54 protein-coding genes (2 of these 54 cut by a window edge) are annotated in these 56,277 nt (G+C 70.4%); 20 read left to right on the forward strand and 34 right to left on the reverse strand.

The window, feature by feature from the left end:
* Positions 1-573: the 5' portion of an LLM class F420-dependent oxidoreductase gene (locus ACTWNK_RS40995; RefSeq protein ID WP_474310380.1), read on the reverse strand. 306 nt of this gene lie to the left of the window's left edge; the window shows 573 of its 879 coding nt (coding positions 1-573); its start codon is at positions 571-573; the stop codon falls past the left edge of the window.
* Positions 574-756: 183 nt separating this feature from the next.
* On the opposite strand from ACTWNK_RS40995, the gene ACTWNK_RS41000 reads away from it, so the two are divergent.
* The 6 genes from ACTWNK_RS41000 (at position 757) to ACTWNK_RS41025 (ending at position 6,553) form a co-directional block, all read left to right on the forward strand.
* Positions 757-1,404 carry a hypothetical protein gene (locus ACTWNK_RS41000; RefSeq protein ID WP_474310381.1) on the forward strand — a complete coding sequence of 216 codons (648 nt, stop codon included), beginning with the start codon at positions 757-759 and terminating at the stop codon, positions 1,402-1,404.
* Between the two features lie 212 nt (positions 1,405-1,616).
* Positions 1,617-3,017 carry an MFS transporter gene (locus tag ACTWNK_RS41005; protein WP_474310382.1) on the forward strand — a complete coding sequence of 467 codons (1,401 nt, stop codon included), beginning with the start codon at positions 1,617-1,619 and terminating at the stop codon, positions 3,015-3,017.
* A gap of 44 nt (positions 3,018-3,061) precedes the next feature.
* Positions 3,062-3,670, forward strand: coding sequence for a TetR/AcrR family transcriptional regulator (locus tag ACTWNK_RS41010; protein WP_474310383.1), 609 nt, complete (start codon positions 3,062-3,064; stop codon positions 3,668-3,670).
* A 7-nt stretch (positions 3,671-3,677) separates the two neighbouring features.
* On the forward strand, positions 3,678-4,337 hold the full coding sequence (locus tag ACTWNK_RS41015) for a TetR family transcriptional regulator (protein WP_474310385.1): 660 nt from the start codon (positions 3,678-3,680) through the stop codon (positions 4,335-4,337).
* Between the two features lie 261 nt (positions 4,338-4,598).
* Positions 4,599-5,987 carry an alpha-lytic protease prodomain-containing protein gene (locus ACTWNK_RS41020; protein WP_474310387.1) on the forward strand — a complete coding sequence of 463 codons (1,389 nt, stop codon included), beginning with the start codon at positions 4,599-4,601 and terminating at the stop codon, positions 5,985-5,987.
* 137 nt (positions 5,988-6,124) lie between these two features.
* Entirely contained in the window at positions 6,125-6,553 is a 429-nt protein-coding gene (locus ACTWNK_RS41025; protein ID WP_474310389.1) for a nitroreductase family deazaflavin-dependent oxidoreductase, read from the forward strand.
* 8 nt (positions 6,554-6,561) lie between these two features.
* Here ACTWNK_RS41025 and ACTWNK_RS41030 read toward each other — a convergent pair whose 3' ends face one another.
* The 4 genes from ACTWNK_RS41030 to ACTWNK_RS41045 form a co-directional block, all read right to left on the reverse strand.
* Positions 6,562-6,903, reverse strand: coding sequence for a YciI family protein (locus ACTWNK_RS41030; RefSeq protein WP_474311134.1), 342 nt, complete (start codon positions 6,901-6,903; stop codon positions 6,562-6,564).
* A 35-nt stretch (positions 6,904-6,938) separates the two neighbouring features.
* Positions 6,939-7,796: an SDR family oxidoreductase gene (locus ACTWNK_RS41035; RefSeq protein ID WP_474310390.1), complete on the reverse strand. Its 858-nt coding sequence runs from the start codon at positions 7,794-7,796 to the stop codon at positions 6,939-6,941.
* A 74-nt stretch (positions 7,797-7,870) separates the two neighbouring features.
* Entirely contained in the window at positions 7,871-8,458 is a 588-nt protein-coding gene (locus tag ACTWNK_RS41040) for an AAA family ATPase (protein ID WP_474310391.1), read from the reverse strand.
* Positions 8,459-8,528: 70 nt separating this feature from the next.
* Entirely contained in the window at positions 8,529-9,560 is a 1,032-nt protein-coding gene (locus tag ACTWNK_RS41045; RefSeq protein ID WP_474310393.1) for a hypothetical protein, read from the reverse strand.
* Positions 9,561-9,806: 246 nt separating this feature from the next.
* Between ACTWNK_RS41045 and ACTWNK_RS41050 the strand changes: the two genes are divergently transcribed.
* Positions 9,807-10,796, forward strand: coding sequence for an NADP-dependent oxidoreductase (locus ACTWNK_RS41050; RefSeq protein WP_474310394.1), 990 nt, complete (start codon positions 9,807-9,809; stop codon positions 10,794-10,796).
* A 99-nt stretch (positions 10,797-10,895) separates the two neighbouring features.
* Positions 10,896-11,543: a TetR/AcrR family transcriptional regulator gene (locus ACTWNK_RS41055; protein ID WP_474310396.1), complete on the forward strand. Its 648-nt coding sequence runs from the start codon at positions 10,896-10,898 to the stop codon at positions 11,541-11,543.
* Here the strand turns inward: ACTWNK_RS41055 and ACTWNK_RS41060 are convergent.
* Complete coding sequence (locus ACTWNK_RS41060) at positions 11,521-11,856, reverse strand: hypothetical protein (RefSeq protein WP_474310399.1); 336 nt, start codon at positions 11,854-11,856, stop codon at positions 11,521-11,523. The genes ACTWNK_RS41055 and ACTWNK_RS41060 overlap by 23 nt on opposite strands.
* 136 nt (positions 11,857-11,992) lie before the next feature.
* On the opposite strand from ACTWNK_RS41060, the gene ACTWNK_RS41065 reads away from it, so the two are divergent.
* Positions 11,993-12,976, forward strand: coding sequence for a methyltransferase (locus tag ACTWNK_RS41065; RefSeq protein ID WP_474310402.1), 984 nt, complete (start codon positions 11,993-11,995; stop codon positions 12,974-12,976).
* 40 nt (positions 12,977-13,016) lie between these two features.
* On the opposite strand, the gene ACTWNK_RS41070 is transcribed toward ACTWNK_RS41065, so the two are convergent.
* The 9 genes from ACTWNK_RS41070 to ACTWNK_RS41110 form a co-directional block, all read right to left on the reverse strand.
* Entirely contained in the window at positions 13,017-13,568 is a 552-nt protein-coding gene (locus ACTWNK_RS41070; protein WP_474310403.1) for a hypothetical protein, read from the reverse strand.
* Positions 13,561-14,088 (reverse strand): hypothetical protein, encoded by a 528-nt coding sequence (locus tag ACTWNK_RS41075; protein WP_474310404.1) that lies wholly within the window; start codon positions 14,086-14,088, stop codon positions 13,561-13,563. Before ACTWNK_RS41075 ends, ACTWNK_RS41070 begins: the two co-directional genes overlap by 8 nt.
* Before the next feature lie 29 nt (positions 14,089-14,117).
* Positions 14,118-24,824, reverse strand: a complete 10,707-nt coding sequence (locus ACTWNK_RS41080) for a WXG100-like domain-containing protein (RefSeq protein WP_474310406.1) — start codon at positions 24,822-24,824, stop codon at positions 14,118-14,120.
* Positions 24,825-24,877: 53 nt separating this feature from the next.
* Positions 24,878-25,225, reverse strand: coding sequence for a hypothetical protein (locus tag ACTWNK_RS41085; protein ID WP_474311167.1), 348 nt, complete (start codon positions 25,223-25,225; stop codon positions 24,878-24,880).
* Positions 25,222-25,626: a YbaB/EbfC family nucleoid-associated protein gene (locus ACTWNK_RS41090; protein ID WP_474310407.1), complete on the reverse strand. Its 405-nt coding sequence runs from the start codon at positions 25,624-25,626 to the stop codon at positions 25,222-25,224. The genes ACTWNK_RS41085 and ACTWNK_RS41090 overlap by 4 nt, the downstream gene beginning before the upstream one ends.
* Before the next feature lie 125 nt (positions 25,627-25,751).
* Positions 25,752-26,132: a hypothetical protein gene (locus ACTWNK_RS41095; RefSeq protein WP_474310408.1), complete on the reverse strand. Its 381-nt coding sequence runs from the start codon at positions 26,130-26,132 to the stop codon at positions 25,752-25,754.
* Complete coding sequence (locus ACTWNK_RS41100) at positions 26,129-26,992, reverse strand: SseB family protein (protein WP_474310409.1); 864 nt, start codon at positions 26,990-26,992, stop codon at positions 26,129-26,131. Before ACTWNK_RS41100 ends, ACTWNK_RS41095 begins: the two co-directional genes overlap by 4 nt.
* Positions 26,993-27,010: 18 nt before the next feature.
* The gene (locus ACTWNK_RS41105) at positions 27,011-27,451 is read right to left on the reverse strand and encodes a MarR family winged helix-turn-helix transcriptional regulator (protein ID WP_474310410.1); all 441 of its coding nucleotides are present in this window, start codon (positions 27,449-27,451) and stop codon (positions 27,011-27,013) included.
* Complete coding sequence (locus ACTWNK_RS41110; RefSeq protein ID WP_474310412.1) at positions 27,444-28,085, reverse strand: type 1 glutamine amidotransferase family protein; 642 nt, start codon at positions 28,083-28,085, stop codon at positions 27,444-27,446. Before ACTWNK_RS41110 ends, ACTWNK_RS41105 begins: the two co-directional genes overlap by 8 nt.
* Positions 28,086-28,208: 123 nt before the next feature.
* On the opposite strand from ACTWNK_RS41110, the gene mads6 reads away from it, so the two are divergent.
* The gene (gene mads6, locus ACTWNK_RS41115) at positions 28,209-29,594 is read left to right on the forward strand and encodes a methylation-associated defense system protein kinase MAD6 (RefSeq protein WP_474310414.1); all 1,386 of its coding nucleotides are present in this window, start codon (positions 28,209-28,211) and stop codon (positions 29,592-29,594) included.
* 340 nt (positions 29,595-29,934) lie between these two features.
* Here mads6 and ACTWNK_RS41120 read toward each other — a convergent pair whose 3' ends face one another.
* Positions 29,935-30,789, reverse strand: coding sequence for an alpha/beta fold hydrolase (locus ACTWNK_RS41120; protein WP_474310416.1), 855 nt, complete (start codon positions 30,787-30,789; stop codon positions 29,935-29,937).
* An 86-nt stretch (positions 30,790-30,875) separates the two neighbouring features.
* On the opposite strand from ACTWNK_RS41120, the gene ACTWNK_RS41125 reads away from it, so the two are divergent.
* Positions 30,876-31,448, forward strand: a complete 573-nt coding sequence (locus ACTWNK_RS41125) for a CGNR zinc finger domain-containing protein (RefSeq protein WP_474310418.1) — start codon at positions 30,876-30,878, stop codon at positions 31,446-31,448.
* A gap of 2 nt (positions 31,449-31,450) precedes the next feature.
* On the forward strand, positions 31,451-32,116 hold the full coding sequence (locus tag ACTWNK_RS41130; RefSeq protein WP_474310420.1) for an AIM24 family protein: 666 nt from the start codon (positions 31,451-31,453) through the stop codon (positions 32,114-32,116).
* A gap of 18 nt (positions 32,117-32,134) precedes the next feature.
* Here ACTWNK_RS41130 and ACTWNK_RS41135 read toward each other — a convergent pair whose 3' ends face one another.
* The 3 genes from ACTWNK_RS41135 to ACTWNK_RS41145 form a co-directional block, all read right to left on the reverse strand.
* Positions 32,135-32,986, reverse strand: a complete 852-nt coding sequence (locus ACTWNK_RS41135; RefSeq protein ID WP_474311135.1) for an FKBP-type peptidyl-prolyl cis-trans isomerase — start codon at positions 32,984-32,986, stop codon at positions 32,135-32,137.
* 73 nt (positions 32,987-33,059) lie between these two features.
* On the reverse strand, positions 33,060-33,941 hold the full coding sequence (locus ACTWNK_RS41140) for a hypothetical protein (RefSeq protein WP_474310422.1): 882 nt from the start codon (positions 33,939-33,941) through the stop codon (positions 33,060-33,062).
* Positions 33,942-34,186: 245 nt separating this feature from the next.
* The gene (locus ACTWNK_RS41145) at positions 34,187-35,218 is read right to left on the reverse strand and encodes a hypothetical protein (RefSeq protein WP_474310424.1); all 1,032 of its coding nucleotides are present in this window, start codon (positions 35,216-35,218) and stop codon (positions 34,187-34,189) included.
* 412 nt (positions 35,219-35,630) lie between these two features.
* Here ACTWNK_RS41145 and ACTWNK_RS41150 point away from each other — a divergent pair, with 412 nt between their 5' ends.
* On the forward strand, positions 35,631-36,674 hold the full coding sequence (locus ACTWNK_RS41150) for a DUF2293 domain-containing protein (RefSeq protein WP_474310425.1): 1,044 nt from the start codon (positions 35,631-35,633) through the stop codon (positions 36,672-36,674).
* A 215-nt stretch (positions 36,675-36,889) separates the two neighbouring features.
* Here ACTWNK_RS41150 and ACTWNK_RS41155 read toward each other — a convergent pair whose 3' ends face one another.
* Positions 36,890-37,450 carry an HD domain-containing protein gene (locus ACTWNK_RS41155; protein WP_474310427.1) on the reverse strand — a complete coding sequence of 187 codons (561 nt, stop codon included), beginning with the start codon at positions 37,448-37,450 and terminating at the stop codon, positions 36,890-36,892.
* Positions 37,451-37,732: 282 nt separating this feature from the next.
* Here ACTWNK_RS41155 and ACTWNK_RS41160 point away from each other — a divergent pair, with 282 nt between their 5' ends.
* A complete protein-coding gene (locus tag ACTWNK_RS41160; protein WP_474310429.1) occupies positions 37,733-38,104 on the forward strand; it encodes an MmcQ/YjbR family DNA-binding protein in 372 nt (123 codons plus the stop codon).
* A 24-nt stretch (positions 38,105-38,128) separates the two neighbouring features.
* On the opposite strand, the gene ACTWNK_RS41165 is transcribed toward ACTWNK_RS41160, so the two are convergent.
* The 12 genes from ACTWNK_RS41165 to ACTWNK_RS41220 all read right to left on the reverse strand — a co-directional run bounded on the left by ACTWNK_RS41165 (position 38,129) and on the right by ACTWNK_RS41220 (position 50,452).
* A complete protein-coding gene (locus ACTWNK_RS41165) occupies positions 38,129-38,743 on the reverse strand; it encodes a LysE family translocator (protein WP_474310431.1) in 615 nt (204 codons plus the stop codon).
* A gap of 291 nt (positions 38,744-39,034) precedes the next feature.
* Positions 39,035-40,828, reverse strand: coding sequence for an LVIVD repeat-containing protein (locus ACTWNK_RS41170; RefSeq protein WP_474310433.1), 1,794 nt, complete (start codon positions 40,826-40,828; stop codon positions 39,035-39,037).
* 473 nt (positions 40,829-41,301) lie between these two features.
* Entirely contained in the window at positions 41,302-42,507 is a 1,206-nt protein-coding gene (kynU, locus tag ACTWNK_RS41175; protein ID WP_474310436.1) for a kynureninase, read from the reverse strand.
* Positions 42,508-42,950: 443 nt separating this feature from the next.
* Positions 42,951-43,694, reverse strand: a complete 744-nt coding sequence (locus tag ACTWNK_RS41180) for an ABC transporter ATP-binding protein (protein ID WP_474310438.1) — start codon at positions 43,692-43,694, stop codon at positions 42,951-42,953.
* 30 nt (positions 43,695-43,724) lie between these two features.
* Entirely contained in the window at positions 43,725-44,693 is a 969-nt protein-coding gene (locus ACTWNK_RS41185) for an amidohydrolase family protein (protein WP_474310439.1), read from the reverse strand.
* A gap of 6 nt (positions 44,694-44,699) precedes the next feature.
* Positions 44,700-45,215: a 3-hydroxyanthranilate 3,4-dioxygenase gene (locus ACTWNK_RS41190; RefSeq protein ID WP_474310441.1), complete on the reverse strand. Its 516-nt coding sequence runs from the start codon at positions 45,213-45,215 to the stop codon at positions 44,700-44,702.
* On the reverse strand, positions 45,212-45,625 hold the full coding sequence (locus tag ACTWNK_RS41195; protein WP_474310443.1) for a RidA family protein: 414 nt from the start codon (positions 45,623-45,625) through the stop codon (positions 45,212-45,214). Before ACTWNK_RS41195 ends, ACTWNK_RS41190 begins: the two co-directional genes overlap by 4 nt.
* Entirely contained in the window at positions 45,625-46,350 is a 726-nt protein-coding gene (locus ACTWNK_RS41200) for a 2-keto-4-pentenoate hydratase (protein WP_474310445.1), read from the reverse strand. The genes ACTWNK_RS41195 and ACTWNK_RS41200 overlap by 1 nt, the downstream gene beginning before the upstream one ends.
* The gene (gene dmpG / locus ACTWNK_RS41205) at positions 46,347-47,354 is read right to left on the reverse strand and encodes a 4-hydroxy-2-oxovalerate aldolase (RefSeq protein ID WP_474310447.1); all 1,008 of its coding nucleotides are present in this window, start codon (positions 47,352-47,354) and stop codon (positions 46,347-46,349) included. Before dmpG ends, ACTWNK_RS41200 begins: the two co-directional genes overlap by 4 nt.
* Entirely contained in the window at positions 47,351-48,256 is a 906-nt protein-coding gene (locus ACTWNK_RS41210) for an acetaldehyde dehydrogenase (acetylating) (RefSeq protein WP_474310449.1), read from the reverse strand. The genes dmpG and ACTWNK_RS41210 overlap by 4 nt, the downstream gene beginning before the upstream one ends.
* Complete coding sequence (locus ACTWNK_RS41215) at positions 48,253-49,047, reverse strand: 2-keto-4-pentenoate hydratase (protein ID WP_474310451.1); 795 nt, start codon at positions 49,045-49,047, stop codon at positions 48,253-48,255. The genes ACTWNK_RS41210 and ACTWNK_RS41215 overlap by 4 nt, the downstream gene beginning before the upstream one ends.
* A complete protein-coding gene (locus ACTWNK_RS41220) occupies positions 49,040-50,452 on the reverse strand; it encodes a 2-hydroxymuconic semialdehyde dehydrogenase (protein ID WP_474310453.1) in 1,413 nt (470 codons plus the stop codon). Before ACTWNK_RS41220 ends, ACTWNK_RS41215 begins: the two co-directional genes overlap by 8 nt.
* A 61-nt stretch (positions 50,453-50,513) precedes the next feature.
* Between ACTWNK_RS41220 and ACTWNK_RS41225 the strand changes: the two genes are divergently transcribed.
* Positions 50,514-51,272, forward strand: a complete 759-nt coding sequence (locus ACTWNK_RS41225) for an IclR family transcriptional regulator (protein WP_474310455.1) — start codon at positions 50,514-50,516, stop codon at positions 51,270-51,272.
* On the opposite strand, the gene ACTWNK_RS41230 is transcribed toward ACTWNK_RS41225, so the two are convergent.
* Complete coding sequence (locus tag ACTWNK_RS41230) at positions 51,237-51,962, reverse strand: potassium channel family protein (RefSeq protein WP_474310456.1); 726 nt, start codon at positions 51,960-51,962, stop codon at positions 51,237-51,239. The genes ACTWNK_RS41225 and ACTWNK_RS41230 overlap by 36 nt on opposite strands.
* 66 nt (positions 51,963-52,028) lie before the next feature.
* Here ACTWNK_RS41230 and ACTWNK_RS41235 point away from each other — a divergent pair, with 66 nt between their 5' ends.
* From ACTWNK_RS41235 to ACTWNK_RS41250, 4 genes are all read left to right on the forward strand, one after another.
* Positions 52,029-52,724 carry a dienelactone hydrolase family protein gene (locus ACTWNK_RS41235; protein ID WP_474310457.1) on the forward strand — a complete coding sequence of 232 codons (696 nt, stop codon included), beginning with the start codon at positions 52,029-52,031 and terminating at the stop codon, positions 52,722-52,724.
* A 54-nt stretch (positions 52,725-52,778) separates the two neighbouring features.
* Positions 52,779-53,288, forward strand: a complete 510-nt coding sequence (locus ACTWNK_RS41240; protein WP_474310460.1) for a VanZ family protein — start codon at positions 52,779-52,781, stop codon at positions 53,286-53,288.
* 150 nt (positions 53,289-53,438) lie between these two features.
* Positions 53,439-54,191, forward strand: coding sequence for a GntR family transcriptional regulator (locus ACTWNK_RS41245; protein WP_474310461.1), 753 nt, complete (start codon positions 53,439-53,441; stop codon positions 54,189-54,191).
* A gap of 243 nt (positions 54,192-54,434) precedes the next feature.
* Positions 54,435-54,647 (forward strand): hypothetical protein, encoded by a 213-nt coding sequence (locus ACTWNK_RS41250; RefSeq protein WP_474310462.1) that lies wholly within the window; start codon positions 54,435-54,437, stop codon positions 54,645-54,647.
* A 200-nt stretch (positions 54,648-54,847) separates the two neighbouring features.
* Here ACTWNK_RS41250 and ACTWNK_RS41255 read toward each other — a convergent pair whose 3' ends face one another.
* Positions 54,848-55,957: a hypothetical protein gene (locus tag ACTWNK_RS41255; protein WP_474310464.1), complete on the reverse strand. Its 1,110-nt coding sequence runs from the start codon at positions 55,955-55,957 to the stop codon at positions 54,848-54,850.
* Positions 55,958-56,101: 144 nt separating this feature from the next.
* Between ACTWNK_RS41255 and ACTWNK_RS41260 the strand changes: the two genes are divergently transcribed.
* Positions 56,102-56,277, forward strand: the 5' portion of a protein-coding gene (locus tag ACTWNK_RS41260) for a gamma carbonic anhydrase family protein (RefSeq protein WP_474310465.1). It continues 349 nt past the right edge of the window; 176 of the gene's 525 nt are visible here — the first part of the coding sequence; the start codon lies at positions 56,102-56,104; its stop codon lies off the right edge, out of view.

The raw sequence follows: 56,277 nt of genomic DNA on the forward strand, positions 1-56,277 counted from the left end.
GCGGAGGGTTTTGTGTTCGCCGCTGCCGCCGATGAGAATCGGCGGGTGGGGCCGGCTCAACGGCTGGGGCGAGTTGAGCACCCGATCCAGGGTGTAATGCCGACCGCGGTACGCGCCGTCGTCGTACGGGTCCCACATGCGCTTGGCGATGCGCAGCGTTTCCTCCAGGCGTTCGAAGCGTTCGGCGAGGGGCGGGAACGGCAGGCCGAGGCCCCGGGCTTCGGCCTCGTGCCAACCGGCGCCGATGCCGAGGACGGCTCGTCCGCCGGACAGGACGTCGAGCGTGCTGACCTGCTTGACCAGGAGTCCGGGGTCGCGGTGGTTGACCCCGGTGACGAGGGTGCCGAGGGTGACCCGGCTGGTCAGCGCGGCGGCGTAGGACAGGGCGGCGTACCCCTCCAGCATCGGGTCCCCGGCCTCGCCGAATCCGGGAATCTGCCAGAAGTGGTCCATCACCCACAGGCTGGCCAGCCCGGCCTCCTCGGCCCCTGTGGCGAACGCGCCGAACCTGTCGGCGATGACGCTCTCGCCGCCGCTCCAGTCGAAACGGGGACAGGTGAGTCCGAGCTTCATGCGAACACTCCATTTTCTGGCATGCCGAAGAGAACGGCGGTGCCGGGCGAATCGGGTTTCAGGCGAGGCGGGACCGACCAGGGTCGTATCGGGGAAGCCGGGCGGTGTGTGCACACCCGGACGACCGATGCCGCACCTCAATTTTACCATTCGCCCCGGCGACTCCCGTGTTTGACTGTGGGGATGCCGGAGAAGCTGACCGCGCAGCGCCTGGGGTGGGCCGTCGACGAAATCGTCGGGGCATTCGCGCCTGAGCAGCTCGCTCATGTCAAGGTGGTGGCCGGTGAACACCTGGCGGCCATTCTGACCACCGCCGTGCTGGGCCGCGCTCCCGTGAACATCGACACCAACGGCGGCCCCGACCTGGTCTTCCGCCTCGACGGCCACTATGCCGACTTCGAGGTGAAATCCCTTCCTGGCCCCTGGCGAAGACAGGGCGGCGACCCGGTTTCCGGTACGCCCGCCAGAACGGCCGACGACGTGCTCCACAAGGAGGCGCGTACCACGTTCGACGCGGCGACGGCACAGCTGGCCCGGAAATCCGGTGAAGGGCACTCGCGCAACATCTTCCTTCTCGTGGAAAGCGCCGAGCCATTGCGTTCCGGTCCTTTGCCCGGCGCTCCTCCGGGTATTGACGGCATCGACAGTGTGTGGGTTCTGTGGGGCTTTTCTCATCTCATGAAATGGACGGCCGCCGAGCGTAGATGGAGCAGTCTCCTCGTCGAGGACGATCTGCTGCAGCGGATGGAGTCGCGTTTTCTGGTCGGCTCGGGCCATGCGACCAGTTCGCCGTTCACATTCGGCTTCACGCCGCATTCACCTTCCGACTGACCTTCACGTTCAACCACGTTCAACTTCACACCGCCTTCATCTTCCGGCTGAGGAGGCCAAGGCCCGTCTCGCTCACCTTCCGGCTGAGGAGGCCAAGGCCCGTCTCGCTCACCTTCCGGCTAAGGAGGCCGAGGTCCGGCTCGCTGGTCATACCCTGCCGGGCTATGGTATCTATCTCGTACATCAGTGTACGACTTAGCGAGGATCATCTCATGGCACACCTCTCCCCGTCAGGCCCGCATCGCTGGCGGGCGCTCGCGCTGATCTGTGCGGCGCAGTTCATGCTGGTGCTCGACATCACGGTGGTGAATGTCGCCCTGCCCGACATCGGGGCCGATCTGGGGCTCGGCCGCGGTGCGCTCACCTGGGTGGTCACCGCGTACACACTGTTCTTCGGTGGGCTGATGCTGCTCGGCGGGCGGCTGGCCGACCGGTACGGCCCGCGGCGGCTGCTGCTGGCGGGGCTGGTGGTGTTCACCGTCGCCTCGCTGGCCTCGGGGGTCGCCGCGAGTGCCGGTCTGCTGATCGCCGGGCGGGTCGGGCAAGGGATCGGGGCGGCGATGATGTCGCCCGCCGCACTCGCGACCGTCACCACGTCCTTCCACGGCGACGAGCGGACCAGGGCGCTCGGGGTGTGGGCGGCGGTCGGCGGCTCGGGCGCGGCGGTCGGGGTGCTGCTCGGCGGTGCGCTGACCGCGGGTCCGGGCTGGCGATGGATCTTCTTCGTCAACGTACCCGTCGGACTGGCCCTGCTCGCGGCCCTCCCCCTCGTCATCCGCACGGGGTCCCCCGCCCACGAGCACGCGCCGCACCGGATCGACCTCCCGGGCGCCCTCCTCGTCACCGCGGCCACCGGCGCCCTGATCTACGCCCTGGTCGGAGCGGGCGACCACGGCTGGGCCGATCCCCTCACCCTGGGCGCGCTCGGCGCGGCGGCCGTGCTCTACGCGGGGTTCGTGGTCGTGGAGCGGGTGGTGCGCACACCGCTCATGCGTGTCTCGCTGCTGCTGCGGCGTCCCGTCCTGGCGGGAGCCTTCCTCATGCTGGTGGCGACCGGGCTGCTGGTCGGGATGTTCTTCCTCGGCTCCTTCCTCCTGCAACGGCAGCAGGGCCTCAGCGCGCTCGTCACCGGAGCGCTGTTCCTCCCGGTGGCCGTCGGCACCGCGGTGGGCGCGCACCTGGGCGGCAGGGCGGTCGGCAGGTTCGGCGCGCGGGTGCCCGCCGCGTGCGGTCTAGCCCTGACCGCGACCGGCGCCGCGTACGTCGTGCTCGCCGGGCTCGGCACAGCCGCACTGGTGATCGGTATGACCGTGGCATCGGCCGGACTGGGCGTGGTCTTCGTCGCGGCGACCACCACCGCGCTCGCCCTCGTCACGCCGCACGAGTCGGGAATGGCGTCAGGCGTGGTCAACACCTTCCACGAGCTCGGCGCGGCCGTCGGGGTCGCCGTCGTCTCGACGATCGCCGCATCCAGCCTCGCCGGTATCGCACCCGGCGGCTACCCGGCCGCATTCGCCACCTGGTCGGGCATCGCCCTCGTCTCGGCCGCCGCCGCCCTCACCCTCGTCCCGGCAGGCCGCCTCCCCACGCTCGAAGGCCCCTTCGTCCACTGAACCCGGACCCGCCCGGGCCTCCCCCTCGACTACCCTCAGGGTCCATGACGTCTGCCCGGCAGCGGCCCGTACGGCGTGCGGACGCCGAGCGCAACATCGCGGCCATCCTCGCCGCCGGTCTCGACCTGCTCACCAGGAATGCCGACGCGAGCGTCGCCGAGATCGCCAAGGCGGCGGGCGTGGGCCGTGTCACCCTCTACGGCCACTTCCCCAGCCGGGAGGCCCTGCTCGAAGCCGTGCTCGAGCACGCGGTCGCCCTCGCCGACGCCGCGCTCGACGACCCGGCCTACGACACCTCGCCCGCGCCGGAGGCGCTCACCCGGCTCATCTCCTCGTCGTGGACGATCCTCGACGGCCACCGCAGACTGCTGACGGCGAGCGACCGTTCGCTCCCGACCGAGCGCATCAGGCAGCGCCACGACCAGGCGCTGACCAGGGTCGAACGCCTGATCGTCCGAGGCCGGGAGGAGGGCGCCTTCCGCACCGACCTGCCGTTGAGCTGGCTGGTCGCCCACTTCTACGCCACCCTGCACAGCGCCGCCCTCGAGGTCGAGGCGGGCCGGCTGGCGCAGGGCGAGGCGGCCGGGGTGCTGATCGAGACCGTGCGGGCCGTACTCAGGCCGGTGCCGGAGAATGACACTCGGTCTCGTTAAGGTGTGAGTGCCGTTCGGCTACCATGTGGCCATGGTCACGCCGCCCGACGACCGCTCGCTGCCGTTGCGCGAGCGCAAGAGACTGCGTACCCGTCGGGCGCTGGCCGGTACGGCACTGCGGATGTTCACCGAGCGGGGCTTCGACGCGACCACTCTGGACGAGCTGGTCGACGAGGTCGAGGTGTCGAAGAGCACGTTCTTCCGCGCCTTCCCGGCCAAGGAGGCCGTCGCCATCGAGGCCGAGACGGAGCTCTGGGCGGCCTATCTGACGGCTCTGCGCGACAGCGACCTGGCGGGGCCGGTGCTGGCGGGGCTGCACGACGTGCTCGTGGCCACGGCGCAGGGCCTCGACCCGGATTGGGACGAGCGTTATGTCGCCACCCGGCGGCTCGTGCTGACCGCGCCCGCGCTGCTTGCGTATGTGGAGCACCATCGCAACGGCGTCGAGCGCGATGTCGTCGACTGCCTGGCGGGCAAGCTCCGCATCGACCCGGGCGACCTGCGCCTGCACGTGCTGGCGGGGCTGACCACCACCGCGTGGAGCGTCTCGGCGCGTGACTGGGTGCGTCGTGACGCCGAGGGCGGCAGGCAGGCGCTCGTCGCCCGGCTGTCGGGCGCCTTCGCCGCCATCCCGGCCTCTCTCACCCTGAATGCCGACCACCTCTGAGCACATCCGGCATGCGATTCCCGGTGACGTTCCGCCAGGTGAAACAGGTTGTTCACCCCGGTGTCGCCGTCGGCGAACATACTGGTTAAGGTTCTCTTATGTCGCATGCCGCTCATAATGCGCGACGATGACCATTCGGTATGGTTACCTCAGGCCATAGCTCCGGGCTATAAACCCGGGATGAGGATAAATTGATATATCTAACTCCTCGTGTCGAGTCGTTACGTTAACGACACACCCCCCGATATGAGGAGAGTCCCGATGGCTCGCAAACACGTCGTGGGCGTGAGTGTCTCACTCGCGCTCGCGCTGGTGATTGCCCCAGCCGTGGCCATGGCCTCGGCAAACGAAAACCCTCAAGCAGCCAAGACCCCCTATGCGATCGCCCTTGAGCAGGCGAGCCTGGTGGCAGACCCCGACCAGAGAGTGATCAGCGGTCTGCAGCGTGACCTCGGTCTGACGGCCGACCAGGCCGCCGCCCGACTGGTCAACGAGAGCGCCGCGGCTCAGGTCGAGCCCGTGCTCAGCCACGTCGCCGGCGCCGGTTTCGCCGGTGTCTGGGTGACCGGTCCGACCTCGTCGCTGGTCGTCGCCACCAACGACGCCAGCAAGGTCGCCGCCATTCAGCAGATCGGCGGCACGCCCGTCGTGGTCAAGCACTCCCTGGCCACCCTCGACGCCGCCAAGGCCAAGCTCGACTCGCTGGCTCGCAGCCTGCCGAAGACGGTGCCCGCCTGGTTCGTCGACGTGCAGACCAACAGTGTCGTCGTCCTGGCCCGCAACCCCGCGCAGGCCCAGGCCTTCCTCGACAAGAGCGGCGTCGACCGCAACCTCGTCCAGGTCCGCAAGACCGACGAGCAGCCCCGCGCCCTGTACGACGTGCGCGGCGGCGACGCCTACTACATCGGCAGCGGCAGCCGCTGCTCCGTCGGCTTCCCCGTCACCAAGGCGGGCAGCCAGGGCGGCTTCGTCACCGCGGGTCACTGCGGTAACACCGGCGCCACCACCAAGGGCTCCAACCAGGTCGCGCAGGGCACCTTCCGCGGTTCCTCCTTCCCCGGCAACGACTACGCCTGGGTCGAGGTCAACTCGCAGTGGACGCCCACGCGTTACGTGAACGCCTACAGCCAGGGCCTGGTCACGATCACCGGTTCGCAGCAGGCCGTCGTCGGCGCGTCCATCTGCCGTTCCGGCTCGACGACCCAGTACCACTGCGGCACCATCCAGCAGCACAACACCAGCGTCACCTACAGCCAGGGCACCATCACCGGCGTGACGCGCACCAGCGTCTGCGCCGAGCCCGGCGACTCCGGAGGCTCCTACTTCTCCGGCAACCAGGCCCAGGGCGTCACCTCAGGCGGCTCGGGCACCTGCAGCTCCGGCGGTACGACCTACCACCAGCCGGTCAACGAGATCCTCTCCACCTACGGCCTCGCCCTGGTGAGCGGCGGCGGCACCCCCTCGCCGACCGGCACCAGCACGCCGACCCCGACCACCACAAGCCCTGGTGGAACCTGGGCGGCCTACACCGCTTACGCGGCCGGCGCCACCGTGACCTACGGCGGATCTTCCTACCGGTGCCTCCAGGGGCACACCGCGCTTCCGGGCTGGGAGCCCCCGAACGTTCCCGCCCTCTGGCAGCGTCTCTGATCTTTCCTGAGGTCCCTGACCTGCAGAAAGATCCATCCCCGTTAGGGTGATGAATAGCGTGGACGCGCCCCCGGTGGATTCTCCGCCGGGGGCGCGTGCATGCCTGCGTTCGCCCAGTCGCACAGCGGGGAGTGGCATTGTCCGGGGACCAGCACACCGATTTCGCCGATTTCCAGCAACGGCTCATCGAGGAGTTCCGGGCCAACGGCGGGAAGGTCGGTGGGCCGTTCGAAGGCTGGACGCTCATCCTGCTGACCACGGTCGGGGCCAGGTCGGGGCGCAGCCGTACCACTCCCCTGGGGTTCGTGCCGGACGAGGGGCGGCTGCTGGTGGTGGCGTCGGCGGGTGGCGCCGATGCGCATCCCGGCTGGTACCACAACCTGCTGGCCCATCCCACGGTCACGGTGGAGATCGGCGAGGAGAGGTACGAGGCGAGGGCCACGCCCGCGGGCGGCGAGGAGCGCGAACGGCTGTTCGCCAAGGTGGTGGCGGCCGCGCCGGGCTACGACGACTACCAGAAGATGACCGCCAGGGTCATCCCGGTCGTGGTCCTGGAACGCCTCTGACAGCGGGGCTACCCCTCGTGCCGGATCGGCCAGACCTCGACCTCGCGGGTCGTCGCGGCGGGCAGTTCGGCCGCGATCTCCAGGGCTCTGGCCTCGTCGGCGACGTCGAGGAGGTAGAGGCTGGCCATGTACTCCTTCGACTCCAGGAAGGGGCCGTCGGTCACCGCGGGCAGCCCGTCGCGCACCCTGACCGTCCTGGCCGCCTCGGCGTCGGCCAGGCCGTAGGCGCCGAGCAGCTCGCCGCTCTCCCTGTGCTTGGCGATGAAGGCGTCGAACGCGGCGACCTGCCGCTCCCACTCCTGCCGCGGGATCGACTCCCACAGCTGCTTGTTCCCGTAGATCATCAGCATGTATTTCACGGGACGAGGATCCTCCGTCGCCGCCCTCAACGGAAATCGGCCACGTGGTCCACCGCCCACTCGGCATAGGTACGCGCCTTGCGGCCGAGCACCTGCTCCACGTCGGGCCAGGGCCGCATCAGCGCCTCCCACTCGTCACCGGTCTCGCCCGCCCCGGACTCCGTGCCGTCGTAGTCGACGAAGCCCAGCAGGAGGTCGGCGTGCTCGGCCGCGAAGCCGCCCTGGGCCCTGAGCAGGTCGCGGGCCCGCTCCCTGGTGACCTCCTCGTAGCGCACCTCCTCGCCGAGCGCCGCGCCGATGGCCGCCACCTGCTCGCGCACGCTGACGAGCTCGGGCCCGGTCAGCGTGTACGCCTTGCCGTGATGGCCCTCCTCCAGCAGGGCGGCGACGGCGACGGCGGCGATGTCGGCCTCGTGCACGAGGTTCATGCGCTGGTCGCCGAACGGATAGCGGACCACGCGCCCGGCCCTGATCGAGGGCGCCCAGACCTGCAGCAGGTTGGTCATGAACTCGGCCGGTCTGACATGCGTCCACTCCAGACCGGACTCCTCCACCACGGCCTCGACCGGGTTGACGTGCACGCCGACGGTGACGGCCGCCGCCGACAGGTCCACGATGCGCCGCACGCCTTCGGACACGGCGAGCGCCACCACCTCGCGGGCGCGGTCCTCCACCGGGAACAGGTACATCGCCTCGACGCCCGACAGCGCCTCGCGCATGCTCGCCAGGTCGGTGAGGTCGCCGCGCACCACCTCGACCTCGGCGGGGAAGGCGGCCTTCGCCGGGTCGCGGGTCAGCGCGCGCACGCTCACCCCGGCCTCGACGAGCTGGGTCACCACATTGCGCCCGACGAATCCCGTCGCGCCGGTCACCAGGATCTTCACTGTGCTCTCCTTCGTCCGCATCGCACGTTCGATGCCCACGTTAGGAGCGAACTAGGTCAGAACCTGACCGCTGCTCAACGCCTGTCGAACCTGATCGCGGCCACCCGGTCGGCCTGCGCCCTGGTGAGCACGACCGCCCCCGCCGCCGGTGCGACCCGCCCGGCCCTGACCCGGCCGAGCAGCGTCATCCATCGCCGGTTGTGCCTGGCGAACAGCGCGTCGGCGACCACCCGGCCCCTGGCCCGCTGCCCGGCGATCGCCACCTCGGGCGCGACGTCCAGCAGCAGCAGATGCAGCCGCGCACCCGCCCGCGCGGCCAGCCACGCATATCCCCTCAGTACGGTGACACCGCACCCCCTGTTGTGCGCGACCACGGCCCGCCCCTCGCGCAACGCCCTGCCGATGCGCCAGACGTGGGTGGCCCAGACCAGACCGGTGCGCAGCGGTTTCGGCGCGCGGCCCAGCGATCCGGCCCACCGGTTGCGCGACTGGGCCGAGTCGATCACCACGCCCTCCGCCGTGCTGACGGGCGCGCTCTCGGTGCCGTCGAGGCCGTAGACGCGGCGCATGAACGTGCTCTTGCCCGCGCCGGGCAGCCCCGTGATGATCACCAGTGAGCCCGGCGGGAAGCGCAGGGTCTCGGCCGACACCGGGATGCTCACGTCCGGCCTCCCTCTCGTGGCGCGAATGGCCCGCACGGGCGGTCGAAGTATAGGCGCACCGTATGAGCGGCTAGCCGACCGGCGCTCCAGCTGTCTGGGGATCGGCCAGCGCCGGTAGCTCGTTGCGGAGCAGCAGTTGGTGGGCCAGCATGATCGGCCCGTCCTTCCTGACCGTGATCGTGGCCCTGGCCAGGGTGAGGCCGTGGGAGGCCGCCCGGTCGTGCTCGACCGATTCGGCCAGGTCCGACAGCGGCTTGCCGCCCAGCTTCGTGGCCGGTGCCAGCCTGCGGCTCAGGGTGTCCAGCGCCTTCGGCTCCTTGGGCAGGACGCACACGACATTGACCGCGTTGTCCCCCACCGCGCCCGGACGGCGCAGGCCGACGCCGTACAGGGTCACGCCGCCCGGCTGCCCGGGCACGGTGACGACGGCGGCGGCGACCTCGCCCAGGCAGGTGGCCATCGCGGCGTGCGCGGGACTGGTGTCGAGCCTGGCACCCGCGCCGAGCGCGGCGCTCACCGGGGCCGCGGCCGGGCCCGCCGCCAGGGCCGAGTCGGTGACCACGACCTGGTTGAGCTGGTTGACCAGGCCGAGTCCGGCCATCGGGCCGGCCAGGTCGATCTTGTTGTCCTCGGCGAAGGACAGGCCCTCCTGGTCGCCGAACGTCCTGGGCCTGGCGCCGAGTGCGGTCAGCTTGCCGCTGATCGTCTCGGCGTTCAGCGTGCCCTCGATCCTGACGGCGGTGGCGGGCGGCATGCCGATGATCACGGCCCGGTCGGCGGTGTAGACGTTGACGCCCGTCTGTTCGGCCAGTCGTGCTCCGTTGATCGCGAGGTCGCCGAAGCCCGAGGCCACGGCGCCGCGCCAGCGTCTGTCGCCCGTCACGCCCTTGTCCGTCACCACGCCGAGCTCGCGCCACGCGGCCATGTCGCCGTACTCCAGGTAGGAGGCGGCGGGGCCTTCGGCGCTCAGGTTCGCCATGATCGTGAGGAGTCCGGGAGCGGGGTCGAGCATGCCGCTCGGCCCCTTCGTCTCGATCCCGGCGCAGCCGGTCAGCAGGAGCGCCGTCGCGGCCATGATGCCGATCGTCCCGATTGCCCGCATGATCCGGACTCTAGCCAGCCATCCCGTCCCGAGGGTGCACATGGGACAACATCCCGATCACGAACTCCACCCGCTCGGCGACCGGCCACGGCCGCGCCCGGCCCTCCGGTCACGACGACGTACGTCCTGTCGGTCATGGTGTGCCCCTTTCTGGTGTCCCGGTCGATCGGTTGACAATCGGAGCGATGCTCCGTTTATTATCTGGAGCATCGCTCCGGATAGCACGGAGCCGGCAGAGGAGAGCTCATGGCGACACCGAAGATGAAGGCCGTCCGCATGCACGAGACGGGCGGCCCGGAGGTCCTGCGCGTCGAGGAGGTCGAACGGCCGACGCCCGGCCCCGGGGAGGTGCTGGTCAGGGTGCACGCGGCCGGGATCAACCCGCCGGACCTCTACACACGCCGAGGCTTCTCCAACATCCCCGAGCACCTGCGCCCCGCCCTGCCCCTCCCGCACACGCCGGGCTCGGACGTATCAGGCGTCGTGACCGCGACCGGACCCGGCGCCACACCATGGCGGGAAGGCGACGCGGTCTTCGGCCTCCTGCGCTTCCCGAGCCCGCGCAACTCCATGGCCGACGGCGGCAAGGGCTACGCCGAGTACGTCACCGCACCGGCGGAGCACCTGGCGCGCAAGCCCGAAGGGCTGGACCACGTCGCGGCGGCGGGCGTGCCGATGGCCGGGCTGACCGCCTGGCAGTTCGTCGCCGACCACGTCGGACTGGAGAAGGGGAAGAGGGTGCTCGTCAACGGGGCCGCCGGAGGCGTCGGGCACTTCCTCGTGCAACTCGCCAAACTGCGGGACGCCCACGTGATCGGCGTGGCCTCGGGACGGCACGAGGCGTTCCTTCGCGACCTGGGCGTCGACGAGTTCCACGATCACACCACGACTCCGGCCGAGAACGCGTTCCGCGACGTCGACCATCTCTTCGACGCCGTCGGCGGGCCCGACGGCCACAGGTTCCTGTCCGTCGTCAGGCCGGGCGGCACGATCAGCCCGGTCTTCTTCGGCGACTACCACCCCGACCGGGCGGCCGAGCTCGGCATCTCGTTCGCCTCGGGCCAGGTGCACTCCAGCGGCGAACAGCTCGCCGAACTGGCCGTCCTGCTGGGCGACGGCGCGGTGAAGGTGGGCCTGGACGGCGTCTACCCGCTGGAGGAGGTGGCCAGGGCGCACGCGAGGGCCGACGAGGGACACGTCCAAGGCAAGATCGTCCTGCGCGTGGCCGGGGACTGACCCGGTCGCCGAAGTCGGCTACCTTCGAGTGATCACGGCACGACGGGACGAGGGGACACCGCCAGGCATGAGCACACGTTCGCACGACCCCGGCGCCGCATGAGCACCCCGGCGCGGGCGCGGCGGCGGCTGACGCGGTCGGCGATCGTCGCCCAGGCCCTTCGTGTCGTGCGCACCGAGGGCCTGGCCGCCGTGTCGATGCGCAGGCTCGCCGACGAACTCGGCACCGCGCCGATGTCGTTGTACCGCCATGTCGAGGACCGGCAGACCCTGCTGGTGGCGATGCTCGACGAGGTGGCGCTCGGCATCGACCTGCCGAGACCGGTGGCCGACCCGCGTTCGGAGATCACCGCGGTGCTCACCGCCATCCACGACGCCCTGCGCCGCGACTCCTGGGCCGTCCAGCTGATCGTCAGCGACAAGCTGGCGGGCCCCTCGATCCTGCCCGCCGTCGAGCGGCTCTTCGCCGCCCTGCGCCTGGCCGGGCTGACCCCGCGTGACGCGATGGTGGCGTACTCGCTGCTGTGGCACTACGTGGCCGGCGAACTGCTCGACACTCATCCGAGCACGCCCGCCGACGCCTACTCCCGGCAGATGGTGCGGGCGGCCGATCCGGCCAGGTACCCGGCGTTGTCGGAGTCGGTGTCGTTGTTCATGCCGGGCCCGCCCGGCGACTGGTTCCCCGAGAACCTGCAACGCCTGCTCGACGGCCTGCTGCCCCCGATCACCCCCGGCCCCGCACGCTGATCTCCGGCTGGAAGTCCTCCGGCCGCCCCGACGTGGTGCCGATGCCCAGGCTCAGATGGCCGATGCCCGGCACCCTGTCGACGACGTCGTCCACGTCCACGAGGATCTGCACGGCCTTGGCGACATCGGCGTTGATGCCGTCGATCTCGTCCTGGCGCTGCTCGGCGCTCGCCTGTCTGCCTCCTGTCCAGGTGCCGTGCTCGGCCACATGGGCGATGGCCGCCTCCCGTAACCTCACCTCGTCCGTCACCCTCACCACCAGCTCGATCTCGATGCGCACATGCCGTTCGGGGGACTGTGTCTGGCTGCTCATGTCACCAGAGTAGGCACGCTGGGTAGTCATTCGGCCGCGAATCGTCATTTGTCTGCCGAGCGACCCCGAGGGAAATCGGTTGCGGCCGAGGTCGGTCCTGGCCAGGCTGGCGTCCTTCTCGCTTCGGAGGCTCTTCATGACATCCCTTGGCGCACTCGCCGACCTGGTCACGCCCATGGCCGTACGTGCCGCCGCCACGCTGCGGCTGGCCGACCACATCGCAGCCGGTACGGCAGGCGTCGCCGAGCTGGCCGAGGCCACCGGCTCGGACGCCGACGCCCTGGAACGGCTCATGCTGCACCTGCTCGGCCAAGGCGTGCTCGGCCGCGACGGCGAAGGCCGCTTCCACCTGACCGCGCTGGGCGAGGAACTGCGCGACGACCACGAGGGCGGGCTGCGCGCCATGCTCGACACCGGCAGTGCGATCGGCAGGGCGGATCTGGCGTTCACGCATCTCACCGAGGCCGTGCGGACCGGGCGTGCGTGCTTCCCGCTCGCGTACGGGCGCTCGTTCTGGGACGACCTGGCCGCCGATGCCGGCCGTACCTCCTCCTATGACGCGCAGATGGGCGTGGACGTGAGCGGGGACGCGCCCGCGATCGTGGCGGGATACGACTGGGGGTCGCTCGGGAGCCTGGTGGATGTTGGCGGCGGGGACGGCTCGCTGCTGGCCTCGGTGCTCGCGGCGTACCCGGGGCTGCGCGGCACGGTCTTCGACCAGCCCGCCACCGCGCGTACGGCGGCGGCCACACTGGAGGCGGCGGGACTCGCCGATCGGGCCGGCGCGGTGGGCGGCAGCTTCTTCGACGCCCTGCCGCCGGGCGCGGGCGGCTACCTGCTCTCGGCGATCGTGCACGACTGGGACGACGACTCGGCCCGCGCCCTGCTGCGGCGCTGCGCCGAGGCTGCGGGGAGCGGGGGGCGCGTCTTCGTGGTGGAGAAGGTCGGCGCCGAAGGCGAGAGCATCCGGACGGGGATGGACCTGCGCATGCTGGTGTACTTCGGCGGCAAGGAGCGCACGGTCGCCGACCTGGTCGAGCTCGCACGCGGGTCCGGCCTGCGCCTGGTCGCGGTGCACCCGGCCGAGCACACCGCGATCGTCGAGCTCGCGGCCGGCTGACGTCGGCTGCGGGGATGCGCGTCGCGGAAGGCCCGCTGGGTCAGCTCCTGGGGTGCGCGTCGCGGAAGGCGTCGAGGCTCCTGCGGAAGAAGCCCAGGTCCTCCTCCAGCCGATGCCGGGTGAACCTGCCCGGGTCGCTCCGCCACGCCGATCCGCCCATCTCGCTCCAGAACGCCGAGCCGTCCAGCTCGCCGGCCCCGTCGGGCAGGAAGCTCAGCGCCTGCGTCAAGGCGGCGGCCGCGAGCCGCCAGCCGTCCTCGACCGCCGAGACACGCTCGTCCGCGACCGGCCGGGGCTCGGCCGCCAGGTGCACGCCTCGCTCCAGCGCCCTGCGGGCGTAGACGGCGCCGATCAGCACCCACTGCCCGGCGTCGACCAGCCGCGAGCGGCCGGGGCCGAACATCAGGCCGTCCCTGCGTGCGACCAGCTCGGCGGCGAACGGCACCACGACCTCGTGCCCGTCGAGCGTGATCCGCCACGCGTCCTCGATCTCGGCACGCGTGGCGCGCTCGGTCGAACCCGGCCTGCCGATCGCCAGGTCGAGGTACAGATAGGCCTCGGCGAGCGTGCGGGCGCGCACCGGCTCAGGCATGATCGGCGGCGAGATCGCGGTAGGTGTCCCTGACGACGAGCAGTCTGTCCAGGTCGAACCGGCCCGGCTCCTCCTGGTGCAGCTCCTGGCCACGCTCGGACCAGAACGCCTCGGGCGGCACCTCCTCCGAACCGGGCGGGATGAACTTCACCACCTCCTCGACCGCCGCCGCGGCGACGGCGAGCGTTCTGAGCGCCTCGGCCCGGTCGTGTGCGGGCACGTTGCTCGCGGTCAGGTCGGCGACCCACAACCACTCGCCGGGGTCGAGCAGCTGCGAGGGCTCACTGCCGCCGAACGTGGGAAACCCGGCGGGCGGCGTCGGCCTTTCGGGCAGGCCGAAGAGGAACTCACGGTCCGCGCCGCACTGCTCGCACGTGCCCGTGTACTGGTTGGCCACGGCGCCGTCGACGCTCACCAGACCGCTGTCCCACGTGGTCTCGACCGAACCGCACCGCTCGCACGGGTGCAGGTCGAGATAGAGCTGCGCCTCGTCCCTCGTACGTGCCACGGCGAACGTCATGGCTGCCCCCTTCGTCTCGCGCCCGGCTCCTAGGATGCCCAGGAGGCCGGAATCTGTGTCGGACGATAGCCGCATCGGCACGGCTCGTCGTCGGCGCACAGGCACCTGTGCGGCAGCGGCCAGCCCGATGCGTTGGCCGCCTTGCGTCCTCTTTCCGCCCGTTCGTGGCGCACGGCGCCGTCCACGAGCACGCGCAGCTCGGTCCGCAGGTCGTCCGGCAGGGCGCTGCGCATGCCGTACCTGTCGGCGTAACCGACGCCCATGTCCTCGGCGAGGTCGACCAGCACCCGCATACGCGCCGCACGCTGCTCGGGGCGCGCGGTCCGCACCTGGCGCACCGCCTCGCGCAACTCCGCCACCGCCGCCGCGTCGCGCACGGTGAGCGGGCCGCCCTGGGAGCCGGGCGCGATCGCGGGAGCGCCGAGCGGCAGGCCCTGGGCGTGGGCGATCGGCACGGCGATGGCCCTGGCCAGCGCCCTTTCGATCGCCGCCGTCGGCGCGCCCGGGTCGACGAGGAACGTCCTGACCCCCGAGACCGTCGTCGTCGTGACCGGGTTCTGGCCGGGCAGCGGGTCGGCGACCACCTCGACGGCGATCGGCCGCCCCTGCGCGGGCACGATCTCCAGCAGGCCGGGCCCGTAGAGGCGTACCTCGGCCCCGAGCCCGGCGGCGGCCCTCGCGATCGCGCCCGCCGAGGTTCTCAGCACCGCCGTGTGCTTGCCGCCCAGCCCGTCGAAGGCGTAGAGCGCGGCGATGTCGGCGGGCGAGAGCAGGCCCGCACGCGCCGCCACCAGCATCCGCGCCGCCGCTCCCCGCCTGCTCGGCGTGAGCCCGGCCCCGTCCAGCGCCAGGACGAGCGCCCGCTCCATCATCGGCTTGCGTACGGCAGGCGCCCTGGTCAGCGCGTCGACCAGCCCGCGTACCCGGGCCAGCACCGCGAGATCGCCGACCGACAGCGAGAGCGGCCCCGGCGTCACGCCGATACCGGGCAGCCGCAGCCCGCCGGGCAGACCGGCGACGAACCCGGCCTGCCCGGCCAGCATCGCGGCCAGCTCGATCGCGACCCTGGTCCCGTCGCCCAGCGACACCCTGACGGCCAGCACGGAGGTCGAGCCCGAACGCGTCGGCTCCACCCGGCCGGGACCGAGCTCGGGCCCGGCCTCGACCAGCAGGGTGAACCGCCCGGCGAGCCCGTCGACGGCGAACACCCCGGGCCCGGTCACGGTGACGGCGTCGAGCCCGGCGATCCGCGCGAGCGCGGCCAGCGCCTGCGGCGTCGTCTCCAGCGCGCCGATGCCGCCCACCGGCTCCGCCACGCCCGCCAGCAACGCGGAGATCGAGGCCGCCTGCCGCTGCTCCGCCGCTGGGGCCTGCTTCCACGGCCTGCCCTCGTCCTGCACACCCCGCCTGACCAGGTCGTCGGCCACGGCGTCGAGCGCCTGGACCAGCCTGGCCCGCCGTACGGGGTCGGTGGTGGTGATCAGCATGTCCTCGAGCATCTCCAGCTCGTCCTGCCTGGCCATCGTGCACGCGTCGACGCCCTCGTGCACATGGCCCGACTGGGGCAGCACGCCTCTGACCATTCCCTGCTGCGCCGACGAGGCCGTCGCCTGCTCGTGCTGCAGGGTGTGGGTGATCTCGTGCTGCAGGGTGACCTGCACGATCACCGGGTCGATCCGCGTGGCCACGACCACCACGTGCGGGTCGTCGGCCGTGCCCGCCCTGAGCCTGGTCTCGGCCAGCCTGCCCGGCTTGGGCGCGCCAGGGGTCAGCAGGAAGTGCCTGCCGTTCTCCACGACCACCGGGCCGCGTGCCGAGAGGTAGGCGTCGGTGAAGTACGCGGCGTCCGGGCCGGTGAGCGCCGCGAGTTCGGCCGTGTCGAGGTCGGGCAGGTAGTGCGCCCTGGCGCTGGCGTCGAACGGGGTGCCCGGCAGTTCGGGCGAGGCCACGGAGGCGCCGCCGTCCGGCGTGGCCGAGCCCTGCACGCGGCTGCCGGTCGCCACCGCGTGCTCGCCCGTGGTGGCGACCGGCCAGCTCGGCGCACGGCGCTCGGCCACGGCGACGCCCGCCGCCTTCAGCGCGGCGCGTACCTGGTCGGAGAAGGTGAGGTCGCCCCTGGGGGTGCGGTGCAGCTCGCGCAGGTCGATCCGCGCCCGGTCGGCGAGCTCCGGCAGGCCGGGCGGCAACGAGGCGAACGCCTCGGCGAACCCGCCGTCCGGCGTCTCGGCGTGCAGCGTGCCCGATCGGGTGGCGAGGTACAGCCTGACCGTGCCGTCGCTGTCGCGTACCTCGACGCGGATGTCCGTGCCCCGGGCGTGCGCCTCCATCAGCGCGGCCCGCAACGGCGCCGACGGGGCGCCCCGGGTGGCGAGCAGGGCCAGATGGATGGTCACGGGAGCGCCCGACCGCTCTCCGGCCAGCACCCGGCCGCCGCCCGGCGCGCTGTTCTCCATCCCGGTGACCATGTCGCCGAGCGCATGGCTGAACGACGAGATGGTCGCGCGCCCGCCGGTCACCCACGAGGTGTGCGCCGGGCCGATCGGCCGCAGCTCGCCGTTCGGCATGCGCTTGAAGCGCTGGGCCGTCGACAGGTAGGACACGTGGACCCTGACGACCGAGCCGTTGCCCTTCTCGAAGCCGCTGGTCTCGTCCCTGTTGCCGCTGGAGTCCGCGACGCTCTCGCTGGTCTGCGCCCCGGCCGAGAGGCCGCCGCCGAAGCCGGACCCGTCGTGCGAGAGGCCGGTGCCGCCGCTGAGCGGGGTCGCCCTCGTCCTGGTGCTGGAGATCGCCGCCGTCTCCTGCCAGCGTTCGACCGAGCCGAACTCGCTGTCGGACATCGGCCCGATCACCACCCTCGCGCCGGACGCGATCGCCTCGGTGGTGAGGACGACGACCTCGTCCCTGCTGCCCCTGACATTGAACGTGCCCATCTCGACGCCGCCGGGCACCAGCATCCGGCGGAACTTCGCCAGCCGGTTGCCCGCCGCCGCGACGCCCTCGATGGCCGCCTCACGCTCGTAGACGCCGCGCGGGCCGAGCAGGTCGGGATGGCTGAGCATGGCGGTCAGCCCGGCGTGGTAGCCGACGGCGGTGGTCGAGTGCACGGAGAACTTGCCGCGCGGATACACCCGGCGCAGGTCGATCGGCCCGTCGTCGGCCTGGACGGGGACGCTGCCCTTCGGCCTGGTCAGACCGGTCGGCACCAGTCGGCTGATCGAGCCCGACACCGTGAACCTCTTGGCGGCCCGATCGCGGGGAATGCCGGTGCGTCCCGCCCTCGACGGTTTGGCGATCACCTCGAAGCTCAGTGTGATGCCGTGCTCGACCAGGTCCATGCCGCCGAAGTGCGCCTCGCGCTGCAGGGTGGTGAGCTGGGTGTCGGTCGAGGCCGCGTTGGAGCTGCCCCGATGCGTGGCCAGGCTGCCGTCGGCGCCCTCGCCCGTCTGGCCGGCGTTCGCCCCTCCGGTGACGCCGTGACTTCTGCTGGTCGAGACCGACCGGCCCGACTGGAGGTAGTCGTAGTCCTGGATGATGTCGCCCTCGACCTTGGTGGCGCCGCGCTTGACGATCCTCTCGGAGTCGAACGCCGCCTTGATCCGTACGGTGACCCGCTCGGTCACGCCCGGCCTGCCGGTCGGCACGTCGATCTCGGTGAAGTACCCGGTGTCGTCGAGCATGTCGTCGATGTGGCCGGTGAAGAGGTCGCCCGAGAGCTGGTCGTAGACCTTGGAGACGAGCACGGGATCGTCGCGCCTGGCATGCGGCACGACGTCGGCCAGGGCGTCGAGCAGCTCCTCGGCCATGTCGACGTGCTCGGTGCTCTTGTTCTGCCTGCCGTCCGCGACCGGCTCGCCGTCCTGGTCGACCTCGACGACGTCGGTCAGCGTGAACCTGTCGACCAGCGAGACGCCCATCGAGTCGAGCAGGTCTTCGGGCAGGTCGACGAGCCGTTCCACCGCGGCGATCTCCTGGGCGGCGGTGAGCTGGCGTTCGGGGCCCTGGTCGCCGTGCGTGTCCAGGACCGAGCTGAGCTCCGGGTCCTTCAGCAGTTGGGCGACGAGCGCCTCGGGCGTGTGCAGGTCGGCCAGGGGCGGCCTCGGCGTGCCGTCGACGTCGGCCTGTCGCAGTGCGCCCAGGTAGTGGGTCACCAGTGCGACGGCCAGGTCCCGGTCCAGGACGAGGTTGCCGTTGAGGAATCGCTCGATCGCGTCGGAGACCAGCTCGATCGGCAGGGCGAGCTCGCCGCGCAGATGCATCTGCAGCGCCTCCTCCTCGCCCACGATCATCTGGACCGTCCCGCCGTCGAGGCGCTGCCTGGCGCCCTTGCCGGTCGCGGCGTCGGTCACACTGACGTCGAGTCCGATGTCGGCCGTCAGCTCGTACTGCACGCCGAAGTTGATGCGCAGGCGCTCCCTGCCGCCGATCTTGAGTGCGTACTCCGATGTGGAGCCGCCGCGTGAGGTGCCGAGTTCGGGGCCGCCGCCCTGCTTCTGGCCGTCGCCCAGCACGCCGCCGCCGTTGCCCGACAGGCCGGCGTTGCCGCCCGACGAGCGACTGGAACTGTTGGAGTGGCTGGTCAGCCGCAGGTTGATGGCGCCGTTGACCCCGGGGCCCGCATTGACGACCCTGAGCGTGCCGAGCACCGGTGTGACCGTGACCTCCGACCGGCCGGGCAGCAGGCCGTTCGGCGACATCACGGTCTGGCTGCGCATGGCCGGGCCGGACCAGCGCAGGCTGGTGATCAGGCTGCGCGGGTTCAGCAGCGCGGCCAGGTGCTGGAAGGCGGGCGAGCCGGGGCGCATCCTGTTCGGCATGAGGGCGGCGGCCCGGTCGAGCAGGTTGCCGGTGTCGAGGTTGACCAGGGTGGCCCGGTGCAGCACGCCCGCGGTCAGCGGCTGGCTGGTCGGGGTGAAGGGCTGGACGGGAGGTGACAACTGCGCGGGCAGGATGAGCGTCACCCGGCTCGGCGCGGTGAACACCGACGGCTTGCCCGACCCCGAGCTGATCTCGGCCGTCAGCCCGCCCTCGATCTCCCACAATGTGGAGCCCTCGAACTCGGCCAGGATCACCCCGTTGACCGTGCCGCCCTGGCTCTCCCCCTGGCCGACGCCCCGGTTGTAGCCGCCTGACGCGCCGCCCTCGTAGGAGCCGCCCGACTCGCCCTCGGCCGGGCCGTTGCCCAGCGAGGCTCCGGCCCCGACGTTCACACCGCTGGAGACGCCGCTGCTGGTGCCGGTCGTGTTGGAGCCGATGTCGAGGTTGACCACCGCCTTGGCCGTACTGAAGCCCCGGTAGGCGTCCGTCAGGTTGCCCAGCTCCTGCTTGATCCTGATGCGGATCGTCAGGTGCTCGGGCGCGTGGCCCGGACGCTGCCTGACCAGGTCGAGCACGATCCCGTCCTGCGCGGCCTGGCTGTAGCCGGTCTCCAGGGCGATCGCCGAGAACTGTCGCGTGACCTCCAGCATGTTGGCGATCTGGCTCTCGCGCTCCAGCCTGCTGCCCTGCGGCACGGGCATGCCGAGCGCGTCGAGCTCGGGCAGGAAGCCGACGCTGCGCAGGTGTTGCTCGACCTGGTTCCTGAGGTTCTCGGCGCCGGTGAGCCCTTCGACCAGACCGGGGCCCTTGCCGCGCATCTGGTGCTCGCCGGGGCCGAGCCAGGCGGGCGGCCTGGCCGTACGGCCGGGCGGTGCGTCCGTGTCGGGGTCGTCGCGCAGGCGGATGGAGTTGTCGGGATTGCGCAGGGGGTCGTTGTTGGCGTCCCTGACGATGATGGCGGCGTCGACCGGGAGGCCGAAGTGGTAGGCGTCGGCCTCGGTCATCCTGGCCAGTGCCTCGGCCTCCACGTCGACCGGGGCGAGCGTCCTGCCCTCCTCGATCATGTGGACGGTGATCGTGTGCACGAGCTTGAGCCGGTAGCCCTGCGAGTGCCCGGTCTGGCGTTGCACGCTCGGCTCGATGGCCGTCGTGCCCGCGCTCGCACCCGACGAGCGCGAACGGGAGAAGCCGAACTTGCCCTTGATGCCGACATTTCCCCGGAACTCGCCGCCGCCGGGCACGACGTCGGCGCCGGACAGTGCGCTCAGGCCCGGCTTGAGCTCGCCGCCCACATTGACCGACTGGCCGAACGACCTGCCGCCGCCGATGCTGGAGAACCACACGCGCAGCCGTTCCAGCCAGTGCGCCCTGCTCGGCGCGCCGACCATCTCGCTCTCGTCGACGACGACCCTGGTCTCGACCCTGACCAGCGCCGCCGGGCGGGCGCCGTCGGTGATCACCCGCTGGACCGGGTGGCCGAGCCTGCCCGGGACCTCGGCGGCCATCATCGTGCGCAGCTGGGCACGGCCGATCTCGCCCATCCTGGTGAGCTCGTCGCCCAGCAGTTGCGCCGCCGCGTCGAACAGCTGCTCCGTGTTCGTCACCGATGCGGCCATCATCTCGGGGACCCGCGTGGTGCGTTCGGCCTCCGGCTTGCGGATCGTGTCCTCGGGCGCGGTGTCGGTATAGGCATGGCCGATCATGAACCGCCCGGTGGCGGAGTCGCCCGGCATGCCCCTGTCCACCACGCTCGAAGGCCCCCACGCCCCGGCCGTCGTCCGTACGGCCACGCGGTAGGAGGAGGTGCCGTCGAAGTAGGTGGACTCGCCCCTGTTGTCCTCGACCGCTCCACCACGTGCGAACGTCGTGCTCGACCCCGTCACCGAACGCGGCCTGGCCGCTCCCACGGACACGCTCGGCCCGAAGAGCGCGGAGACGGTGGCGACCACGGGATCGAGCGAGAGGAACTTCGCGAACGCCGTCAGGCCGAGCCCCGTCCGCACCGCACCGGCATGCGACCGGGTCACACCGCTGGACCTGTTGCCCTGCCAGAGCTGGCCGAGCATCACCTCGGAAATCGTGGTCGGCAGCCCGAGCACCTCGACGAGCTCGCTCACCGTGAGCTCGATCCGCACCTCGCCCTTGACCGTGACGCCGACCGGGATGATCACACCGCCCGGCGTGGTGAGATGCCTGAGCTGCGACTTCAGCCTCGTCTGCAGCGTGTCGGTGGTGAACCTCTCGTCGATGCCGCGATCGGCGAGCATCCGGTTGACCCGCTCGGTCACCGCGCCGAGCAACGGCAGCTCGCCGGTCAGCACCGCGCCGGGAATGATGTCGAGCGGCGGAAGCGCGGCCCGGAGCGCATCGGCGTACGGCGTGAGCGCGGCCTCCGCCCTGGCGGCCAGTGTGAGGGCCTCCTGGCGTACGACGTCGATCGCGGCGCCCGCCTGGGCGAGCTGCTCGACGCCGCTCAGCAGGGCGTCGTACGCGGCGCTCGCCGCGATGGCCTCCTGCAGCGCGGCCTCGTAGCGTGCGGCCTGGCGAGTGTGCCTGGCGCGCGTCACCTTGGCCGCTTCCTCGCTCGCCTCCGCCTGTCTGACCCGCTCCTCGGCGAACCTGTCGCGCTCGCTCCTGGCCTTCGTGGCCGCCTTCGCCGCCTCGACCGCGGCCTTCCTTGCCTGTTCGGCCTGCTCCTCGTGCGTGCGTACCCGTCGGCGCAGGGCCTCGACCGACTCCTGGAGGGACTGCGCCATCCTGGTCGTGTGCTCGGTCAGCACGTCGAGCTGGGTGGGCGGAGCCGCAGGGGTCTGCTGGGTCTGCTCGGCCTGCCCGAGCGCCGGGTCCGCGCCCGTCCACGGCAGGCGCGGCCTGACCTGGCCGCGCGCCTCGATGTCGGCGACCACCGCCTCGATCTTCTGCTCGAGCGCCGTGCGTTCCATGCCGGGCGGCTTCTGCGCCCACAGTCTGGACAGGTGCCTGAACTCGTTGTACCTGGCGACCACGCACTCGTCGCGCGACTCGGTCGTCCTGGACGTCATGCGCCTGAACACGCCACGCGCACCGCCGTCGCGGGCCCGCTCCAGGACGGTCATCGTGTCCGACAACTCGTGCACGAGCGTGGTGGACAGCTGGTCGGCGGCGATGCCCGGGGCCAGCGTCATGACATGCGGATCGGTCGCCTCGCCCGTCCGCACCTGGACCGAGGCGATCCTGCCCCTGCCCGGCGGGCCAATCACCGGCCGGAAGTGCTGCACGCCCGTCGTCGTCACCAGCAGCAGCGTGGGGCCGTTGTCGGACCACATGACGGCATGCACGCCGCCGCCGAAGTCGGCCGGACTGATCGTCCCGGCCAGGATCAGCGCCTTGATCTCGTCCCGGCTCAGTCTGGGCTGGCCGATCGGGCGGCCTTCGGCCGAGAACGGGGTGTTACGGATCTCCCTCGACGTGACCGGGCGTCGTCGTGCCGGCGCCTGACCCGGCTGTACGCCCTGCGGTGCGGCCGTGCCCGTCCTGGGCTGCGGCGCCGGGGCCGACGGATCCGTCATGTCGGTCAGCAGTTGCGAGATCTCCGCACCCGCCGCCGTGTGGAAGCCCGGCCTCAGCAGCCAGTCGCCGTCGATGCCCGTGTCGACCAGGCTGGTGGTCGCGTCCGGGTTGTCGGCCAGCACGTCACGGGCCACGCCCGCGGCCTCCAGCGCACTGCCGGAGGAGGTGTCGGCGAGCCTCTCCAGCGAGCGCAGCGCGCCGTCCACGCGCGACTCACCGCTCAGCGCCGCCACCTCGGCCCCGAACCTCGCCACGGCCTCGGCCCGCAGCCGCCTGGCGCCGACACCGTCCCTCGCTCCGGCCCGCAGATCGGCGAGCACCTGGGCGACCGTGGCCGCGGGGACGACGAGCGGGCGGCCGGAGGGGTCGGACGTGCGCACACTGCCGTCGGCCAGCGCGATGGCATCGGCGGCGACGACCGTCATCGCGGTGGCCATCGCGGTACGGGCCAGGAGGGCGGGGTCCTCGGCCGGGGTGGTCTGGAGAGCCGGATTCTGGGGAGCCGGACTCTGAGGAGCGGGAGCGCCTTCGGCGGCGGGTGTGTGCTGCGTCTGGGGGCCGGAAGTGGGAGGCGCGGGCGCGGGCTCGCCCTGAGGCTGGGAGGCGGCCTGCGCGCCGGGGTCGCCTTGGGTCGCCGGGTCTCCCTGAGGCGCCGGGTCGCCCTGGGTTGAGGGTGCGCCTTGCGCGGCGGGGTCGCCCTGCGCCGCCGGATTGCCGTGGGTGACGGGATCGCCCTGCGCCGCCGGATTGCCCTGGGCGACGGGATCGCCCTGCGCGGCGGGAGCTCCCGGGGCAGCCGGGTCTCCCTGCGCCACCGCCGGGGCGGCCGGAGCGCTCTGCGTCCGTCCTCCTGCCTCCTGCTCCCCCTGAGGCCCGGACTCGGCGGCGTTCTCCGGATCGCCTTCGGCCTCCTCCTGGGAAGTCCGTGCGGCAGGGTCGCTGTTCTGGTTGGTACGGCGCGTGCCGGGATCGGCCTGCTGAGGGTCGACACCGTCAGGCCTGCGCCCCTGTCCCCCGGTGGCAGGGTCACCCACACCAGGAGTACGCCCCTGCCCAGGCACGACAGCCTGCCCCTCAGGCGCACCAGGCGCACCAGGCGCACCAGGCGCACCAGGCGCACCAGGCGCTCCGGGTGCCCCGGGTGCTCCAGGCGACGACGGATTGCTCTCCCCTCCGGCCGCAGGCCCTGCGGGCCCCTGGGTCGCCAGGTCCGTCCAGCGATTCCCCCCCTCCCGAAGCGAAGCCCCCGGCCGTAACACCGCCTCGATGGCGTCAGGGCTGAACGGACTGGTGGTCACCCCTCGGGCGGCACCGGTCAACGCGCCACCCGCCAGCGCCACGAGCGACAACTCGGGCGCCTGCTGGTACACCAGCACCGCGGCGGCCAGCCCGGCCACGGGATTGACGAAGACGTTGATCGCACCGCTGGTCAGCATGGTGCCGGGCGCACGCGCGAACGCCGTACCCCAGCCGGGCCCCCCGGCCCCGATCCGGTTGAGCTGACGCAGCCCGGGAAGCGAGTTGAGCTGGTCGCCGAGCCGCGCCCCCAGCTTGACCCCGACCAGCCCGCCCACCAGACCGCCGACGCCCGCGGCCGTGAACTGCTTCAGGTCGAACGAGGCCCCGGTCGAGGTCTGCGCCTTGTAGTTGGCGAACAGCTCCTCCGCCGTCTCCTCGAACCCCTCCCTGACCATCGGGTTGCGGACGACCGCGGCCAGTGCCGTGATCGTCCGAGCCCCGAGCAGCGTCCTGAGCCCGGCGGCTCCCCGCCCGAGATACCGGATGCCCGCCACCCCGTTGAGCCAGGCGAGCGCCGCGGCCATCGCCGCCCTCGCCCGCACGGCGAGCGGCCCGATGAGCAGGGTGGAGGAGGCGGCCGTGAAGAACGCGGCGACCAGCCGGATGAGCGCCGCGATGAGGAAGATCCAGAACAGGATGTTGATCTCGTGCTTGGTCTGCTCGGTGTTCTTGCCGAAGGCCTCGCACTGCTGGGTGTAGGCGACGGCCATGTCGAGCAGCGCCACCACGCCCGACTCCTCGCCGAGCAGGGTGATGACCCGCTCGCGGAACTCCGGCGTCGCGGGCGAGTTCCACCCCTTCAGGATGGTGTTGACCGAGCCGACCATGGGATCGACGGTGGCGGCGAACAGGACCTGGACCTCGGCATTGGCCTGCGACAGCTCCCACATGCCCGACTCACTGGACTTGGGCCAGGCCTGCCCGGACACCAGCCAGGGGATCACGGCATTGCACCAGCCGGGCAGGTTCAGATTCGACCAGGCAGGCTCCACGTCGCAGGTGGCGCCCCGCCAGCCGGTCGCCGACCGTACCTCGTGGTTGGAGTAGATGCTGCCGTTGGTCGTGCCTGCCACGCCGCCCCCTGCTCTGAGTCGTTCCGCCCGCCCCCCGGACGGCCACCTTTCGCCTAGGCGAGCAGGTGCTTGAGGCGCTCGGCCTCGGCCTCGTCGGTCGCCAGCGAGTTGGCGATGGTGGTACGCATCATCGGCGGGGCCTCGGTGAGCTGCCCGACGACCTCGGTGCCGTTCTTGAGCAGGACGTTGGGCCCGTTGGAGGCGAAGTACGCGCGGCGGAAGCTGGCCCCTTCGGCGCCGTCTCCCCACGGGGCCGCCTGGTTCAGCGCGTGCAGCCTCATGGCGAGCGCGGGCCAGCCCTTGGCGAGCGGTTCGACCACGGTCTGCCATTCGGACAGGCCTCTGGCCACGACCTTCTCGTGCAGGAACAGGGTGTCGTCGGTCTCGGGCACGGTCGTCACCTCTTCCAGGGCAGTTCGTCGCCCATGATCTCCATGGCGATGTCGAGCTCGCCGTTCAGGTGGGCCTGGAGCTGGTCGCCGGGGATCATCGGCTCGAAGATCTCCACGACGCGCTGCTGCGCCGATGCCGCCGCCTTGAGCACGGTCGCGGCGATCGTGTCGGCCAGGTGCCTGGCGTCGGGGCGCCGGTAGATACGAGGGTCGAGGTCGAGCCTGACCAGGTCGCCCCGTGAGCCGACGGTCGCGGTGACCATGCCGTCTGGCGAGGTCTCGCTGACCTGGACGGCCTTGGCCTGGGCATGCAGCTCGACGGCCTGTTCCTGCATCCGCATGAACGTCGCCTGTAACTCCTCGGCGTACGCCCGCAGCTCCCCCATGTCGGATGAGTCCGAAGTTTCCATGCCGCCCCCTGACCGCATGCCAACAGACTGCATGGCACAGTCACATGCCATACATTTCAGGCTATTTTCCGCCTTGTTAACGACAGACGACAAGAGCCACAACAGAAAACGTTGTCACGGGAGCATCAGGCGTCCAACCGCACCACATGGTCATACACGTCGACGAGCTCCCCCTCGGCCACCCAGCGACGATGCACCCCGCGCTCCACCCGGTCGAGCCCGAGCGCCTCGGCCACGGCCGCCTGCCCGCCGAGATAGTGCAGCAGCACCTCGCCCGCACGCGAGTCCACCACCGCGAACGACTCCTCCCGCCAGCGGCACCGCACGCCCACGTGCTCGACCGCCTCGCACTCGCCGACCGGCACCGGCCGCACGTGCCTGCCGGGCCCGGCCTCCTCGAACCCCTCGGCCGCCTCCTCGCTCAGCAGCCGTATCCACAGCCCGTCCGCGCGCTGGTCGAGCGCGGCCTCGTAGCACTCGCCGCGCCAGAACGCCCGGTAGCTCACGACGTCTCCTCCGGCTCGCCGTCCTCGCCCGGCAGCACCACCCATTGGCCCAGGTCGGCGTCCAGGACGAGCCGCCTGTGCTCGACGCCTTCGAAGGTCAGCTCCACGATCTCGCTGGTGTGCGGCAGGTCCATCACATCCACCCGATACTCCCTGACGAGGTAGCCGGGACTGGCGTAGAACCCCATCCCCACGAACGGCTCCTCCTCGGCCGCCCACCCCTCGACGCCGACGCCGTAGGGCACCCGGTGCAGGGCGGGAGCCGCAGCGGGCCAGCGCAGGAGGTACAGCGAGCCGGACGCGGTGACGGCATCGCGCCGCAGCAGGGCCTCGGCCAGCACCGACGGCGTAGCGATATGCCCGACATCGCCCAACCGGCAGCAGTACCCCGACACCACAGCAGGACCGGCCAGCAACGCCTCGAGCTCGGGCACGCCCAGCACCTTCTGCATGACGGGCACCCCCGCCTCCGGCTCGACGGCGATGCCCGTGGCCAGCGAGGGCGCGACCAGCCTGGCGACATGAGCCGCCTCGACCAGAATCTCGTACGGCAGGCCCGCATTGACGGCCAGCCCCCAGGCCGGGTCCGGCCAGGTCGAGGCGAGCTCGGCCATGGAGGCGACACGGAAGGGCATCTCGCCGAAGATCGACCGGACGGCCTCGTCGGAGGTGTAGGCGGCGATCCAGCTCCTGCCCCCGATCTCGACCGTGCCCCAGGCGGGCCCCTCCTCACCCCGGACGGCCGCCTCGGTCACGGGCAGCGCGAAGTCGGCGACCGTCAGCAGCCTCAGACAGGCGGCCAGGTCACCCGCGTCGAACGCCGCCCAGAGCTCCTCTTCGAACACACCCGCCGGTTGCACGATGATCAGAGTAGGCGATCACGCCAGGGCGTCGAGCGCGGCCGACAACCGTTCGAGTGCGGCCAGCGTCTGACCGAGCTCCGCCACGCCGAGCTCGGCGGCCAGCCGCTCGGCCATGGCGGCATGCGCCGGTGTGATCCGTGCGAGCGCCGCCCTGCCCTCGGCCGTGGGCGTGAGCAGCTTGGCCCGGCGATGGGCCGGATTGGCCTGGTACTCGGCCAGGCCGCGCTCCACCAGCAGATCGGCCACCCGCTGCACGCCCTGCCTGGTCATCCCCATGACCCTGGCGATGCCCGCCACCGGCAGCGGCTCACAGAGCACGGCGCCGAGCACCTGCCACCACGCGGCGGTGAGGCCGACCGGCCTGGCCAGCCCCTCCGCCATGTCGAGGAACTGGCCGTTGAGCCTGAACACGGTCAGCGCCGCGCCCGCCATGAGCTGGGGCGCCGGCTCACTCATGCCCACCCCCCGCGGCCATCAGCACCCCGAAGGCGCTGGGGTCACTGTGGGCGTAGAGCCGATACCACGCGTCGATGACCTCGGGGGTGCCGATGTCCAGCCTGGCGAGGATCTCGCGGGCGAACTCGACGGGCGCGGTCGGCCCCGCCGTGATGAGGTCGCCGTCTGTCACGGCCGCCTCGTCCTTGTAGTGCGCTGCTCCGCCGTACCCCTGGGCCTGGAGGTATTCGACGACCGCGCTGGTGTGCGCCCGGTCGTCGAGCAGGCCCGCGCGGGCCAGGCCCGCCGTCGCGCCGCAGATGGCCGCGACGGGCACACCGGCCTGGAGGAACTCCGCCGCCTTGGCCGCGAACACGTCGTTGTCCTGGCCGGCGTCCCACGCCGACGCGCCGGGCAGGATCAGCATGGCGCTGTCGGCCGGGTCGAGCCGGTCGAGGGTCAGGTCGGGAACGATGCGCACGCCGCCCATCGTAGTGATCGGCTCGGCGGTGGCCGCGACCGTCACGACGTCGTAGCGACCCGGCTGCTTGTGCCAGTCGCCGTTGCGGATGTGGGCGACGGCGTGACCGCTCTCCCAGTCGGCGAGCGTGTCGTAGACGGCCAGGTGGACGATCTGCTTCGTGTTCTCGTTCATGGCAATATCTTGTCATGTTGGCAACATGCTGTCAATACGACAGTGTGTTGTCATATCCGAACAGGTGGCGGTGAGCGCCAGGACCAGGGAAGATCGGAGATCGAACTCCGGGGGGCACACGGGATGGCACAGATCGTCGGCGGCGGACGACCGGTCAACGACGCCGAGCGGCGGGTCATCGCCCATCTCAGGGACAACGCGCCGCACGACTGGCTCCTCCTGCACAACATCGAGGTCCCGCGCGGCGACGACGTGTTCGAGGTCGACCTGGTCGTCCTCACCGGCCACTCCCTCGTCCTGGTCGACGTCAAGGGCACGCACGGCCGGATCGAGGTCGCGGGCACCCGGTGGTTCCCCACCCGCCGTGCCGCGTTCGGCTCGCCGGTGGCCAAGCTCAGAGGCAACGCCAGAGCGCTCAAGGGCGTGCTGGTCGAAGGGCACAAGGAGCTCGACCGGGTGTACGTCGACTCCCTCGTCGTCCTGACCGCACCCGACGCCGAACTCGTCGACCCGGCGGGCCGCGACCGGCGCCACGTGACCGACCTGGCCGGGCTCATCCCCACGCTCGGCGACCCGCGCAGGGTCAGACGCGGCTACACCACCGACGCCAAGCCGTACGGCACCGCGATCGTGGAAGGCCTGCACACCAGTGTCAGGCGGTCGACCGCGCCGCCCAGGTTCGGCAACTGGGAGGTCGAGGAGGAGCTCGGCGGCGACAGCAAGGTCACCGAGTACCGTGCCGTCAACGCCACCGCGCCCAGCAGCGAGACCGTGCTGCTGCGGGTCTACCGCGCCGATCCGATGGCGGCGCAGGACCAGCGGGCCTCCGAACGGCTGCGCATCGCCAACGCCTACCAGTCGCTCACCCGCATCCCCTCCCATCCCGCGGTCGTGCGCTCGCGCGACTTCTTCGCCATCGACGACGAGAGCAGGTTCGTCCTCGTCCTCGACGACGTGCACGGCCAGGCCCTGCACCTGCACCTCACCGACCTGCCGTCGCACTCCAGGCTCGACGTCGTCGAAGACGTGCTCGACGGCTTGGCGCACGCCCACGCCAACGGCGTCGTGCATCGCGCGCTCAGCCCCGCCGCCGTGCTCGTCGCCCAGGGCAGGGCCCTGCTGACCGGCTTCGACTACGCCAAGCCCGGTCCTCGCGCGTACACCGTGGCCAACGAACTACCGGGCGTGCTCGACGTGCACTACGTCGCACCCGAGTGCCAGGCCAGGCCCGACCGCATCACCGCCTCGGCCGACGTCTACGCCGCCGGTGTGATCGCCCACCAACTCCTCACCGGGGACCTCCCCGACCCCTACGACACCTCGCTCATGACCTCCCCTCTTCCCCCGGCGCTGACCGACCTCCTGCGCGGGATGCGCGACCCCTCACCCGCCAAACGCCCCACCGCCACCGCGGCCCTCACCACCCTCCGCGCCACCCGCACCACCGCGCCCCCACCCGAACCCCCCAAACCCACACTCCTCACCCGCCTACGCTCCCTCTTCTCCTGACACCCCTTCCAAAACCCACACCCCTTTACGGCAAGCCGCCCCCAGCGCCTCCACCCCGGACACAAGGGACGGCTGTGTCCTCAGACGGCCAACTTCTCAAGACCGGTGCGACCTCGTGGTCGGGCCACCGGCGTCGAGACGGCTCCCGCCCGGTCGACCACCACACTCGCGACGACGCCCGCACGGCGCTCGCGACCTGGGGACCCGCGCCTCCCCCAGCACCGCTGCACCTGGACCGCACCCGCCCCTGATCGCGACTGCATGATCTGGACACACGGGCACACGGGCGCACTGCGCATCCCGACACGACTGCATGATCCGGACGCACCCCCGTCCCGCGTCACCGCCCGGCCGGGACCGTGTTGCGTTCGAGGAAGGCGTCGACGAGTGGGGCGATCTCCGGGAGGCGTTCCTCCAGGGCGAAGTGGCCGGTCGCGAACAGATGCACCTCGGCGTCCGGCAGGTCGGCCAGGTAGGCGTAAGCGCCCTCCGGGAGGAAGAACGCGTCGCCCTCCCCCCACACGATCAGCGCGGGCGGCAGGTACTCGCGCAGCCATGCCTGCCATACCGGATAGAGGGCGACATTGCTTCTGTAGTCGAGCGCGAGCTCCGTCTGGGCGCGCAGTCGGCCGGGGCGGTCGAGGAAGTGCTGGTCGAGGGTCCAGCCGTCGGGCGAGATGAGCGAGACGTCCGAGGCGCCGTCCTCGTACTGGCCGCGGGTGACCGGCAGGGTGAACAGGGGGGCGACGTCCTCGGCACTCGCCGCGACGGTCTGCCTGGCCAGGTCCGACAGCCCTTCCTCGTAGGCGTTGGCGTTCTGCACGACGAGTCCGGCGATCCACTCGGGATGCCTGACGGCCAGGCGCATGCCGATCGGCCCGCCGAAGTCGAAGACGTACACGAAGAACCTGCGCAGCCCGAGGTGCTCGACGAAGGCCTCGGTCACGTCGGCCAGGCTGTCGAAGGTGTGGACGAAGCCGTCGGGCGTCTCGGTGTGCCCGAAACCGGGATAGTCGGGTGCGATCAGCCGGTACTTCGTGCCGAGCGCGTCCATCAGGCGGGTGAACTGGTGCGAGGCCGAGGGGAAGCCGTGCAGGAGCAGCAGGACGGGAGCGTCGCGCGGGCCGGTCTCGCGGTAGAAGACCCGGACGCCGTCGAGGTCGGCGTATCCGTGCCTGATCGCGGGAATCTCCATGTTCACATGCCTCCTTGGCGTGATGATACATTAGATATAGCGTTCCGCTCTCTAATGTGTCAACACGGTGATGTAGCATTACAGGCATGGAGTTCCTGACCGGCGAACCGCTCGCCCTCGACCTGGTCAACACCCGTGCGCACACACCGGAGGGCGACATCGACGCCCTCGCGACCGTCGACTCCTTCAGGACCTGGCTCGACCTGCAGGCCGGACGGATCACGCTGTCGGCCCAGGCAGGCGCCGACGAGCTCGCCGGTCTGCGCGCCCTGCGCGAGCACGTGGAGGGCGCGGTCGAGGCCGCCAGGCGCGGGTTCAGGCTGGAGCACGACGACGTCGCCGCGCTCAACGCCGCCGTGCGGGCGGCTCCGCCGTACGTGGAGCTCAATATCGCGGGGGACGCGGTGGAGGGGCGCGGCGGAGGGCCGGTGGAGCAGCTGGCGGCGCAGTTCGCCGAGGCGGCGGTCGAGTTGATCGCCGATCCGCTGGTGAGCAAGGTGCGACCGTGCGAAGGGCCGGGGTGCCGGGTGGTGTTCCTGGCCACCAATGCGCGGCGGCGCTGGTGCTCGCCCGCGCTGTGCGGCAACAGGGTCAGGGTCGCGCGCTACTACGAGAAGCAGCGGGCGGGGAACAAGCCGGGCATGCCGTTCGTCAGCTAGGCATGCGAAGCTCTCTTTTCGGCAATCTCGACACCGCGCAGGTGCCGGGCAACTTCGTCCTGCAGAACAGCAAGATGCTGCGCGTGCAGCTCCCGCACGAGGTACTCGCCAAGCAGGGCTCCATGGTCGCCTTCCAAGGTCAGATGGACTTCGACTACGAAGGCTCGGGCGGCATGGGCAGGCTGCTCAAGAAGATGGTCACCGGCGAGGGCACGCCGCTCATGCGCGTCAAGGGCCAGGGCCTGCTCTACCTGGCCGACAATGCCGACGACATCCATCTGTTCTATCTGGAGAACGAGGGCCTGACCGTCAACGGGCGCAACCTGCTCGCCTTCGACCCGTCGCTGACCTGGGACATCACCAGGGTCCAGGGCGCCGGAGTGGCTGCGGGCGGCCTGTTCAACACCACGGTCAAGGGCACCGGCTGGGTCGCGGTCACCGCGCACGGCGCACCCGTGCTGCTCGACACCGGCCAGGCGCCCACCTTCGCCGACGGCCAGTCGGCCGTGTGCTGGAGCGCCCACCTTCAGGTCGGCGTCAACCGCACGATGAAGGCGGGCGCGCTCATCGGCAGGGGCAGCGGCGAGGCCATGCAGCTCGCCTTCCAGGGCCAGGGCTTCGTCCTGATCCAGGCCAGCGAAGGCGCACCCGTCATCCCCTCCTCCTGACCTGCCGAGCTCCCCAGGTCAGGAGACGGCGTCGATGATGTCCACGACGTACACGATCGGTTTGCCGGGCGGGACCGCGATGCCGCCGGTGGTGGCGGTGAAGCCGCGGGTCGCCCGCTCCGGGACCGTGATCGCCACCCTGCTGCCGACCCTGCGCCCGGTGAGCGCCTCCACCCAGCCGGGTGGCACGGCCTTGCCGGTCAGGCTGAAGCCGTTGGGCCCGCCGCGCGAGTAGGAGGAGTCGAACACCTTGCGTTCGGGCCACTGCGCCCCGACGTACTGCACGACGACCTTCGCACCCGGGCGCACCTGCGGGCCCGAGCCGTCGATGAGGGTACGGGCGGCCGACGCCATACGCAGGTCGCCCGGCAGTGCGGGCAGCGCCTGGCCCATCAGCCTGGCGTCCGACGGGTACCCGCCCAGGATGTCGAACACCACGACCAGCGTGTCCGAAGGCGAGACGCCCGCCGGGGCCGTGCCGCCGGGCCCGAAGCCCTTGGTGGCCGGGCTGACCAGCAGGACCCTGCTACCGGCCGGCCTGCCGATCAGGGCCTGCTCCCAGGTCTTGGACACGTGCTCGCCGTCGAAGACGACCGTGGTGGGCTGGTTGGCGTCGTAGGTGTTCAGGTACGGCTTGTTGCCCTGCCAGATACGGATGTCCACATCGGCGACCACGGTCTCGCCCGGCCGGGTCATGGGGCCTTCGCCGCGTTCGAGCACGGTGATCTGCGGCTCGTCCGACGGCGGCGTCTTGGGGATCTCGACCACGGGCTTGACGCCGAACAGCCCGGTGATCTTGGGTAGCCGTTCGTCGTCGCCTTGGGCCAGGCCACAGGACGCGACGAGCATGAGCGTGGCCAGCCAGAGCACGCGCAAGGGTTCCTCCAGGTGGGACAGGGCCCGTGGATCCACACGCCCACGGGCCCCTTCGAAACGGTCTGTCCTACTGCGTCAGGCCCGGCGTGACCACGTCGTCGGGCGCCGCGTACAGCGCCGCCGCGTGCCCGACCGTCACATCGGCGACATTGCTGCCGAGGATCGTGGCGTGAACGGCGTTGACGTAGCCGCTCTTGGCGTTCGGGTCGTAGTAGTACTCACCCCGGCGCTCGGTCGGCAGGCCCTTTGCGTCGGTCGTCACCTGCTCGTTGGTCACCGCCTGGGCCAGGACCGGCAGGTTGTAGTCGGCCGGAATGCGGATACCGAGGTTCGTCGGCCACTCCAGCGGAATGTCGACGATCTTCTTGCCGAACGACGTGAGCGCGGCCGACGCCACCTTGCCGCTGAACTTGATCGGCCCATCGGGACCCGTCGTGGCCCGGACGACGATGCCTTCGGCCTGCACGCCGATCGGCGAGAGCGGCACCTTGCCCAGCGGGTTGGAGACGAACGGCACGCCGATCACGACCTCCGCGCCTCCCGCCTCGGCATAGGCACTGCACGGCGCCGGCTTGAAGCCACCGCCGGGCCCCGTGGGCAGCTTGTCGCCGACCGCCTGGGTGAACAGGCCGCCGACCGAGCCGAGACCGACGCTCGGCAGGCCGTTCACACCCGGCACGTAGAGCTTGACGAGGTCCTTGAGCCCACCCTGCGACTCCGGCGCCTGCGGCGTCGCCGGGTAGTGCGCGCCGAACAGCGTCGTGTCGACGGTCTTGAGCAGGCCCCGCACGCGGACGATCCACGAGTGGGCCTGGACGCAGCCCGCGTTCTCCACGACGACACCCCAGTCGTCGGACGAACGGTCCTGCTGCTGTGCCGACGCTCCGGAGAGCGTGGCGAATATGGCGGTGGCGGCGATCGCGGCGGTGAGACCGGTCCGACGCCCCAAAGTGCTCCAAGACATGGCTGGATGCACTCCCTTGCTGGTGATGTGAGCACGCGCTCCGCACCTGGGTGCGGGCGATAACACTTGGTTATTTGCCGATTCCGCGAAAAGTGACTCTTCGGGGTTTCTAATGGTTGTTTCGGAATATGCGGGGCTTACGACGAAGCAAAAGGGTGACGGAAGGCGGTATCCGTCACCCTTTGCGTTGAGCGGGTCCCTGTGTTCAGCCGATCCCCGCGTTCAGCCGGTCAGGGGGTGACCTCCTCCTCAGGCTCGATGCCGGGCGTCTCGTAGTCGTCGGTCGGCTCGATCACCGGCGGCTCGATCACCGGCGGCTCGATCACGGGCGGCTCGACGATGGGCGGCTCGATCACCGGCGGCACGACGACGGGTGGTACGACGACCGGCGGGGTCCCGGGGCCGCCCTGGAGGACGGCGGCGTGCCCGACCGTCACGTCACCGGCGTTGCTGCCCAGCACGCTGACGTGCCCGGCGTTGACATAGCCGCTCTTGGCCCTCGGGTCGTACCTGGGCGTCGGCCTGCCGGTGCCGTCGGTGGTGACCTGCTCGTTCAGTACGGCCTGGGCCAGTACGGGGAGCACCGGGCTGGTCGGGATGCGCACGCCGAAGTTCGGCGGCCAGTCGAGCGGCACATCGATGATCTTGAAGCCGAACGACGTGATGTAGGCACGCGCCGCCCTGCCGGTGAACTTGACCGGCCCTTCGGGCGTGGTCGTGGCGCTGACCGTGATGCCCTCGGCGTGCACGCCGAACGGCGACAGCGGGTACTTGCCGATCGGGTTGCTCACGAACGGCACGCCGACCGTGATCTCGGCGCCGCCCGCCTCCGCGTACCCGCTGCACGGCGCCGGCCTGTTCTCCAGCGGGCTGACCGGCAGCTTGTTGCCCATCGCCCGGGTGAACAGCGCGCCCGCCCGGCCGATGCCGATCTTCGATGCGCCCTTGCCAGGGACGGTCAGGTTGATCAGGTCCTTGCCCGTGCCCGACTGCTCGGGCGCCTGCGGTGTGGCCGGGAAGTGCGCGCCGAACAGGGCGGTGTCCACCATTCCGGCGAACCCCCTGACCCTGGCCACCCACGAGTGCGCCTGGATGCAACCGCCGTCCTTGACGACGACACCCCAGTCGTCGACGGGTCCCGCCTTCTGTACCCGTCCCAGCTCGTCCGGCCTGGCCTCACTGGCCGCCAGCGAGGGCGAAACCGCTACCGCCAGCGAAAGCAGTGCCGCCGACGCGGTCACTCCTGCGATCCTCCAACGCATGATCTCTCCTCCTCGGGGTCAGTTCGTGATTCCGGATGGCCGCACGGCCGATATCGAGACGACCGTTCGCCGCCCCAAAGTGCTCCAATGCATGGTGGATGCACTCTCCTTTTGATGTGGAACGTACGAACGCAGGCAGACCGAAACGATCACACCTACGCCGTACGGCATACCTGGGTTATTTGCCCATATCGCCAAAAGAGAGTGGATCACCCAGCTAACGGCCCCACAAAGCCACAAACCCACCAGCCTTCACGCCACACCTTGATGGGGCCGCCACCGCACAGCTCACCCAGTCCACATCGCACACCACAGCACACCTCGCCCAGTCCCCTGCGGGGCCGCCACCGCACACTCCGCCCAGTCCCCGGTGGACGCCACCGCACGGCTCGCCGTACGGCAAGCTGGAGCCGTGAGTCGTCCCAACCTCGCGCGCCGGGTCGCAGCAGCGGCCGAGATCGCGCTCACCACACGGAAGTACGTCACCTTTCTCGACGTGGCGGGACACCTCGGCTGGGTGCGTACGCGCCATGTCGAACAGTGGCGTCAGGGCAGGTCGGCGACGCTGGCCGAACTCGCGGCCGTCGACGCGGCCAAGCTGCACGACGCCGCCGACCACCTGCGCCGATGGGCGGGCGCCCAGGGCCTGCGTCCGGTCGAGACGCCGTACCTGTCGGGCAGCAGGGACAGGCGCGAACTGCGCTTCACCGACACGGGCGACGAGTCGCACTTCCGTACGCACTGGGTCTCGCCCGATCTCAGCGAGGCCCGCGTCAGACAGCTCACCGAACGACAGGCCAAAGCGCCCGACCTCGTGGTCGTCGTGCCCGACTCCGCCTGGACCTGCGCGGCGTGCGGCGACACCGGTCCGTACCTGATCATGGAAGAGGATCGGCCGCACTGCCTGACCTGTACGGACCTGGATCATCTCGTCCTGCTGCCCGCCGGTGACGCCGCCCTCAGTCGCAGGGCCAAGAAGGAGAGCGTGCTGGCCGCCGTCGTGGTCGCCTACAACCGCCGCCGCAAGGTCTACCAGCGCCAGGGCGTACTCGTGGAGGAGGCCGCCCTCGCCAGAGCCGAGGAGCAGTGCCTGGCCGACGAGGAGGTCCGCCTCCGCCGCCGCGACCGGGACCGCGACCGCCGCGCCACCCAGGACCTCGACTACCAGAGCGCCATGAAGTCCCGCATCCTCGACCTGTTCCCCAGCTGCCCTCCCGAACGCGCCGAATCGATCGCCCAACACGCCGGACAACGAGGAAGCGGACGCGTGGGGCGAACCGCCGCAGCCAAGGCCCTGGACGAAACGGCCATCACCCTGGCAGTGGTGGCCTCCATCCGACACCAGGACACAAGGTACGACGAACTCCTGATGTCCGGCGTCCCCCGCATGACAGCCCGCGCCTCAATCCGCGACGCCATAGACACCAAACTCACCGAACTCCGCCAAACCCCCTAGCCCGACCACCACCCCACCCCTCACCACCCCTCCGGAAACGCCCTCCTCAACCCCACCCCCTCCCCGCCCCTCCCCTCCCACCGAGACACCCCTCCTCGAACCCCACCCCTCCATCACCCAACCAGCCGCCAAGTGCCCGCCGAGACCCCCCTTCCTCGACACCACCCCCTCCGCCACTCGACCATCCACCACGCACTTCCCGAGACGCCCCAACGTCACGCACCCCCCGAAGCGCCCCCCGCCCTCCCCGCCACCACCTCGACCACCGGCCGCCAACGCTCCAACTCAACGAGCGCCTCCCGCCCCAACCCCACGACCTTCCCCAGATCATCAGCCCTGCGCAACACCACAGCCCCACCCCCGTACGGCGACGCCTCGAACGCCGCCACCTCCTCCTCACCCATCAGACCACCCTGCAGCGCCAGCGTCCGCGCACTCTCCGGCGACAGGGCGCGCTGCGGCGCGACGGCCGCCAGGTAACGCTTGGCCTCCACATGCAGCCCGACGAGCGCCGCCACCCGCTCCCCCAGCAACGGCCGCACCGCCAGCGCCGCCGCCTCGGCATGCCCGGCCTCGTCCCCAGGGTTCAGCAGATGCCCGATGTCATGCACCAGCCCGGCGACCTGCAACTCCAGATCATCCGGATGCCACCCCTCCAACACAGCCGCCACCTGCAGCCCATGATCGAGCAACGGCACCGGATCCCCACTGCGATCAGGGGTATCCCACGCCCCCTCACACCGCGCCAGAACCGCCATCAACTCATCCACACCCACGACGCCCCTCCCTCACCCACGAGCCGATCACACACCGACCGGTCCACATATCCACAGACACGGACACGGACACCGGCACATGGCACAGACGGCCCAGCCATCCACAGAAGGGCCAGCCATCCACAGGCAGTGCAGCTATCCACAGGCAGTGCAGCTATCCACAGCCAGCCCGGCCGCCCACAGGCAACCCGCTCATCCACAGGCGCCCAGCCGAGTGTGCGCGTTGTCCACAGCTCGACGCCACTGCCGACTTTTCGATGGCCGCCATTGCAGAATGACCGCATGACAGATTGGCACGACGTCAGGGCCGAACTCCGTACCTTCGCACTCGGGCTGCCCGAGGCTCATGAGGAGTTCCCGTGGGGCGAACGGGTGATCAAGGTCAACAAGAAGATCTTCCTGTTCCTCGGCCTGGACGAGCCGACCGACAAGTGGGCCCCGACCTTCGGCCTGAAGCTTCCCGCCTCCCACGGCCACGCCCTCACCGTGCCCGGAGCCGCCCCCAGCGGCTACGGCCTGGGCAAGGCCGGCTGGGTGACCATCCCCTTCCAGTCCGACCTCCCCGAAACCGAGATCCTCCTCGACTGGACAGAGGAGAGCTACCGCGCCATCGCCCCCAAGCGTGCCCTCAAACTCCTGGACGACCAGCCCTGACGACCTACCGCACGGCCGGACGACCTACTGCACAGCCAGTCGCACCGCGAACCCAACCAGCAGCACACCCGTCAGCCGCTCCACACGCGCCCGCACCTTGGGACGGCGAAGCCAGGCGCCGACCCTGTCGACCACCACGTTGTAGAGGCTGAACCACACCAGGTACAACCCCGCGAAGATCCCCGACAACAGAAACGCCTGCCCCAGCGTGTCCCCCCTCGACGGAAGAAACTGCGGCAGAAACGTCACGAAGAAGAGCAGCACCTTGGGGTTGAGCAGGTTCGACAGCAGCCCGTTCCGCACATGCCGCAACGGCGACGCAGGCCCGGCGGCGACGACGAGCGGCTCTTCGGCGATCGCGCCCCGCCGACTGGCCAGCAACGCCTGCGCGCCCAGCCACAGCAGGTACGTGATGCCCATGACCCGAAGAACGACGAAGGCGGTAGGCGAGGCGAGCACCAGAGCCGACAGCCCGACCGCGGCGGCGGCAGCATGCACCACGAGCCCGATCAGCCCACCGACCATGGTGAGCATGCCGCCCAACCGTCCGTGAGCGAGAGCACTACGCATGATCAACGCGGCATCCGGCCCCGGGATCATGATCATGACAAGAGCGGTGACCACGAAGGTCGGCAGCATGGCGGGGATCTCCCGTAGAACTGAGAGCGCACTCCCGCCAACCCGCCGATGCGCAGGCCGCACGAAAGAGCGGACGAACAGAGTGAATGCCTTGTGGGCAAACCACATGCTAGTAGCCCCTTTGGACCGCTCTACTGGCGGGTAGCCAGCAGCGCCCCTCCCGCGCCGCCACACCCCCACAACCAACACAAACCGCTGCCGTCGACACAACGACGGCAGCGGTTCGAGAGAAGAGAGCAAGATCAAACAGGGCCAGAAAGACGAGAAAAGAGGCAGATACGGCTTAGCGGGCTAGCGGGCGCTGTTGCGGAAGGGCTTGGCGGGCTTGGTCAGGGTGGGGGTGCCGAGGAGCTTCTTGCTGGAGACGGCGTAGATGCCGTCGTTGGTGAAGACCCAGACCAGCTTGCGGTCCCACTCCACGTAGATCGCGTGCGTCTGGTTCCCCAGGGCGTAGTCGGGCACGTCCTTGCTGAACCCGGACGGCACGAACTGCGCGGCGATCTTCGGCTTGCGCAGGTCGCTGGTGTCGAAGAACTGCACGCCCGCGTTGTAGAAGGCGTACGGCAGCAGGCCCTGGGCCGGGTCGCCGGGCGAGGTGTAGGCGCCCGAACGCTTGGGCCCGAAGCTGCCGCCGCGCTGGCAGTAGTCGGCGAACTTGGCGCTCGCGGCCGGCTTGGGCCTGGGCAGTGCGCCGACGATGCGAGGCGCGCGGGGGTTGCGCGCGTCGATCTGGAAGATGTCCTTGTACGGCTCGTGGCAGTCCTCACCCAGCGGGTAGCCGGAGACGTAGATCATGCCGGTCTTCTCGTACTGCGAGACGTCGACATTGTCGGCCTCGGTGCCGCCGACCGACATCGGCAGGTCGAGGTGCGAGACCTCCTTCATCTCGGCCGGGTTGGAGATGTCCAGAACCGACAGCCCGTACCCGCCCAGAGCGGCGAAGGCGTACTTGCCGCCCTCTTCCACCGGCTTCGGGATGAACAGCGGCATCCGCGCGCCCATCCACGACGTCTGGTTGCCGCAACGCGGGTTCTTGGCGTACGCGGCCGACTCCGAGGCGATCTGCCCCTTCTTGTGCCACTCGCCGACCTTGACGGGCTTGGCCGGGTCGGACATGTCGTAGGCCTGGTACCCCGCCGAGTAGAGGTAGGTCGGCACCTCGGTGTTGCTCCAGGTGTCCAGCGGCGCGGCGGCGACGAACATGTACTTGCCACCGGTCCAGTACGGAACGTCCAGCGAGCCCGAACCCTGCTGCGCGCCGGGCGCGGCGTTCAGCGGGTTGGCGTAGGAGGCGTCGGTCGTGACGGTCGACAGCAGCTTCCAGTCCTTCTTGCGAGGCCCGTCGAGCCGGTACACCTTGAAGCCCTTGAAACTCGTCTGCTCGCGCAGCTTCTTCACACCGTCCGCATTGTGGAACTTCGAGTGCTCCACACTGTCGCCGAGCTCGCCGACCTGACGCTTCTGCTCGAACGACTGCACCATCACGTACGCCTTGAGCGACGGGCTCCACTGGATGGTCGAAGCGCCCCAATAGTCGTAGGCGTCCCAGTCCTTGCTCTTGTGCAGTTCGACGTTCTCGCCCCACTCGACCTTGACGTCGTCACGGCTGAGGCTCTCGACGATCTTCACCTTGCGTACGTTGGTGACGTCGTACACGCGGCCCACGCTGCGGTCGTACTGGAACAGGTAGCGGCGTCCGTCGAAGTCGACGATGTTCTGCCAGGTGTGGAAGTAGTCCGGGGTGTACTGCGGGCCGCGGTAGGCCGCCTCCACCTTGATCGGTCCCTGCACGTAGGCGGCCGGGTCGTACCCCTTGCTCTTGGGGAACAGGTCCTTGGCGCCGCCCGGGAAGGAGAAGCGCTCCTCACCGGCGGGGGTGAGCGCCGGGTGCCTGAAACTCCCGTCGAGCTGCATGCCGTACGTTCCGGCGCCCGGCTCGTCGGGACGCCTGTCGCCGCAGACGGAGGGAATGTTCTCGTCGGCCCCGTCGGACTGTACGGCGGCGCCGGACACCGCGGTGCCGGAGGTGAGCAGGAGGCCGAGCGCGCCGGTCGTGACCAGGGCGTTGCGGAGAAGGTGGCGCATCGCGACCCTTCGGAGCTGGGGGGTGGGTTGCGGCTTAGCGTGGCGTCTACCGGGCCCCGCCCCAATGCCGCGTTCCATCACACGGAACCACTCACGTTCCGCCCACCGGAACCCTTACACACCCAATACGCCACGAAACCGCCCGCCGCTCCACGCAGCCAGTCGACGCACGCGGCAGTCGATCGGCGCAGGCGGCGCGAGATGAGCGCAAAGCGAGAGAAGGCGCGAGATGGGCGCAAGGCTCGGACGGCGACACTCGCCCTCTCGGACGACGAGCCGCATCCTCTCGGGCGGTTCAGCCGCATCCTCTTGGGCGGTCACTTTAGCGTCCGCTTGGACGGTCCGAAGAGTCCTCCTGGACGCTCCAACAGCCCGCCCGGTGAAGAGACCAGCACAAGAGGCCCAAAACCCTCCGCGAGGGCGCAATCCCGCAGAACCGCGCCCTCCCCCTCACTCCCTCGCCCCTCACTCCCTCACGTGACAGCGAGACGCTGAGCGTAGGCCGGATCGCGCCACAGTTCCTTGGACAGCACCTCGATCACCGTCGCCGCGGCGTCGTACACATCCACGTAACGGATGTAAAGCGGGGCGAACCCGAAGCGAAGCACGTCGGGGGCGCGGAAGTCGCCGTGGACGCCTCGGTCGATGAGGGCTCGCATGACCGGGTACCCGTCGGGGTGCTGGAAGGCGACCTGGCTGCCGCGCCGCTCGGGGTCTCGGGGAGAGACCAGGCGCAGGTCGGTCCCGGCTTCGACGAGGTCGATGAACAGGGACGTGAGCGCCATGCTCTTGGCGCGTACCTGCTTGAGGTCGACCCGGTCCCACATGTCGAGCGCGGCCTCAAGACCGGCGAACGACAGCACGTGCGGCGTACTGACCGTGAAGCGCCTGATCCCGTCGGCCGCCCTGAAGCCGGGCTCGAAGGCGAACGGCTCGGCGTGGCCGTACCAGCCGGACAGGACGTTCTCGGCGTCGGCGTGGTGGCGCGGGTTGACGTACAGGAAGGCGGGGGCACCGGGACCGCCGTTGAGGTACTTGTACGTGCAGCCGACGGCGAAGTCGGCGCCGGACACGTCGACCTGGAGGGCTCCCGCACTGTGGCAGACGTCCCAGATCATCAGTGCGCCCGAGGCCTGGACCCGCGCGGTGACCGCGTCGACGTCGTACCGCGCGCCCGTGCGGTAGTCGACCTCCGCCATGAGCACCGCGGCCACCGAGTCGTCGAGCACGTCGTCGAGCTCACCCAGGTCGCGTACGGTCAGCCCGAAGCTCTTGGCCAGACCCTCGACGACGTAGCGGTCGGTGGGGAAGTTCGCCAGGTCGGAGACGACCACGGTACGGCCGGGCCGAAGGCGTACGGCCGCGGCGACGGCCTGGTAGATCGCGATCGAGGTGGTGTTGCCGACAACGACCGTGCCCGGCGCCGCGCCGATGAGCGGGGCGAGCCTGTCGCCCGTGGTGAGCGGCTGGGCGTACCATCCCGCGCTGTTCCAGCCGCCGACGAGCTGGCGGCCCCACTCCTGTTCGACCGCCTGGGCGACTCGCTGGGCGGTGGCGCGGGGCAGCGCCCCGAGGGAGTTGCCGACCAGGTAGATCACACCGTCGGGCAGGACGAACTCATCCCTGAACCCCTTCAGCGGGTCCTCGGCATCCAGCCCAGCACACTCTTCACGATTCATGCACGTATCCAATCAAAAGCACATATCCACTTAAAGTACGAAAAAACACCCCCACCCCCCAAGCCCACCAACCTGGAGGGGTCGAAGGGGTCGACGGGACTGAAGGAGCTGAGATCCGGCCCCCGTGCCCAATGTCCAAGTCCAGACCCGAATGTGGGGCTCAGGCTGGGGTTGAGGCGAGGCTGTGCTTGGGGCTGGGCTGGAGCTGGGTCGGACTGAGCTTGGCCTGAGCTCGGGCTCGGGCTGAGCTTGGGCTTGGGCTTGGGCTTGGGCTTGGGCTTTGGGCCGGGGCCGGGGCCGGGGTTGGGGCTGAGCTTGGGCCGGGGCCGGGGCTGGGGTGAGGTTGGGTTTGGGTGGAGGGTTGAGGTTGGGTTTGGGAGTTCGGGGCCGGAGAAACCGCGAGACCTGCAGTACCGACCAGGCCCACCAGCTCCCCCTTTCCCTCAAGCCACCTCCACCCCGCCCCCCAAACACCCGAGCGCCCCCCGCACCTCCCGCACCGTCCCATCGGCCACCACGCGCCCACCCTCCAACGCTGTGACATGCGAAGCGCCCCCGGCCACCACCCCGAGATCCCGCTCCACGATCACCACAGCCAACCCGCCGGGCAACCGCCCGATCAGCGAGGCGAAGCGGGCACGCTCGCCGGCCGACACCCCGTGAGCAGCCTCGTCAAGCAGCAGCAGCGAAGGTGAACACGCCAATGCCATCGACACCTCCAACCGCCGCCCCTCCCCACGCGACAACGCGGATGTAGGCTCCCCGGCCTGTCCGGCCAGGTCCATCAGCGCCAGGTAGCGCTCCGCCTCCCTGAGCATGGCCAACCGGCGTGCGGCCGGTAACCACGTCCCGGCGTCAACGCCCTCGCGCGTGCGGATGCCCATCGAGACGTTCTCCAGGCAGGTCAGCCCGGCGAACAGGGTGCTGTGCTGAAAGGTCCTGGTCAGCCCGAGGCGGACCCGCCTGGCCTCGGGCAACCGGGTGACGTCCTGCCCGGCAAGTTCGATCGTGCCGAACGAGGGACGCAGGCCTCCGGCGATCAGTCCGAACAGGGTGGACTTCCCGGCCCCTGGCGAGCCGATCAGCGCCCGCCGTTCGCCCCTGCGTACGGTCAGATCGACGCGGTCGACGGCCTTCAGTGCGCCGAAGCGCATGGTGAGGTCGCGGGTGCGAAGGACGACGCTCATGGGATCTTCCGCTCCTGGCGCACGGGAGGCTCAGCCGATGAACCGCTCGGCATTGCCGCCGAGGATCTTCGCCCGTGCCGTCTCCGACAGGAACCCGGCCCCGCGCACGAGCGTCCCGACGGGCGACTCGCCGAGCGGATAGGGGAAGTCGGAGCCGAGCATGACCCGGTCCTCCCCCATCGTGTCGACGAGCAGCCGAAGGGCGCGTTCGTCGAAGACCACCGAGTCCACACTGAACCTGTCGACATAGTGCGAAGGCGGGAACTCGCTGACGCCGATCACGTCCCCCCTGCGGTGCCAGGCGTTCTCGAAGCGCCCGAGCCAGAAGGCGAACGACCCGCCGCCGTGCGCGAAGCAGATCTTCAACGACTCCGGCACCCGGTCGAAGACCCCGCCGAGGATCATCGACAGGATCGACAGATGCGTCTCGGCGGGCATGCCGACCAGCCACTGCGCCATCCAGCGGTTCAGCCGAGGACTGCCGGTCATGTCCCACGGGTGGACGAAGACCGGCGTGCCCGTCGCCGCGCAGTGCTGCAGGAACTGCACCACGCCCGGATCGTCCAGGTCGCGGTCGCCGACGTGGTTGCCGATCTCGACCCCGACGTGCCCGGAGGCCAGACACCGGTCCAGTTCCTGGCACGCGAGGTCGGGATCCTGCAACGGCACCTGACAGAACGGTACGAACTCATCGGTCACGAACATCTCAAGCGCGAGATCGTTGAAGATCTTCGCCACCTGTACGGCCTGCGCCGCCGGTCTGTCGTACCCGAAGAAAACCGGCGTGGGCGAGACGACCTGCCGGTCGACGCCGTCGGCGGCCATGGCCTCAAGCCGTCGCTGCGGATTCCAGCAGTCGTCCTGGATCCGGCGGAACTCGCGGTCGCCGAGCAGGATCATCGCCTCGCGCTCGGACTCCACCCTGAGCCTCGGCGCCTCACGCCAGCCGAGTTCGGGCCAGCCTTTGGGCACGTGGTGGGTGTGGACGTCGACGATCATTCGCGGCTATCCCTTGCCGGGGTGGAGCGCGCCGCAGGCGTCGCAGGTACGGGCCTTCTCGTCGTCGTAGAAGGACTGGAAGACCGGAGGCAGGTCGGCGACGATGTCACGGACCTGGAGTTCGACCTCGTGCACCTTGGCGTTGCACTCCAGGCAGTACCACTGGAACTTCTCCAGGACGCCCTCGGGCCTGATCCGCTCGACCAGGAAGCCGACCGAGCCCACCTCGGGCCGCTGCGGCGAGTGCGGCAGGTTGGGCGGGAGCAGCCACATCTGGCCCTCGCGGATGTGCACGGTGTCGGGCCCGTCGGGGGTCATGACATTGACGTGCATGTTCCCGCGTACCTGGTAGAAGAGCTCCTCGTACGGGTCGACGTGGTAGTCGGTGCGGGCGTTGGGGCCGCCGACGACCATGACGATGAGGTCGTTCGAGTCCTCGAAGATGATCTTGTTGCCGACGGGCGGCTTGAGCAGGTGCTGGTGCTCGTCGATCCACTGGTTGAAGTCGATGGGCGGGATCATGATGCTCGCTCCTCCGGGTGATGGGCGACGGCTTGGATCTCGATGAGCAGGTGCGGGTGCGGGAGCTGGTGTACGGCGACGGTCGTGCGGGTCGGGCCGCTCTCGTCGAAGAACTCGGCGTAGACCTCGTTGTAGCCCTTGAAGTCGTTCATGTTGACGAGGTAGGTGGTGATCTGCACCAGGTCGGCCAGCGAGGCGCCCGCCGCCGTGAGGATGTCGCCGATGTTGGTGATCACGGCCCTGGTCTGGGCCCTGATGTCGAGATCGGTCGCGCCGAACTCGTCGACCGAGACGCCCTCGAAGCTGTTGTCGGGCCGGCGCGAGCTCGTGCCCGAGACGTAGAGGAAGTCCCCTGCCCGCCGTACGTGCGGGAATCTGCCGCGCGGGGTGGCCTTGCCCTCGACCAGCATCAGGCGCCCGCCGTCCGGAACGAGGCCGTGCCGAGGCCCTGCACGGTGACGCTGACGTGCAGGCCGGGGCTCAGCGGCTCGGCGGGTGTGGCCGATCCGGCCAGCAGCAGTGCGCCCTCCTCGATGACGACGCCCTGCGCCTGGGCCAGCCTGGCCGCCTCCACCACGGCCCGGCGCGGGTCGCCGAGGATCGCCGCCGTCGAGCCGATGTGCACGGGACGGCCGTCGAAGGAGAAGACGACGCCCAGGTTCCACTGCGCCGGGTCGTAGGGCTGCCAGGGCCCGACGACGTATCCCGCGGCCGAGGTGTTGTCGGCGATCACGCTCTCCAGCGAGAAGCGGAAGTTCTCGTAACGCGAGTCGATGATCTCCAGCCCGGCCGCGACGGCGACGACCGCGCCGGGCGCCAGGGCGTCGGACACGGTCGCGATCTGCCGTCCGACCAGGTAGAACACCTCCGGCTCGACCCTCGGATGGATGAAGTCGGCCACGTCGACCAGGTCGAGCCTGGCCATGTCCTCCGTCACCCGGCCGAGGATCAGGTCGTGCACGCCCATCTGACGGCGCTTGCCCTCGCTGGTGAAACCGAGCTTCACACCCGTCACCCGGCCCTCGCGCAGCCGTACGACCTCCTCCTGGACCGCGTAGGGGTCGGGGACCGAGGCGTGCTGTGCGATGGCGACGGCCTTGCGCCTGGCCTCGTCGAGTTCGTGCGCGAGGCTCATGCCGCGCCCTCCTTGGCCAGGTCGAGTGCGATGTCCACGATCATGTCCTCCTGGCCGCCGACCATACGCCTGCGGCCCGCCTCGGTCAGGATGGCCCTGGTGTCGACGCCGTAGCGCGACGCGGCCGCCTCGGCGTGCCGCAGGAAGCTGGAGTAGACCCCGGCGTAGCCGAGCGTCAGCGTCTCCCTGTCCACCCGCACCGGCCGGTCCTGCAGCGGCCTGATCAGGTCGTCCGCGGCGTCCATCAGCGCGTACAGGTCGCAGCCGTGCTCCCAGCCCATGCGGTCGGCCACCGCGATGAACACCTCGATCGGGCAGTTGCCCGCGCCCGCGCCCATCCCGGCCAGCGACGCGTCCACGCGCAGGCAGCCGTTCTCCACCGCGACCACCGAGTTGGCGACGCCGAGCCCGAGGTTGTGGTGGGCGTGGATGCCGATCTCGGTCGCGGGGTCGAGCGCGTCGCGGTAGGCGACGATGCGCTCGCGCACGCCGTCCATGGTCAGCCCGCCGCCCGAGTCGGTCACATAGACGCAGTGCGCGCCGTAGGACTCCATCAGCTTGGCCTGCTCGGCCAGCACCGAAGGGGGCGCCATGTGCGACATCATCAGGAACCCGGCCACGTCCATGCCGAGTTCGCGGGCCAGGGCGATGTGCTGGGCGGAGATGTCGGCCTCGGTGCAGTGGGTGGCCACGCGCACGGAGCGCACGCCGAGGTCGAAGGCCCTGCGCAGGTCGTGCAGGGTGCCGATGCCGGGCAGCAGCAGGGTGGTGAGCTTGGCGTTGCTCACCGCGCCCGCGACGGCCTCGATCCACTCGGCGTCGGTGTGCGCGCCGGGCCCGTAGTTGAAGCTGCCGCCCGCCAGGCCGTCGCCGTGCGCGACCTCGATGGCGGCCACGCCGGCCGCGTCGAGCGCACGGGCGATCTCGACGGCCTGCTCGACGGTGTACCGGTGCCGGATGGCGTGCATGCCGTCCCGCAGCGTCACGTCCTGTACGTAGATCATGCCGTCGCCAGCCTCTCCGCCGTCCGCAGCGCGGCCGACGTCATGATGTCGAGGTTGCCCGCATACGCAGGCAGGTAGTGCGCCGCGCCCTCGACCTCGAGGAACACACTCACCCGCACCCCACCCTTGGCCCCGGGCACCAGCGTCCAGATCGGCTCGTCCTCCGCGATCTCGGTGAACTGCACCTCCTGCTTCAGCCGGTAGCCGGGCACATAGCCGCGTACCCGCTCGACCATCTCGTGCACGGCCGCGGTGACGGCCGCCTGGTCGCACTCCTCGACGAGGCAGTACACGGTGTCGCGCATGATCAACGGCGGCTCCGCCGGGTTCAGCACGATGATCGCCTTGCCGCGCTCGGCGCCGCCCACCTGCTCGATGGCGCGCGAGGTGGTCTCGGTGAACTCGTCGATGTTGGCCCGGGTGCCGGGCCCCGCCGACTTGGACGCGATCGAGGCGACGATCTCGGCGTACCGCACGGGTGCGACCGAGGAGACCGCGGCGACGATCGGGATCGTGGCCTGGCCGCCGCACGTGACCATGTTCAGGTTCTGCTCGCCGAGATGGGCTTCCAGATTGACCGGCGGGATCACATAGGGCCCGATCGCGGCCGGCGTCAGGTCGATGATCCGCTTGCCGTACGGCTTGAGCACCTCGGCGTTGTGCAGGTGCGCCTTGGCCGATGTGGCGTCGAGCACCACGTCCACGTCGGCGAACTCGGGCAGGGCGACCAGCCCTTCGACACCGTCGGAGGTGGTGGCCAGGCCCCTGCGCGCGGCTCTGGCCAGCCCGTCGGAGGCGGGGTCGATGCCGGCCATCGCGACGACCTCGATCGTCTTGGACAGCAGGGCCTTGAACATGAGGTCGGTGCCGATGTTCCCCGACCCGATGATGGCGATCTTCACGCGAACACCGCCCTGACCGAGCCGAGACCCTCGACGTGCGCCTCGAAGACGTCACCAGCGACCGCCGCGACCATCGGCCCCAGCGCTCCGGTCAGCACGACGTCGCCCGCCCGCAGCGGGAAGTCGGTCTCGGCCAGCGTGTCGGCCAGCCAGACGGCGGCGTTGAGCGGATGCCCGAGGCAGGCGGCGCCCGCACCCGTCGACACCTCGACGCCGAAGCGCGTCATCGTCATCCCCGCCAGCCGCAGGTCGAGGCCGAGCGGCGAGACCGGTGTGTTGCCCAGGACGAAGGCGCCGCTGGAGGCGTTGTCCGCGATGGTGTCGGCCAAGGTGATGTCCCAGTTGTCGATCCGGCTGTCGACGATCTCGATCGCGGGCAGGACGAAGTCGACCGCCCTGATCACGTCGGCCACGGTGAAGGGCCCGCCTTCGAGGTCGCTCTTGAGCACCAGCGCCACCTCCGCCTCGGCCTTCGGCTGCAGGAAGCGCGAGGTCGGCACCGGCAGCCCGTCCAGGTAGGCCATGTCGGCGAACAGCATCCCGAAGTCGGGCTGGTCGACGCCGAGCTGCTTCTGCACGCTCTGCGAGGTCAGCCCGATCTTCCTGCCGACCAGCCTGCGCCCGGCGGCCAGCGCCCGGCGCGTGTTGATCTCCTGTACGGCATAGCCGTCTCGCGCCGTGGCGACCAGGTCCCTGACGGGAGCGCACGGCTTGCCTGAGCGCTCGGCGTCAAGCAGCCGGTCGGCCGCCTGGGCGCGGACGTCCACGGCCTCTGACCACTCGTCATTCATCGGGCTGCTCCAGCTTGATCGTGATCGTGGTTGGCTCTGAGTAGAAGTCGAGCGACTGGGTGCCGCCTTCGCGGCCGATGCCCGACAGCTTCACGCCGCCGAACGGCGTGCGCAGGTCGCGCAGGTACCAGGTGTTGACCCAGACCAGGCCCGCCTCAAGGCGCTGGGCGACGCGGTGCGCCCGGTTCAGCGAGCCGGTCCACACCGTGGCCGCCAGGCCGTACTCGCTGTCGTTGGCCAGGGCGACGGCCTCGGACTCGGTGTCGAACGGCGTGATGTGGCAGACCGGGCCGAAGATCTCCTCGCGGTTGACGCGGGAGTCGTGCGGCAGGCCGGTCAGGATCGTGGGCTCGACGAAGTAGCCGCCGTCGCGCTCGTCGCCGAAGTGTGGCACGCCGCCGCCGAGCAGGACCTTGGCGCCTTCGGACCTGGCCAGTTCGAAGTAGGACAGCACCTTCTCGCGGTGTGCCTGCGAGATCATCGGCTGGGTGGCGAAGGCCCGCTCGGCCAGCCGTGCGCAGAACTCCTCGAAGATCGGGCGTTCGACGTAGAGCCGTTCGGTGCACAGGCAGACCTGGCCGCCGTTGGTGAACACCGAGCGCACACTGCCTTCGACGGCCTGCTCCAGATCGGCGTCGGCGAAGACCAGGCCCGCGTTCTTGCCGCCGAGCTCGAACGAGACCGGCTTGACCCGGTCGGCGACCGCTTTCATGATCGTAGTACCGGTCCTGGTCGAGCCGGTGAAGGTGACGCCGTCGACGTCCTTGTGCTCGACGAGGTACTGCCCGGTGGGCCCGTAGCCGTAGACGATGTTGAGCACGCCCGCCGGAAGGCCGATCTCGGCACACACCTCGGCCAGCAGCGCGGCCGAGCTCGGCGTGTTCTCCGACGGCTTGACCACCACCGTGTTGCCCGCGACCAGCGCGGGGCCGAGCTTCCACGTCATGAGCAGGAACGGCAGGTTCCACGGCACCACGACCGCGACCACGCCGAGCGGCCTGCGCACGGTGTAGCTCAGCACACCCGGCAGGTGGAAGGCGTCGTCGGGCCGCTGGGCGGCGATCTCGGCGAACGCCCGGAAATTGGCCGCTCCTCGTGGGATGTCCAGCGTCCTGGTCTGTTCGACCGGTTTGCCGGTGTCGGCGATCTCGGCCGCGACGAAGTCGTCGAACCTGGCCTCGATCCCGTCGGCGAGCCTGCGCATCCACACGGCCCGTTCGGCCACGGGCGATTCGGCCCAGCCGACGGCCGCCGCACGGGCGGCTCGCACCGCCCGATCCACGATCTCCCGGTCCGCCTCGTGGACCTGCCGGATCACGGCGCCGGTCACGGGGTCGTACGCGGGGAAGAGCGGACCCTCGGCGACCTGTTGGCCACCGATGAAGTGGGTCACCTGGTCAAACAACGCAGTCTCCTCATCTGTCCGTGTCTATGGGTATAGATCCGATCACGGGTTATGGACAACAATGAGTTCCGTGACACGGAACCCCGACCGGCTCTCGATGCTGGAGAAGTCATGGTTGGTCCTCGACGCGTTCCGCCCCACGGGCGGGCCCCTTCGTCTCATCGACGTCGCCGAGCGCTGCCATCTGCCCAAGACCACCGCCTTCCGCCTGCTGACCGAGCTGACCGAGATCGGCGCGGTCGATCGCCGCGAGGACGGCTACTATCTCGGCCGCCGCCTGTTCGAACTCGGATGCATCGTCCCCCTCGAACGCGACCTGCGCCACGCCGCCCTGCCGTTCATGCACGATCTGTACGAGGCCACGCACGAGACCATCCATCTGGGGGTGCGCGACGGGCTCGACGTGGTGTACGTGGAGAAGATCCGGGGGCACGAGTCGTTCTCGCTGCCCTCGCGGGTGGGCGGGCGGCTCCCGCTGACCTGCACGGGGGTGGGCAAGGCGCTGCTGGCCTACTCCGGGCCCGAGTTCATCGACGAGGTGCTGGCCAGGCCGCTGCGCCGGCTCACGCCTCACTCGATCATCGACGCCAAACGGCTGGAGGAGGCGATCGGCCAGATCCAGGCGGCCGGGCTCGCCTACGAGCGTGAGGAGGCGCAGCTCGGCGGCGCCTGCATCGCCGCTCCCGTCTTCTGCGACGGCGCCGTGGTCGCGGCGCTGTCGGTGTCGGTGCCGCTGGCCAGGTTCCATCCGACCAGGCTCGCGCCCGCGGTGAAGACGGCCGCGCTAGGGGTGTCGCGGGCCCTCGCCCGGTCGATCTAGCTGCTTGCGCAGGGCCGTGAGCTCGGCCAGGAGCCGTTCGGTGGCGTCGTTCTGCGCGACGTCCGAGCGCAGGGCCGCGGCCTGCAGCCTGGCGCCGAACCAGGAGGCGGCCGACGCGGTCACCGCGCCGATCAGCGCGATGCCGCCGAGCATGACGAACGCCGCGACGAACCTGCCGAGCCCGGTGACCGGATAGGTGTCGCCGTACCCGACCGTGGTGACGGTGGTCAGCACCCACCACAGCGCCTGGCCGAGTGTGGTGATCGTCGCGCCCGGCGCGTCCCGCTCGGCGTTCAGCACGGTGATCGCTCCCGCGAAGCCGAGGAACACCACCGACACCACGCCGTACATGGCGACGAGCCGCTGCTCCGGCATGCTCGACGAGCGGCGCTTGTGCAACGACTGCAGCAACGGCACGACCCGCAGCGACCGCAGCAGCGGGATCGCCAGCGTCAGCAGCGCCATCGGATTGCCGCGCACGAACGCCCATCGGTCGTCGGACAGGCGCAGCATGACCGCGTAGTCGAGGATGTAGGCCACCCACACGGCGATCCGCACGACGGCGCACACGTGACGCCAGAACGGCGCCAGGTCGACCTGGAGGATCGGCCAGGCGTAGGCGGCGTAGAACAGCAGTCCCGCCAGCAGGAGCGGCACCTCGGTGCGCTGACGCCAGCGAGCTGTGGTCATCGCCCCAGCATGCCGAGACCGGCAGGTGTTTCAAAGCCCCCCCGCCGCAGTCCATCCTTGATGACCATGCAGCAGCGGATCGACGCGCACGACGGCGCCTTCGACGTGGAGACCTGGCTTCCGCCGAGCGGACACGGACCCGGTGTCGTGCTCATCCAGGAGATCTTCGGCGTCGGCCCCTACATCCGGGCGGTCGCGGCCGACCTGGCCGCCATGGGGTACGTGGTGGCCGCGCCCGACCTGTTCTGGCGGCTGCGGCCGCACTGGGAGGCCGAGCACACCGAGGCGGGCGTCGCGGCCTCGATCGAGCTGTCGTCGCGCTTCGATCCCGAGGCGGCGATCGGCGATCTGGAGCTCCTGGTCGACCGGCTGCGGAACATGCCCGAGGTACGCGGGGGTGTGGGCGTGCTCGGCTTCTGCCTCGGCGGCTCGCTGGCCTTCACCCTGGCCGCCCGGGTGCCGCTGGAGGCCGTGCTGTCCTTCTACGGCTCGACCGTGCCCGCGAACGCCGATCTGCTGGCCGTGATCGAGGCGCCGACCTTGCTGGTGTTCGGCGGGAGCGATCCGTACATCCCTCGTGACCAGGTCGCACGCGTGGAGCGGGCGGCCGAGGGACGGCCGGGCGTGCGGGTGTACGTCGCCGAGGAGGCGGGGCACGCCTTCCACAATTTCGTGGCGCCGATGTTCCATCATCCGGAGGCCGGAGAGCGGGCTTGGCGGGTCGCCACGACCTTTCTCGAAGGCCACCTTCCCGTACCTTAAGACCTGGAGCCCCAGACTCGGATGACTCAACTTTGGAGCATGTGGGGACATGTCATGATCGGGGCACTTTTGGCGGTGCCCCTCGCCGTCGGCGTCGCCTGGCTCACGGCCCGCGCCCGCCGGTATTTCGGCCATCCCTTCCCCACCCGCACGGCCGTCGCCGACACCGTGCTCGTCTTCGGCACCGCGCCCTGGATCTGGATGATCCTCACGCCCGCCACAGGCGCGGAAGGCATGCGGCTCGTCCCCTTCGCCGACCTGGCCGCCGTGCTCACTTCCTCGCCCTGGACGGCGTTCGTGCAGGTCGGAGGCAATCTCCTGGTCTTCGCCGCACTCGGGGCCATGCTTCCCGTGCGGTCGGCGCGCCTGGCCGGACTGCTCCCGGTGGCCGGTGTGGCGGCGCTCGGGTCGGTGACGGTCGAGACCCTTCAGCATGTGCTGCATCTCGGCCGGGTCAGCTCCGTCGACGACGTCCTGCTGAACACTCTGGGTGCGATCTTGGCTGCCGCCCTTAGCCGTCCGTGGTGGATAACGGCAATACCGGCCAGGACCGTTCCACACTAACGGACTGCGAAAACCCCCGAAGATCACCACACAGGCACGATCCACTCAAAAGAAGCACGGGACCAACCTGCGTATCTGTGCGATCGTGGACAAGGCGGGGCAAGTTCTCTGGAGACGCCAAACCCGGTTGGTGACAGAGGGTGATCGAACGTGTCTGAAGTCCCGGTACCCCACGAGCCCCCCATCTATCGCAGGATCGCCGACAGCCTCCGTGACCGGATCCTGTCCGGCGAGTTGAGAGATGGGGATCGGCTACCGGGCGAGAACGCGCTCATGGCCGAATACACGATCGCTCGCGCCACGGCCAGGCAGGCGCTTGCCGTACTGATCAACGAAGGCCTGGCTGTGCCAAAACGAGGCTCGGGGGTCTATGTGCGACAGTTCAAGCCCATCCGAAGGCACGGGTCCAGGCGTCTGTCCCGCGAGCAGTGGGGACAGGGCCGGGCCATCTGGGACGCCGACGCCAGAGGCAGGTCGGTGGACGTGGACGAGGTGGAGGTCGCCCGCGAGCGCGCCGCCACCGACGTGGCCGCCGTGCTGGCCAGCGAAGAGGTCTGGGTACGGCGCCGCCGCTACCTGGTGGACGGCAGGCCGGTCCAGCTCGCGATGTCCTACTACCCCGCCGACCTGGTCGAGGGAAGCGCGATCACCGTGCTGAACACCGGCCCGGGAGGCGCATACGCCAGGCTCGGCGATCTCGGTCATCCTCCCGCGCACTTCACCGAGGAGGTGCGCGCCCGGATGCCGCTGCCGCGCGAGGCGCTCCTGCTCGGTCTGCCGGGTGGCACGCCCGTCATCGCGATCTCGCGCACGGCCTACACGGCGGGCGGTGAGCCGGTCGAGCTCAACGAGATGATCCTGGACTCAGCGTCATACGTACTCCAGTACGACTTTGATGCATAAGTCAAGCGATAGGTTGACCTGTCCCTTGCGATCATTGATTTCTCTAGAGATGTACCGCACCGTCGGAGGAGGAAGCGTCGCGTAGCGGGCCCCGGGAAGGGTGACCAGATGTCATTTGACAGGCATCTAGCGGAAATCGCCCGGGAGTTCCCGCTATGGACCATCTGGCGGAGTGACGCAGGCCGCTGGTGGGCCACGCGGCACCGGCCGCTGAGCGCGGAGCAGCGCGAGGCGGGCTGCGCCATGACGATCGACGCCGACGACCCGGAAGGGCTCAAGGAACAGCTGCTCGACCAGCAGCGACGAGCCGACGAACCGCCCATTGGTCCCGCCGACGACGCCGGGACCGCCCAGGGGCCCACCGAGCCCGTCGACGAGCACGACATCGTCGATGGGAGCGAGGAAGGGCCAGGAGATCCGGCCGACGACAGCGGGCAGGCCGGATCGCCCCCATAGCGCGTGCCGTGGATCGTTCCGGGCGGGGGATCCACGGCACGTGCCCGAAGCAGCCCGGTGCCGGGTTCAGCGTCTCGGCGGCCCCGGCACCGGGCCCCCAGGCGCGGAAGCCTCCGACCCTATCGGGGGCGGGGGCTTCCGCCCTGTGAAGACAACCCTCCCTGAGGGCCCCTCCGGCGAAGGCTCCGGCGTGCGACGGCTCAGTGCCTGATCGGTGAGAACGGGTTGTCCGCCTCGGCAGTGCGCTCTCTGCCGAGGTCGACATCGGTGTCTTCGGAGCTCTCAGCGCGCCCCTCGCCGGCGCCCCCGTGCTCCTGTGTCCCGCGCTCCAGGGCCGCGTGCTCCTGGCCCGTGCGCTCCTGGTCGTCGTCGACGATCACGCGTACGGCCTCGACCTCCGACTCGACCTCCGTCTGCTCCAGTGCGGCGGGCGCCTGGACCGGCGGCAGCGTGCGGGCCTCGTCGATCAGCGGTCCGGCGACGCTCTCGCGCTGCATGAGGTCGCCGAGCACCGAGCCGATCTCGGTCAGCCTGCGGACCACCTCGCCGTGCGTGTCGGTGAGGTAGGACACCCTGCGGCCGGTGTGCTCGTCGAGCGTGGCCGCGCGCTGCTGGGCGCTGCCGAGCGTGGCCTCGGCCTCCGCACGCGCCGAGGCGAGCGTCGTCTCCGCCTCGTGGTTGGCCGTGCTGACCGTGTGCTCGGCCTCCGCCTTGGCCGCCTCGACCATGCGCTCGGACTCGTTCTTGGCCGAGGTGAGCACGCGCTCGGCCTCGGCACGCGCCATCTGCAGCGTCTCGTCGGCCTCGGCGCGAGCGGTGGCCAGCGTCTCCTCGGCGTCGGCGCCCGCCTGGGCGAGCATGCGCTCGGCGGCCGTCGTCGCCTCGGCCACCCGGCGCTCGGCCTCGGCCTGGGCCGAGGTGAGGATCTGGTCGGCCTGCTCACGCGCCGACGTCAGCATGCGCTCGGACTCGGCGCGAGCGGTGTCCCTGAGGTGGGTGGCCTCGGACTCGGCGTCCTCGCGTTTGGCCGCCGCCTCCTCCTCGCCCAGCTTGAGAATCTGCGCGAGCCTCGGGCTGAGGTCCTCGTAGTTCTGCGGCGATTCGACCATGCGACGGCGGGCCTCGGCCAGCTCCATGCGACCCTGCTCGGCCTGGTCGATCGCCCTGGCCAGCCGCTCCTCCAGGTCTCTGACCTGATTGCGGCTTCGGATCATGTAGTCGTGAACCTGACGGCGGCTGTAGCCGCGCATGACGACTTCGAAGGAGTCCTCTTGCATCAGGTCGGGGAAACTGTCGTGCTGGTTCGTCATGGGGTTTACCTAGGGGTGGGAGGACTGCGGCTTGTGAGGGTCCGACAGCGAGATGTCAGGAGACGACTTTCCTGCTATCTGCCCAAGTCCGCAACCGGAACGCCGGACCTGCCCGGGAAATATGGGACGACTACGATGTGCCAGGTGTACATCGCTGCATTGGACGACAACGCGCTACCTGACATTCACCCTGAGGCGTACATAGCGCCCGGAGCCGTGGTCGTCGGCCGCGTGCACGTGGGCGCCCGGGCCAGCATCTGGTACGGCTCGGTGCTGCGCGGCGACGACGAGCGGATCGAGATCGGCGAGGAGTGCAACGT

This window comes from Nonomuraea sp. IBHARD001 (genome assembly GCF_056106265.1).

What these genes read in the sequence shown, in the direction of transcription:
- ACTWNK_RS41010 (WP_474310383.1), top strand. Translation starts at nt 3,062, where the DNA reads ATGACGTCTGCCCGGCAGCGGCCCGTACGGCGTGCGGACGCCGAGCGC.
- ACTWNK_RS41055 (WP_474310396.1), top strand. Translation starts at nt 10,896, where the DNA reads ATGAGCACCCCGGCGCGGGCGCGGCGGCGGCTGACGCGGTCGGCGATC.
- ACTWNK_RS41120 (WP_474310416.1), bottom strand. Translation starts at nt 30,789, where the DNA reads ATGGAGATTCCCGCGATCAGGCACGGATACGCCGACCTCGACGGCGTC.
- ACTWNK_RS41130 (WP_474310420.1), top strand. Translation starts at nt 31,451, where the DNA reads ATGCGAAGCTCTCTTTTCGGCAATCTCGACACCGCGCAGGTGCCGGGC.
- ACTWNK_RS41000 (WP_474310381.1), top strand. Translation starts at nt 757, where the DNA reads ATGCCGGAGAAGCTGACCGCGCAGCGCCTGGGGTGGGCCGTCGACGAA.
- ACTWNK_RS41215 (WP_474310451.1), bottom strand. Translation starts at nt 49,047, where the DNA reads ATGAATGACGAGTGGTCAGAGGCCGTGGACGTCCGCGCCCAGGCGGCC.
- ACTWNK_RS41070 (WP_474310403.1), bottom strand. Translation starts at nt 13,568, where the DNA reads ATGCCTGAGCCGGTGCGCGCCCGCACGCTCGCCGAGGCCTATCTGTAC.
- ACTWNK_RS41105 (WP_474310410.1), bottom strand. Translation starts at nt 27,451, where the DNA reads ATGAGTGAGCCGGCGCCCCAGCTCATGGCGGGCGCGGCGCTGACCGTG.
- ACTWNK_RS41005 (WP_474310382.1), top strand. Translation starts at nt 1,617, where the DNA reads ATGGCACACCTCTCCCCGTCAGGCCCGCATCGCTGGCGGGCGCTCGCG.
- ACTWNK_RS41020 (WP_474310387.1), top strand. Translation starts at nt 4,599, where the DNA reads ATGGCTCGCAAACACGTCGTGGGCGTGAGTGTCTCACTCGCGCTCGCG.
- ACTWNK_RS41030 (WP_474311134.1), bottom strand. Translation starts at nt 6,903, where the DNA reads ATGCTGATGATCTACGGGAACAAGCAGCTGTGGGAGTCGATCCCGCGG.
- ACTWNK_RS41230 (WP_474310456.1), bottom strand. Translation starts at nt 51,962, where the DNA reads ATGACCACAGCTCGCTGGCGTCAGCGCACCGAGGTGCCGCTCCTGCTG.
- ACTWNK_RS41170 (WP_474310433.1), bottom strand. Translation starts at nt 40,828, where the DNA reads ATGCGCCACCTTCTCCGCAACGCCCTGGTCACGACCGGCGCGCTCGGC.
- ACTWNK_RS41185 (WP_474310439.1), bottom strand. Translation starts at nt 44,693, where the DNA reads ATGATCGTCGACGTCCACACCCACCACGTGCCCAAAGGCTGGCCCGAA.
- ACTWNK_RS41060 (WP_474310399.1), bottom strand. Translation starts at nt 11,856, where the DNA reads ATGAGCAGCCAGACACAGTCCCCCGAACGGCATGTGCGCATCGAGATC.
- ACTWNK_RS41180 (WP_474310438.1), bottom strand. Translation starts at nt 43,694, where the DNA reads ATGAGCGTCGTCCTTCGCACCCGCGACCTCACCATGCGCTTCGGCGCA.
- ACTWNK_RS41065 (WP_474310402.1), top strand. Translation starts at nt 11,993, where the DNA reads ATGACATCCCTTGGCGCACTCGCCGACCTGGTCACGCCCATGGCCGTA.
- dmpG (WP_474310447.1), bottom strand. Translation starts at nt 47,354, where the DNA reads ATGATCTACGTACAGGACGTGACGCTGCGGGACGGCATGCACGCCATC.
- ACTWNK_RS41090 (WP_474310407.1), bottom strand. Translation starts at nt 25,626, where the DNA reads ATGGAAACTTCGGACTCATCCGACATGGGGGAGCTGCGGGCGTACGCC.
- mads6 (WP_474310414.1), top strand. Translation starts at nt 28,209, where the DNA reads ATGGCACAGATCGTCGGCGGCGGACGACCGGTCAACGACGCCGAGCGG.
- ACTWNK_RS41145 (WP_474310424.1), bottom strand. Translation starts at nt 35,218, where the DNA reads ATGCGTTGGAGGATCGCAGGAGTGACCGCGTCGGCGGCACTGCTTTCG.
- ACTWNK_RS41200 (WP_474310445.1), bottom strand. Translation starts at nt 46,350, where the DNA reads ATGAGCCTCGCGCACGAACTCGACGAGGCCAGGCGCAAGGCCGTCGCC.
- ACTWNK_RS41240 (WP_474310460.1), top strand. Translation starts at nt 52,779, where the DNA reads ATGATCGGGGCACTTTTGGCGGTGCCCCTCGCCGTCGGCGTCGCCTGG.
- ACTWNK_RS41165 (WP_474310431.1), bottom strand. Translation starts at nt 38,743, where the DNA reads ATGCTGCCGACCTTCGTGGTCACCGCTCTTGTCATGATCATGATCCCG.
- ACTWNK_RS41050 (WP_474310394.1), top strand. Translation starts at nt 9,807, where the DNA reads ATGGCGACACCGAAGATGAAGGCCGTCCGCATGCACGAGACGGGCGGC.
- ACTWNK_RS41225 (WP_474310455.1), top strand. Translation starts at nt 50,514, where the DNA reads ATGAGTTCCGTGACACGGAACCCCGACCGGCTCTCGATGCTGGAGAAG.
- ACTWNK_RS41125 (WP_474310418.1), top strand. Translation starts at nt 30,876, where the DNA reads ATGGAGTTCCTGACCGGCGAACCGCTCGCCCTCGACCTGGTCAACACC.
- ACTWNK_RS41045 (WP_474310393.1), bottom strand. Translation starts at nt 9,560, where the DNA reads ATGCGGGCAATCGGGACGATCGGCATCATGGCCGCGACGGCGCTCCTG.
- kynU (WP_474310436.1), bottom strand. Translation starts at nt 42,507, where the DNA reads ATGAATCGTGAAGAGTGTGCTGGGCTGGATGCCGAGGACCCGCTGAAG.
- ACTWNK_RS41160 (WP_474310429.1), top strand. Translation starts at nt 37,733, where the DNA reads ATGACAGATTGGCACGACGTCAGGGCCGAACTCCGTACCTTCGCACTC.
- ACTWNK_RS41190 (WP_474310441.1), bottom strand. Translation starts at nt 45,215, where the DNA reads ATGATCCCGCCCATCGACTTCAACCAGTGGATCGACGAGCACCAGCAC.
- ACTWNK_RS41250 (WP_474310462.1), top strand. Translation starts at nt 54,435, where the DNA reads ATGACGATCGACGCCGACGACCCGGAAGGGCTCAAGGAACAGCTGCTC.
- ACTWNK_RS41075 (WP_474310404.1), bottom strand. Translation starts at nt 14,088, where the DNA reads ATGACGTTCGCCGTGGCACGTACGAGGGACGAGGCGCAGCTCTATCTC.
- ACTWNK_RS41255 (WP_474310464.1), bottom strand. Translation starts at nt 55,957, where the DNA reads ATGACGAACCAGCACGACAGTTTCCCCGACCTGATGCAAGAGGACTCC.
- ACTWNK_RS41110 (WP_474310412.1), bottom strand. Translation starts at nt 28,085, where the DNA reads ATGAACGAGAACACGAAGCAGATCGTCCACCTGGCCGTCTACGACACG.
- ACTWNK_RS41235 (WP_474310457.1), top strand. Translation starts at nt 52,029, where the DNA reads ATGCAGCAGCGGATCGACGCGCACGACGGCGCCTTCGACGTGGAGACC.
- ACTWNK_RS41195 (WP_474310443.1), bottom strand. Translation starts at nt 45,625, where the DNA reads ATGCTGGTCGAGGGCAAGGCCACCCCGCGCGGCAGATTCCCGCACGTA.